The sequence below is a fragment of the Janthinobacterium silvisoli genome (genome assembly GCF_014200725.1).
Lineage (GTDB): Bacteria > Pseudomonadota > Gammaproteobacteria > Burkholderiales > Burkholderiaceae_D > Janthinobacterium.
This window is the reverse complement of sequence record NZ_JACHCL010000003.1, coordinates 1-56,884: the sequence shown is the minus strand read 5'-3', so window position 1 is coordinate 56,884 and position 56,884 is coordinate 1. Positions and strand designations below refer to the sequence as shown.

Genomic DNA, 56,884 nt, shown 5'->3' with positions numbered 1-56,884 from the left:
CCGCCTTGTTGGGCGTCACATGGCCGGCGCCCTGGCCCCATGGCAAGATGCCGCGCGCATCGCCAGCCTGGGCGTCGGGCAGGGTGCTGCTGCCGGTGGTCATCAGGGCCGATTTGATGGCGGCAGGGGACCAGCTTGGATGTTGCTGGCGCAACAGCGCCGCCAGGCCGGCCACGTGCGGGCTGGCCATCGAGGTGCCTTGCAGGAAGATATACGCTTGCTCCGGCACCAGGCTGCCATCTTGCACGGCATCGCGCTGGGCGCGGGTCAGCGCTGGTGTACCGCCAGCGAGGATGTCGACGCCAGGCGCGGTGACGTCAGGCTTGAGCACGTTGACGTCGAACAGGTTAGGACCGCGTGACGAGAAGTCGGCCACCACCGGTGCTGCCGGGCCATTGCCATTGGTGACGAAACGCGAGATGGCCGCCGTCGAGGCGCCCGTTTGCGCCTGTGCATTGATCAGTGCGCCATCGGCGGCGCTGACGTGGATGGCTGGCAATACGTGCGGATCGGAAACCAGGCCGATACCGGTGTCGACCAGCACCATGCCGGCGCCGCCCGCTTCCAGTACGGCCACGCCCTTGTCGGTGCGCGCCGTGGTGCCGCGCAGGCAGCTGACGACCTTGCCGGCAACCTTGGCCGGGTCCAGCAGGGCGATGCCGCCGTTATCGCCGGCGCGGTAGCACAGGGCCAGTTTTTGCGGATCGGCGCCCGGCAAGCCGGCGTCTTGTGCGCGGATCAGGGCAGTGGCAGGCAACGGTGTCCAGTTCAGCGACGCACCCGTGTACTTGGCGCCATTGGCCAGGGTCACGGTAGCCTGATTGGCGCGGTTGTGGGTCGACGCTGCCACGGTTGCCAGCCATGGGCTGATATGGGCCACGGTATTGGCGGGCCCCGAGTTGCCGGCGGATGCGGCCACGAACACGCCTGCATTCGAGGCATGCAAGAAGGCTTGTTCAACCGGGTCGTTGATGACGGTGCCGCCACTGATCGAGTAATTGATTACATGCACGCCATCCTTGACGGCTTTTTCAATCGCCGCCACGCTGTCGCCACCCCAGCAGCTGTTCTTGGCGCCCGTCGCCTGGGTTGCCAGATTGTAGGACCAGCAGACCTTATAGACGGACAAACGGGCGCGTGGCGCGATGCCGGAAATGGCACCCAGCGGCGAGCCGCCGACGCTGACAGGTACGCCGCTATTGCCGCCGGCGGTGGACGAGGTATGCGTGCCGTGGCCGCCTTCGCCATTCGGATTGCCGATCGAATCGCGTGGCGAGGTAAATTCGCTCCAGTGGGCGATCTTGTCCGTCTCGGTCAGGCGCACGGCATTGAAGTATTGCGCACCGATCAGTTTATTGTTGCAATGGGCTTCCGTGAAGCCTTCGCCGGTCTGGCAGGTGCCGCGCCAGTTGGCGGGCGCCGCGCCATAGGCCAGGCTGGCCGATTGGTCGAAGGTCGGCTTGCCGTCTGCATCGGCGCGGTCCGCATAGGACAGGTTTTCAGGCCAGACACCGCCATCGACGACACCGATGATGATGTCTTCGCCCGCATGCTGTTTGCCGCCCAGCTGGTTCCACAGGCCGCCCGGCTGGTCCAGGCCCAGGAAGATCGGCGTGTAGTTCGTTTGCAGCTGGCGTGGCTCGTCGGGCTCGATGCTGGCGACATCGCCGCTCGCTTGCAGCTGGCGCACTTCGGCGTCGGTCAGCAGGGCGGAAAAACCATTGAGTACGATCTTGTACTGGTATTGCACGGGGGCGGCAGTCACGATGGCTTGCACGCGCGCCTGTTTCTGGTCCAGGTAGTCGGTGTACAGCTGTACTTCCGTGCTGGCCAGGTCGAGGCGGCTGCCGGCTGCCGGCTGGGTAGCGCTCAAGCCTGGTACTGCGCCGGCATAGGAGGCGATCGGTTTATCGGTCAGCTGCACGATGTACGGACGGCGCAGGTCGTCGGCGTGGGCGTGGATGCTGAGGCTGGCAAACAGGCTCAGGACGGCAAGCGCAGCAGGGCGTAAAACGGGACGGAATGTCATGTCAGGGTTTCCTGGTATCGGTATGGACGGAAGAGGAAAATCAGGCTTGCTTGCGGCGGCGCGCCACGAAGCCGATGCCAGCCAGGCCCAGCAGCATCATGGCGTAGGTCGATGGTTCCGGTACCGAGGCGATGATGTTGTCGAGCGCAAACTGGCCTTTGTTGCTATTGAACGCGTTGCAACTGCCGCTGGTATTGCAAGTGAAGCCGAAGAAGGCCAGCGACTCAAAACGCTGGCTGGCAAAGCCGGCGCTGGTGTCGAAATGCTGGAACTGGAAGCTGCCGCCCACGGGGCCGCCCAGCTGGTAGGTTTCATACAGCGAGCTGCCGTCCGCGTAGAAGCCTTGCACGCGCAGCAGGCCGGCAATCGCCGGATAGCTGGCGCCCTGGGCATAGCCGATGAAGCTGGCGTCGAAGCCTTGCAGGCTGACCGAGCCGCCGGCTTTCAGGGGATCGAGGTAGACGATGCCATCGTTGAGAGCAGCGTAATAATTATTGGTCGTGCCGGTCGGGCAAGCCTGGCCGCAAGAGGCCGGGTCGCCGCCATTGAAGATCGCGCCGACCAGATCGCCAGGCGCCGCGCCAGGGACATTGGATATACCGGTCAGCAAGAAATTACCGATTTCAAGGCTGTCGCCGTGACCGACGAATTGATTGTCCAGGTTGTTGAAAGTGATCACATCTGCCTGGGCGGCGGGCGCTGCGGCCAGCGCGGCGCCGAGCAGGGCGCCACCCAGCAGTTTCGCGAATGGAAAACCAGATGGGGTGGCTTGGCGCTGCGAAGTACCGTACATTAAATGAGTCATGAGCTCTTCCCTTGTGTATTTTGATGGAATTTTTTTAATATGCTTATGTGGATATCGCCCTATGTCGCCGTTGAATCTGGCATGCATGAGGTTGGCTTTTAATATAGCAAAATAGGAAATTAAATTTGCAAATATTGTTGTATTTTTTATTTGCGAGTTACAAAAAACAACAGAATAAAATTTTCTTTTTACTATTAAATTTTAACCAATAGTTACCGCATCCTGAATTGAAAATAAATCATGCCTTTAATGAAATACCATTTTTGCATTCTGGCTTGGTCACTCCTGACGTATTTCAAATTGGTTTCCATGGAAATAAGTTGCCACAGGGAAAAAATAAAACATTGTCTCAACCATTCGTGGCATGGTAGGCTGACGAATTGGACCACTTTATTGCGTCATCATGGCGCAGGGTGGCAGCGATCAATTAAGGAGCGCCGCGGATGCACGCAGTACACAGCCACGCAGTACATAACCAGCCAGTGAAGCAAGCAGGCCATCGTTTTTCATGTGGCAAAGGCAATAAAAAAGCGGATCAAGCAGGTTTTACCTTGCTGGAATTGCTGGTCGTTATCGTGATTATTGGTTTGCTGGCCGCGTATGTCGGCCCCAAGTATTTTGCGCAACTGGGCAAGTCCGAAGTGACCGTGGCCAAGGCGCAAATCGAGGCGTTTGAAAAATCGCTCGATACCTATCGTCTGGACGTGGGTCGCTATCCCAGCACGGAAGAAGGACTGGCCGCCTTGCTGGCCGCGCCGCCAGCCGCCGGCACCAGGTGGAATGGCCCGTACCTGAAGAAAGCCGTGCCGCTCGATCCATGGGGCCACCCATACCAGTACCGTGCGCCAGGCACCAAGGGCGAGTACGAGATCATTTCCCTGGGCAAGGATGGCCAGCCCGGCGGTAGCGGTGAAGACGCCGACATTACTTCACAATAAGATTTCATCGCCATGCAGTTCGATGTTCGGGTCTTGTCTGCCGACATGACCGTATCCAGTCTGATCATCGATGGTCGCGACGAAGCCGACGCCCGCCAGCAGGCGGAGGCGCGCGGCCTGTTCGTCAGCGCCATCGCGCCGTTGCGCGGCACGCCATTCAATGCCGTCAAGCGGCGCCAGGGCAAGAGCCTGTCGCTGGTCTTGTTCAGCCAGGAATTGCTGGCTTTGCTGACTGCTGGACTCGGCATTGTCGAGGGCCTGGAAGCGCTGCTGGAAAAAGAAGCCAATCCGGGCACCCGTGGCGTACTCGGCCGCCTGCTGGAAGGCTTGCGTGAAGGCAAGCGCTTTTCGGCGGTGCTGGCCGACCAGGCCGATCTGTTTCCACCGTTGTATATCGGCATCGTGCGTGCTGCCGAAGGCACCAGCGACTTGCCACGCGCCTTGTCGCGCTATATCGATTACCAGCAGCGCATCGACCTGGTGCGCGCCAAGATCGTCAGCGCCGCGATTTATCCGGTAATCCTGCTGCTGGTCGGCGGCGGTGTCAGCACTTTCCTGATTACCTATGTGGTGCCGCGTTTCGCCGAGGTATACCAGGGTGCTGGCCGCAGCCTGCCATGGATGTCGCAATTGCTGCTCAGCTGGGGCCAGTTCGCCAGCAACCACACCACCATGCTGCTGGGCGGTATCGCTACGGTGATCGCGCTGGGCACCTTGCTGGTGCGCCGCATCACCGCCAACGGCGGCGCGATCCGCCTGGTGGCCAAGGTGCCGGGCATCGGCGAACGGGTGCGCATCTATGAGTTGTCGCGCTTGTACCTGACCCTGGGCATGCTGTCCGAAGGCGGCATCACCATCGTGCAGGCGATTACCACGGTGCAAGACATGGTTTCGCCCGGCATGCGCAGCTCGCTGCAGGCGGCGCGCCTGAGCATCGAAGCGGGCTTGCCACTGTCAACCTCGTTTGAAGTCAATGGCCTGACCACGCCCATTTCGCTGCGCATGCTGCGTGTCGGCGAACGCACTGGCGACATGGGACCGATGCTGAGCCAGTCGGCGGCCTTTTACGATGGCGAGATCAGCCGCTGGATCGAGCGCTTCACGCGCACCTTCGAGCCGCTGCTGATGGCCGCCATCGGCTTGGTGGTCGGCGCCATCGTGGTGTTGTTGTACATGCCGATTTTCGATTTGGCCGGAGATATTTCATGAGTGTTGTTCCCTTGGCCGGCGCGGCGCCGGCCATCGATGCTGCGCTGCTGGGCCGTGCGCGGGCCTTGCGCGCCAGCTCGAAACGTTCGCTGGTGGAAGAGCTCGAAGGGCTGACCGGCATCGAGCCGCGCCTGGTGGTGCAGGCGCTGGCGCAGCCGTTTGGCCTGGCCGTGCTGGAAACGGCCGATATGCTGGCATTGACGCCGGCCTTCGACTTGCTGCCGCTGTCGCAGGCCTTGCCGCGCCACGCGGTGCTGTTGCGCGGCGCGCAAGGGCAAATAATCGGCGTGATCGCCGACCCGTTCGACCTCGACCTGCAAACCTGGCTGGGCGCGCGTGCACGCACTTCGCCGCAGGCGCCACTGCAATTGCGGCTGGCGCTGCAAGCCGATATAGGCGCCTATCTGTCGAAGCAGGAAGAATCGGCGCGCGCCGTCGACAACCTGCTGCCGGGCGCCGCAGGAGACGCCAGGCGCGATGGCAAGACGGCCGCCGTGCTGTCGTTCGCTTCGGTGTCGGAAGCAGGCAGTCCGGCTGTCAAGCTGGTCAACTCGACCCTGTATGACGCCTTGAAAGCGGGCGCCTCGGACATCCACCTGGAAAGCACCGCTGGCGGCCTGGCCGTCAAATACCGGGTCGACGGCGTGCTCGACCACGCCACCTCGGTCAACGGCATCGAAGTGGCGGAACACATCATTTCGCGTATCAAGGTATTGGCCGAACTCGATATCGCCGAACGGCGCGTGCCGCAGGACGGCAGCTTCCGGGTCGAAGCGGGCGGCCGCGAAATCGATTTGCGGGTCTCGATCATGCCCAGCATTCACGGCGAAGACGCGGTGATCCGTATCCTCGACAAGCGCGCCATGATCGAAGCCTACGGTTCGCTGACCTTGGAAGCGCTGGGCTTCGACGCGCCGTCGCTGGCGACCTTGCGCACCCTGGCGCAGGAAGCGTACGGCATGCTGCTGGTGACGGGCCCCACCGGTTCCGGCAAGACCACCACCTTGTACGCGGCGCTGACGGAAATCCATAACGGGCGCGAAAAAATCATCACCATCGAAGATCCGGTCGAATACCAGCTGCCCGGTATTTTGCAAATCCCGGTCAACGAAAAAAAGGGCTTGACCTTCGCCAAGGGCTTGCGTTCGATCCTGCGCCACGACCCCGATAAAATCATGGTCGGCGAAATCCGCGACCGTGAAACCGCCGAAATTGCGGTGCAGTCGGCGCTGACGGGCCATCTGGTATTGACCACCGTGCACGCCAATAACGTGTTCGACGTATTCGGCCGCTTTACCCACATGGGCATCGATCCGTATGCGTTTGTGTCAGCCTTGAACGGCATCTGGGCGCAGCGTCTGATCCGCACCAATTGCCCCCATTGCGCCACCGAATACCGGCCCGACGACCAGGAACTGGCCAGCGTGGGCCTGTCCCGGGCCGACGTCATCGATTACCAGTTCATGCAGGGCAAGGGCTGCGGCGATTGCCGCGGCACCGGCTACAAGGGACGCCGTTCGATCGCCGAGATATTGACCTTGAACGATGAAATCCGCGAACTGATCGTCGATAAGCGGCCGATACGCCAGATCAAGGCGGCCGCCTACCAGAATGGCACGCGCAGCTTGCGCCTGGCCGCGCTGGAGCTGGTCAAGCGCGGCGCCACCACCATTACTGAAATCAAACGGGTGACTTTGCATGCGTAGAAAGTGGGGACAGGCATTGCGGATCGGCGTGTCGCGGTCGGCTGTCGCCGTGCTGCGCAGCAGCCGCTGGTCGGGCGACAAGCTGAGCCGCCTGGCCGAGCAGGCCGTGGTGGCTGATGCCGAAGATGTCCATGCAGCCATCGGCCAGGCGATCGATACGGTGCTGCGCAGCGCTGCCTGCGCCGGCCATGCCGGCTGGCCGGTCAGCTTCGTGCTCGACGACGACTTGCTGCGCCTGTGGCAAGTGGCGCTGCCGACGGGCGCGACCCGGCCGCAAGACCTGGCGGCGGCCGCCGCGATGCGCTTCCAGGTGCTGTACGGCGAAAGTACGGCAGCCTGGAGCATCAACACGGGATGGGCGGCCGGCGCGCCGTTTTTTGGCGCCATGCCGCGCACCTTGCTATTCCAGATCGAACGGGCCGCTGCCGCCCACAAATTGCATATCGTCGCCATCGTGCCGCATTTCGCCGCCGCCTGGAACCGCTGGCAAGCTGCGCTGGCCAAAGGCGCCTGGTATGGCTTGCTGCATGACGGCGTACTGACCGTCGCCGCCGTCGAGGCAGGCGTGCTGCGCGCGGTAAGGCCATTGCCGGTGCCCGCGGGCGCCGGGCATGACTGGCTGAACCAGAGCCTGCGCCGCGAAGCGCTGCTGCTGGACCTGGCGGCGCCGTCGAAACTGATGTTGTCCGGTCTGGCGCCGCTGTCGTGGAGCAAACAGTCAGCCACTGCCGGCGACTTGCCGCTGGTCTGGCTGGAACCGGCCATGGCCGGTGTCGACTGGCCGGCCAGTGCGCTGCTGGCGCGGGCAGGGAGTACTGCATGAGCCGTTTGCATATCGATTTTGCTCAGCGCAGCTGGCGCCGCACGGTATTTCATACGCACCCTGCCGTGTGGGCCGGCGCCGCGCTGGGCCTGCTGCTGTGCGGCGGCGCCGCGCTGGCCGGCTACCAGGTGTTTGAAGAGCGCCAACAGCGATTTGCAGCCATCGAGCGTGCAGCGCAGCGCCAGGCGATCGCGTCGCAACCGAGGCAGCCCGCAAAAAGCGCCGTGCAGATTACCGAGGCGCAGGCGGCGTTTGTCAATGCGGCGGTGTTGCAACTGAATTTGCCGTGGCGCGATTTGCAGGAGGCGGTGGCCGCCGCTACGCCACCGACGGTGGCCTTGCTGGCGCTGGAGCCCGATGCACGCAAGCGTGTGTTGAAAATTACCGCGGAAACGAAGAATAGCGATGACATGATTGCCTATATCGAGCAATTAAAGCAGCAGGAATTATTTAGCGGGGTGCAGCTGCTGCGCCATGAAATCAGCCAGCTCGACCCGAACCGGCCGATACGTTTCCAGCTTGAAGCCGGCTGGAGTGCGCCATGAAGCAGCTGCAGCAATTGGATGTCCAGCAATGGCTGCTGCCGTTGCGGCTGGCGCTGATGCGCGGCGGACAAGCCCCTTTGATCGCTGGCGTATTCATACTGTGTCTGCTCGGTGCGTCTGGCTGGGGCTGGGTATTCCAGCAGCGGACCGCGTTGCGCCAGATGGTGGTGAAACCGCTCAGTGCGCCGCCTGTGCTGGCCGTTGCGCCGCCGCCGGCCAGCGCCGAGCAGAACCTGGCCGTGTTTTACGATACGCTGGGCGAAAAGCGCTACGCCGAACAGCAGGTCAAGACCTTGTTCGACCTGGCTGCCAAGAGCGGCTTGAGCCTGTCGCAGGGCGAATACAAGTCGGCTTATGACAAGGCCAGCCGGGTCAGTACCTACCAGGTGGTCTTGCCGGTCAAGGGTTCGTACCAGGCGCTGTGGTCATTTGGTTTGCAGGCGCTGCGCGCAGTGCCGTTCGCTTCGCTCGACGAACTGGCTTTCCGGCGTGAACAGATCGCCGACACCAGCCTGGAAGCGCGTTTGCGGCTGACGTTTTATTTGAAGGATGGTCTGCCGCCAGCGGCTGGGGCGCAGCCATGAAGCGCCAGCATGTGATCATGGGTCTGGCCCTGGCGGGCGCCGCCGCGCTGGTCCTGTTCGGCGACCGCCAGGCCGCATCCGACGTGTCCGAGGCGGTCGAGCGCACGCCGGCCGCGCCGCGTGACGATGCCGCGCTTGCTGTCAAACCGGGCAAGCCTGGCGACAAGGAAGTGGCGATCGTGGCGCTGCGTCCGCGCGCCGAACTGGTTGGCGAAGCCGGCGAGGCGGTGTTCGATGGCGGCGAGGCCGTGTTCCTGAGCCAGAACTGGAATCCACCGCCACCGAAGGCCAGCCTGCAGCCGTCGGGGCCACCACCGCCGCCACCGGCGCCGGTGGCGCCAGCGATGCCATTTACCTATATCGGCAAGGCGGTCGGCGGCGGTGTATGGGAAGTCTTCCTGTCGCGTGGTGCCGACAAGACCTATGTGGTGCGCGAACACACGATTATCGATGGCGTCTACCGGGTGGAAAAAATCACCCCGCCATCGATGACGATGACGTATTTACCTTTGAACCAGGTTCAACTGATCAACATTGGAGCACTCGACTGATGCTTAGTCCATTACAGACCGCCGGCGACTGCCTGCCGTACAGGAAGCTGGCGCTGGCCGCGGCCGCCGCCATGTTTTTGTCCGGCTGCGCGGGACCGATCGCTTACCGCGACGGCAACGATCTGATAGAAAAAAACCAGATCGAGGCGGGACTGAAGAAGTTCCAGGATGCAATCGCGGCCGACCCGAGGAATGCCAAATACCGCAGCACCTATTTGAACGTGCGCGACAGCAACAGCCAGCGCTATCTGCAGCAGGCCGATGCCGAAGCGGCGGCAGGCAAGATCGAGCCGGCGCGCGAAACCTACCGCCAGGTGCTGGCGCTGGACCCGCAAAACGAACGCGCCCTGGCCGGTTTGCGTTCCATCGACATCGGGCTGCGGCAAACCAGGATGCTGGCGGAAGCGGCCACTGCCATCGCGGCCAGGCAATACGAGCCGGCGCGCCAGCGCCTGAATGCGATCCTGACTGAAAACCCGAACAATGACAAGGCGCGTGCCATGCTGCACGACTTGAACGACAAGACCGCGCCGCCGCTGATCGAATCGGGCCTGGCCCGCTCGTACAAGCAGCCGATCTCGATCGAGTTTCGCGATGCGCCGTTGAAGCAGGTGTTTGAAGTGATCGCGCGCCGCTCCGGCCTCAATTTTGTGTTCGACAAGGATGTCAAGGCCGATAACCGGACCTCGATCTTCCTGAAGAACAGCACGGTCGAGTCGGCGATTTATTATCTCTTGATGACCAACCAGCTGGAACAGCAGGTGATGGACGCCAACACGGTGCTGATTTATCCGAACGTGGCGGCCAAACTGAAGGAATACCAGGAAGTGATGGTGAAGACCTTCTTCCTGTCCAACGCCGACGCCAAGACGGTGGCCAATACCTTGCGCACCATCCTGAAGACGCGCGATATCGTGGTCGATGAAAAGCTCAACCTGGTGATCATGCGCGACACGCCGGAAGCCATCCGGCTGGCCGAGCGCATCGTCAACCTGCAAGACGTGCCGGAAGCCGAAGTGATGCTGGAAGTGGAAGTGCTGGAAGTGCAGCGCAACCGCACGCTCAACCTCGGCATCAACTGGCCGCAGTCGGTGGGCTTGACGCCGCTGAGCACGTTTAACGGCAATAGCCTGACCCTGGATGACCTGAACCGTATCAACAAGAGCACCATCGGCGTGACCGGCCTGGCGGCGACCACCATCAATGCCGGCAAGGTCGACGCGGACGTCAATTTGCTGGCCAATCCGCGCATACGCGTGCGCAACAAGGAAAAGGCCAAGGTCGTCATCGGCGACAAGGTGCCGGTGATTACCTCGACCATTTCGCCCGGTTTCAGCAGCCTGGCAACGGAATCGGTCAGCTATATCGACGTCGGCCTGACCCTGAACGTGGAGCCGACGATTTACCTGAACGGCGACGTGGCGATCCGCGTGGCGCTGGAAGTGAGTAATCTGGGGCCGCAGACTGTGACCAACTCGGGCTCCAAGGTGTACCAGATCGGTACGCGCCAGGCCTCGACCTTGCTGCAATTGAAGGATGGTGAAAACCAGGTGCTGGCCGGCTTGCTGAGCAGCGAAGAGCGCAGTGGCAGCAACAAGGTGCCCGGCATCGGTGAGTTTCCCGTGCTGGACCGGCTGTTTGGCACTGACAAGAGCGATGACAATAAAACCGAGATCGTGCTGTCGATCACGCCGCACCTGATCCGCAAGGTGCAGCGTCCCGAAGCGCAGGATTCCGAATTTTCGGCCGGCACCGAGGGCAGTTTCCGGCGCCGTCCCGACCTCAGCATCAAGGGCAACGTGGCGATGCCGAGTGCAAGCGCCGGCGGCAATGTGATCGTCAGCGGGCGTGGCGGCAGCGGTGGCGGCAGCTTGCCGCCGGCGCCGCCGCAATCGCCGATGGCCCCGCCGCCGGCAGCCTTTCCGCAAAGCATAGCTGCGCCGGACATCACGCCGAGCCCTTCGGCGGCACCGGCGCCCGCGCCGCAAGCCGGTACGCCGCCCGAGCAGCCGCAGGCGCCCGCAGCCTTGCCGACTAGCCAGCCGAGCCAGCAGAGTCAGTCAGCGCCGCTGGGCGTGCCCCTGTCGTCCGGCCAGCCGGTGCCCGTGCAATCGCTGCAGCCGCCGTCAAAATGAAGTTGCGCGCCGGCTTCACCCTGATCGAACTGCTGGTGACCCTGGCCATACTGGGCGTGCTGGGTACCTTGGTATTGCCAGTCACGCAGGTGACGGTGCAGCGGCGCCAGGAGCAAGAGCTGCGCCGTTCCTTGCGCGAGATCCGGCAAGCCATCGACGCCTATAAAAAGGCGTACGACGATGGCCGCATGGTCAAGACGGTCGACGGTAGCGGTTATCCTAAAAAGCTCGAAGTGCTGGTCGAAGGCGTGCTGGACTTGCGCAGTCCGAAACACAGCAAGATTTTTTTCCTGCGCCGCGTGCCGCGCGATCCATTCAATCCCGACGCGAGCCTGAGCGACGCGCAAACCTGGGGCAAGCGCAGCTATGCCAGCGAAGCCGAAGAGCCGCGCGAAGGCGACGATGTGTATGACGTCTATTCGACTTCCGCCAAAATCGGCTTGAATGACGTGCCTTATCGCAAATGGTGAACATGAAGCCGACTTTGATACACCGCCGTGGCGGTTTTACGCTGATCGAACTGCTGGTGGTGCTCGGCATTATCGCTTTGCTGCTGACCTTGGCCGTACCGCGTTATTTCCCCAGCTTTGACAAGGCGAAGGAAACCGTGTTGATGGACAACTTGCGCAATCTGCGCACCACCATCGACCAGTACCATAGCGATACGGGGCGCTATCCAGATTCGCTGGAGCAACTGGTGACCAAGAAATACCTGCGCGCCTTGCCCATCGACCCCATCACGGACAGCGATGCCAGCTGGACCATCGTGGCACCGCCTGACGATACGCCAGGCCAGGTGTATGACGTGAAGAGCGGTGCGCCGGGCAACGACCGCAGCGGCACGCCGTTCGCCGACTGGTAGCGCTCATGCGTTTCGCTCGCCGCCGCCAGCGCGGCTTCACTTATCTGGGCTTGATCATCCTGGTGGCGATCCTGGGTCTGGTGGGCGCGGCGGGCCTGAAGATGGGCTCGCTGTTGCAGCGCCAGGCGGCCGAACAGGAGTTGCTCGATATCGGCGCACAGTTTTCCGATGCGCTGAGCAGTTATGCCAAGGCCACGCCAGCAGGCCAGCTGCGACAGCCGACCAGCCTGGCCGCGCTGCTGCGCGATCCCCGTTACCCGCAAGTACGCCGCCATTTGCGCAAGCTGTTTGTCGATCCCATTACCGGCCGCGCCGAATGGGGCTTGCTATACCAGCCTGGCGGCAATGGCATCATCGGCGTGTACAGCCTGTCGCGTGCGGCGCCGTTAAAGGTTGGTAACTTCGAGTCGCGTTTTGTGGGCTTTGAAGGCAAAATGCATTTATCAGAATGGCAATTTATGGGGAGGGATGAATTGCTTGCACCGTCAGGCACAGTCCAGCTTCCTGCGCCACTCCCCATCCCGGCGCCGACAGGCGTACCTCCCAGCGCGCCGCCAGCGCTGCCTCCGGTCTTGCCTGCACCGCAGGAAGCCGTACATCCCGCTGAAGATGCGGATGTGCCGGAACCTGCACCTTCTTAATCTAAAAGAAACAACCACGTCCTGCGAACTATTTTCAGATAGAAATTCCGTGATGCATGCAACTATTTCGCCTTAAAAATAATTGTCATAAAATAAATTAAGATAAAATATTTATAAGTAATTTAGTGATTTTATGCTACCATCCTCATCAGTACTTTTAGTAACAGTACTATCGGTGGCATGCACGGGGCAGCCATACATTTAAAGGGATAAACTATGCAATTGAAATTTATCGCTGCAGGCGTGCTGGCTGTGGCTTCGTTCAGTGCTTATGCTGGCGATCAGACGATCAATGTGATTGCTGATGGCAACACCTATAGTTTCGACGCAGTGGTAGGTGACGGCATCCTGTCTGGCGGCCATGACCTGATCACCCTGGGTAACCTGGGTGCCGGCAAATACAATATCGGCTTGACCGTCAGCGGCCAGAACCTGGTCTTCAACGATCTCTTGTCGAACCTGAATGGAGTGCAGGGACAATCGTTTGCGTTCGGCAAGCTGCAATTTTTCGGCGTGGAGTTTTCGGGCACAGGTCCATTCATACTCGACCTGGCCGGCACCGCGTTCAATGGTGCAGGTTATTCCGGCACCTACTCGGTGAGCGCAGTGCCGGAGCCGGCAACCTATGGCATGCTGCTCGGTGGTCTGGGCTTGCTGGGCTTCGTGGCGCGCCGCCGTAGCGCAGCTAAGGCAGTCTGAAAAAGCGGCTGTTCAAACGTTGAAAAACCCGCCTTGCGCGGGTTTTTCTTATTGTGGTGCGGTTATCAGGCGTTGCGTTTGAAGTCGCGGAAACGGAAGCCGGCGACTAACAGGGTGCCGAAATACACCACGCCGCACAGGGCGACCAGCAGCGCCAAAGCGCCGATACGCAGCAGCGGGTGGTGCTGCATGGCGATCCAGTCGATGCGCGAGGCGCCGTAGCTTGCCACGCCGCCCATGATGCACAGGGCTGGCAGCAAACGCAGGAAGAAGATGCCCCATCCCGCTTCGGGCTGGTAGATGCCGCGCCTGCGCAAGCCCCAGTACAGGAAGCAGGCATTCAGGCAGGCGCCCAGGCCGATTGACAGGGCCAGTCCGGCGACCGCCAGGTGGGGCACGAACAGCATGTTCATCAGCTGTGTGGCGATCAGCACGCCGATGGCGATTTTTACGGGCGTGCGGATATCCTGGCGCGCATAAAAAGCGGGCGCCAGGGTTTTCACCAGGATGATGCCGATCAAGCCCAGGCTATAGGCGATCAACGGCTCGGTCGACATGGTCACGGACTCGGCCGTGAATTTACCGTAATGGAAGAGGGTGGCGATCAGGGGCGTGGCCAGGGTGGCCATGCCGACGGCTGCAGGCAAGGCCAGCAGGAAGGTCAGGCGCAGGCCCCAGTCCAGCAGGGCGGAGTATTCGGTCTTGTCGCCATCGGCATTGGCCTTCGACAGGCTGGGCAGCAAGATGGTGCCCAGGGCCACACCCAGCATGGCACTGGGAAATTCCATCAGGCGGTCGGCATACGACAGCCACGAGATGCTGCCTTCGGCCAGGCGCGAAGCGATACTGGTGTTGATCATCAGGCTGATCTGTGCGGCCGAGACGGCGAATACGGCCGGTCCCATTTTCTTCAGCACGCGGCGCACGCCGCCGTCGGACAGGCCGATGGCGGGGTTGAGCGACAGGCGCGGCAGCATGCCGATGCGCACCAGCGCGGGAATCTGGATGGCCACCTGCAGCAAGCCGCCGACGAACACGGCAATCGCCATGGCGTAGACGGGCTGTTTCAAAAAAGGTGCCAGGAACAGCGAGGCGGCAATGAAGGCGACATTGAGCAGCACGGGGGTGAAGGCGGGAATCTTGAATTCGCGCCAGGTATTGAGGATGCCGCCAGCCAGCGCCACGAAAGACATGCAGGCGATATACGGGAACATCAGGCGCGTCATCCAGACGGCTGCATCGAAGGCGCCGGGGTCTTTGTTGAGGCCGGTTGCAATTGCATACACAAACCAGGGCGCAGCCAGGATGCCGATCAGGGAAACCACCATGGTGGCCCAGACCAGGGTGGTGGCCACGTGGTCGGCCAGTTGTTTACTGGCGTCCTGGCCATATTGGCTCTTGTATTCAGACAAGATGGGCACGAAAGCTTGCGAAAATGCCCCTTCGGCAAACAAACGCCGCAGCAGGTTGGGAATCCGGAAGGCAACAATGAAGGCGTCCGTGTAGGCGCCGGCGCCGAAGGCGCGCGCGAACAAGCTCTCGCGCAATAAACCGGTTACACGGGACAGCATGGTCATGCTGGAAATGGCAGCGAGGGTTTTAAGCAAGTTCATGGGGGCAGATTATAGCTGGGCGCAGCCTGTGCTAACGGTTAAAATACTGTAACAATCACTGATGATTCGCCCTTGCCAGCCCCGTTTTTGGCTGTTTTGGCGACGATAGTCGGTTTTTTGAATTGCCTCTGCTGCAAATTATCGCTATAATCGAAGGCTGTACAGAATTCTGTTACGCAGACACTAATGTTTGACAGGCACTGGTTTGGCACACATGGTTCGGCAGACGCACAGAACGCACCGGTTGGCAAACACTAATGTTTGCAAACGCACTTTGACCCTGTTTTAGGAAATTCCATGGCAAATACCGCACAAGCGCGCAAACGCGCTCGTCAAGCAGTTAAGCAAAACGCACACAATTCGTCCCAACGTTCGACCTTGCGCACGGCTATCAAAGCTGCTCGCAAAGCGATCCAAGGCGGTGACAAGGCAGCTGCTGCTGCAATCTTCCAGGCATCCGTGTCGACCATCGACCGTATCGCTGACAAGAAGATCATCCACAAAAACAAGGCAGCTCGCCATAAGAGCCGTCTGGCAGCTGCTTTGAAAGCACTGTCCGCTTAATATTCGCCGGCAGGCAAGCCGCCGAGGCGGCCTTGCCTGTGCCAGTACGCTGGCACTGGTAAAAAAGCAAAAACCCGCAGATTCGTTCTGGCGGGTTTTTTCGCGCTGGTGTGCCGGTTTTTGCTATGAAAACTACCCGCTTGCGGCGGGTATCGCAAGTGGATTTAGCGCAGCGGGGGCAGATTGCCTATCGTGATGCCTGGCTTGATATTCTTTTGCCTGAACCAGCCCAGGTTCATTTCCAGCGCGTAGCGCACCGGCACGCCCTTGGTCGAACAATGGCTGTCGAGCGTGTGCGGCTGCATGTCTTCGATGTTGACGATCTTGCCGGCGGCGTCGATGAAGGCAACCGACAGCGGCAGCGGCGTATTCTTCATCCACATGCACTGCGTGGCCGGTGCGCCGAAGACGAACAGCATGCCCGCGTTGGCAGGCATTTTTTCACGGTACATCAGCCCCACTTCACGCTGGTCGTCGGTGACGGCCACTTCAGCCTGGATCAGGTGCATGCCGGCTGACAGTTGCGTGGTTTTCAATTGCTGCGCCATGGCGCCGGTGGCGCAGGCTGCCAGTACGATCGCCAGACTGTAACGGATGAAGGAATTTTTCATGGGGAGTGGATGCGCCTTTGCGTAGTAGCAAGAGAAGCGCCGATTAAGCCATGCTGGCGCGCGGCGCGTCAAGCGCATGCTGTTGCGAGTGCTGCCTGGCAAGCTGTGAAACGTGGACTTGCTGCAACAGGCGCCAGGTGTCGGCGCCAGCGCGGTGGGTAGCCTGGACTTACTTTGCCTTGTCGGCGGCGTCAGGACGCTGCTTGTCCTTGCGTGGCTGCGGGATCAGGGGTTTGGACGCATCGGTGCCCGCCGAGGAGTCAGTGGCTGCGGCAGCAGGGCGTTTTGGGTGGGCAGCATCGGTTCCCGCCGAAGATTTGGCCGATGCGGATGCGGGCGGAGTAGGACGCACCGCATCGGTGCCGGCGGAGGAGGCCACGCGTGCTTCCGATTGCGCGAAGGCGCTGCTGGCAAGCAGGGAAAATACCAGGCTGAGTGTAACTTTCGACATCATCATTCCTTTTTTGTCATGAGAATGACGATGATTTTATCGTATTATTTGGAAATAAATAATTCTCATCGGTAAATATTTTTTTGCTATCTATTCTTGTTGTTTCCTGTTGCCCCAGCCGCCTGCCGCTGCCTCTCCGAAGCTATGCGCCAATACCCTGGGCCGGTACTTCGCACCACTCACCCGGCATCAAAGGATGGCTGGCCAGCGAAAACGGTCCGATGGCGCTGCGCACCAGGCGCAGGGTGGGCAGGCCGACGGCTGCGGTCATGCGCCGTACCTGGCGGTTCTTGCCTTCCTTGAGCGTGATCGCCAGCCAGGATGTGGGCTGTTCTGCGCGCGTGCGGATGGGAGGGTTGCGCGGCCACAGCCATTCCGGCTCGGCGATGCTCACGGCGTGGCAAGGCTTGGTGATGAAGTCGCCCAGGTCCAGCGGCGCCTGCAGGCGTGCCAGGCTGGCCGCATCGGGCACGCCATCGACTTGCACCAGATAGGTTTTTGCTTCCTTGCGGTCCGGGTGGCTGATTTCGTGCTGCAGGCGGCCGTCGTCGGTCAGCAGCAGCAAGCCTTCACTGTCGGCATCGAGCCGGCCAGCCGGATAAATGCCGGGAATCGACAGGTGGTCGGCCAGGGTGGCACGGCCTTCTTGTGGGGAAAACTGGCACAGGACCTGAAACGGTTTGTTAAATAAGATGAGTGGCATGGTGAAAGTAGATGGTTCGGTGCTGATGAAATTCTGTGCTGAATTGCGCCGGAATTGCGCTGCGCATGACTTGGGTGTGCTATCCCTGCTAAAGTGCGTTGTTGCTGTTATGTGCCCTAATGGTTTTACAACTCTGCCATTGCAGAGAGCGTCCCACTCCGGAGATTACGATGTACCAACATATCACTGTACCTGCTGACGGACAAAAAATCACCGTCAATGCCGATTTTTCGCTCAATGTTCCCGATAACCCCATTATTCCCTATATTCAGGGCGATGGTACGGGCATCGATGTCACCCCCGTCATGATCAAGGTGATCGATGCAGCCGTTGCCAAGGCGTATGACGGCCAGCGCAAGATCCAATGGATGGAAATTTTCGCGGGTGAAAAATCGACCCGGCTGTACGGTTCCGATGTGTGGCTGCCGGAAGAAACCCTGGCTGCGCTGAAAGAATATGTGGTGTCCATCAAGGGCCCTTTGACGACGCCGGTGGGTGGCGGCATCCGTTCGCTGAACGTGACGCTGCGCCAGAAACTGGACCTGTATGTGTGCCTGCGCCCTGTGCGTTATTTCAAGGGCGTGCCATCGCCTTTGAAAGAGCCGGAAAAAACGGACATGGTCATTTTCCGTGAAAATTCGGAAGACATCTATGCTGGCATCGAATACCAGCAAGGCTCGGCAGGCGCCAAAAAGCTGATCGATTTCCTGATCAAGGAAATGGGCGTCACCAGTATCCGTTTCCCGGAAACCTCGGGCATCGGCATCAAGCCGGTGTCGATCGAAGGCACCGAACGCCTCGTGCGCAAGGCGATCCAGTACGCGATCGACAATGACAAGCCTTCCGTGACGATCGTCCACAAGGGCAACATCATGAAGTACACGGAAGGCGGCTTCCGCGATTGGGCCTATGCTCTGGCGCAAAAGGAATTCGGCGCGCAATTGATCGACGGCGGACCATGGTGCAAGTTCAAGAATCCGAAGACGGGCCGCGATATCCTGATCAAGGATTCGATCGCCGACGCCTTTTTGCAGCAGATCCTGTTGCGTCCGGCCGAATACAGCGTGATCGCTACCCTGAACCTGAATGGCGACTACATGTCAGACGCGCTGGCCGCGCAAGTTGGGGGCATCGGCATTGCGCCTGGCGCCAATCTGTCGGACTCGGTGGCCATGTTTGAAGCCACCCACGGCACCTCGCCCAAGTATGCGGGCAAGGATTATGTGAATCCCGGTTCCTTGATCCTGTCGGCGGAAATGATGCTGCGCCACCTGGGCTGGTTGGAGGCGGCCGAACTGGTGATTTCCGCGATGCAGAAATCGATCGCCATCAAGCGCGTCACCTACGATTTTGCGCGCCAGATGGAAGGCGCGACGCAAGTGTCGTGCTCAGGCTTTGGCGAGACGATGATCGCTCAGATGTAAATGGCATGAGGAGGGCAGGGCGCACGCCCTGCGGGCGAAAAAAAACCCCACTTGTTAAAGAGGGGTTTTTTATACATCTGAGGGCTGGAATTGCTTAGCCTGCCTGGATGTTGGAAGCTTGCTTGCCTTTAGGGCCTTGCGTGACTTCGAATTGAACTTTTTGACCTTCTTTGAGGGTCTTGAAACCGTTCATGTTGATTGCGGAGAAGTGGGCAAACAAATCTTCGCCGCCGTCATCTGGGGTGATGAAGCCAAAACCTTTGGAATCATTGAACCACTTAACTGTACCTGTTGCCATAAAAAGAACTTTCAAAATTAAAACAAATCACACGAGCCATAAAAGCAAGAAGCTTCCTGCCCCCTCCTCGACGTCTCACTTCTTATCAAGCTGTACATTACTGCAACAGTCGATACAGCATTGTTGGCGGAATAAATAATGAAGTCAAGCGCTTTTCCATTGATATTGCCAAAAACTTCACAAGCGGTAAAAAAGCAACTCTTGATTTTGACAGCAGTATCGCCATCTGCGCAGTATCGAGAAAACGCGTAAGATTGAAAACAATTGAAAGGCGCAGATATTGCGCATGACAACCACTGTGAAAGCATTAGAATAAGCGTATGGCAACCAAGCACGACACAGAAACCCTGCTGGAGCGGCAAGTCCTCAAGCCGCCGCCGCTCTACCAGGTGGCCTTGCTCAATGACGATTACACCCCGATGGAATTCGTGGTGGCCATCATTCAGGAGTATTTCAACAAGGACCGTGAAACGGCGACGCAAATCATGCTCAGTGTTCATCGCTACGGCAAAGGAGTGTGCGGCGTGTTCTCTAAAGATATAGCGTGTACCAAAGTGGAGTTCGTTTTAACGCATGCGCGCAAGGCGGGGCATCCCCTGCAGTGCGTGATGGAGGAAGTATGATTGCGCAGGAATTAGAAGTAAGTTTGCACATGGCGTTTGTCGAAGCTCGGCAGGCACGGCACGAATTCATTACGGTTGAGCATTTACTGCTGGCACTGCTGGATAATCCCTCCGCTGCTGAGGTATTGCGTGCCTGCGCGGTCAATATTGATGACCTGCGCAAGACCCTCACCAATTTCATCGGCGATAACACGCCGACCGTGCCTGGCACGGGCGAAGTCGACACCCAGCCGACGCTTGGTTTCCAGCGCGTGATCCAGCGCGCCATCATGCATGTCCAGTCCGCTTCGAACGGCAAGAAGGAAGTTACCGGCGCCAATGTGCTGGTGGCGATCTTCGGCGAAAAAGATTCGCACGCTGTTTACTACCTGCACCAGCAGGGCGTGACGCGACTGGACGTGGTCAATTTCATTTCGCACGGCGTGCGCAAGGACCAGTCGACCGAAAGCGCGAAAGCCTCGGATGGCGTGGAAGAAGCGCCTGTCGATGGCCAGCCGAAAGAAAGCCCGCTCGACCAGTTCACGCAAAACCTGAACAAGGCCGCCGCCGAAGGCAAGATCGATCCGCTGATCGGCCGTGAAGACGAAGTCGACCGCGTGATCCAGATCCTGTGCCGCCGCCGCAAGAACAATCCGCTGCTGGTTGGCGAGGCAGGGGTGGGCAAGACGGCGATCGCCGAAGGCCTGGCCTATCGCATCACGCAAAGCGACGTGCCGGAAATCCTGCAGAATGCCGTCGTGTATTCGCTGGACATGGGCGCCTTGCTCGCTGGTACCAAATACCGCGGCGATTTCGAGCAGCGCCTGAAAGCCGTGCTGAAACAGTTGAAAGACAATCCGAACGGCATCCTGTTCATCGACGAAATCCACACCATCATCGGTGCGGGTTCGGCTTCGGGCGGCACCTTGGATGCATCGAACCTGCTGAAACCGGCACTGGCCAATGGCCAGCTCAAATGCATCGGTGCGACCACCTACACGGAATTCCGTGGCGTGTTCGAAAAAGACCATGCCCTGTCGCGCCGCTTCCAGAAGGTCGACGTCAATGAACCGACCGTCGAGCAAACCGTGCAAATCCTGCGCGGCCTGAAATCGCGCTTCGAAGAGCACCATGGCGTGAAATACTCGGCCTCGGCCCTGTCGACGGCAGCCGAGCTGGCGGCGCGCTTCATCAACGACCGCCACTTGCCCGACAAGGCAATCGACGTGATCGATGAAGCGGGCGCAGCCCAGCGCATCTTGCCGAAATCGAAGCAAAAGAAAACCATCGGCAAGACGGAGATCGAGGACATCATCGCCAAGATCGCCCGTATTCCGCCGCAAACGGTCAACCAGGACGACCGCAGCAAGCTGCAAACCATCGACCGCGATTTGCGCAACGTGGTGTTTGGCCAGGATCCGGCCATCGAAGCGCTGGCGTCGGCCATCAAGATGGCGCGTGCCGGCCTGGGCAAGACGGACAAGCCGATCGGCTCTTTCCTGTTCTCCGGTCCTACCGGCGTCGGCAAGACCGAGGTGGCCAAGCAACTGGCCTTCATCCTCGGCATTGAGCTGATCCGTTTCGATATGTCGGAATACATGGAACGCCACGCCGTCAGCCGTTTGATCGGCGCGCCACCGGGCTATGTCGGTTTCGACCAGGGCGGCCTGCTGACGGAAGCGATCACCAAGAAACCGCATGCAGTGTTGCTGCTCGATGAAATTGAAAAAGCCCATCCGGACATTTTCAATATCCTGCTGCAAGTGATGGATCATGGCACCTTGACGGATAACAATGGCCGCAAAGCCGATTTCCGCAACGTCATCATCATCATGACCACCAATGCGGGTGCGGAAAGCTTGCAAAAGGCCTCCATCGGTTTCACCACCTCGAAACAGGCGGGCGACGAGATGGCCGACATCAAGCGCATGTTCACGCCGGAGTTCCGCAACCGTATCGACGCGACCATCAGCTTCCGCGCGCTGGACCAGGAAATCATCCTGCGCGTGGTCGACAAGTTCCTGATGCAGCTGGAAGAGCAGTTGCACGAGAAAAAGGTCGAAGCCATTTTCACGGAAAAGCTGCGCGCCTTCCTCGGCAAGAAAGGTTTCGATCCGCTCATGGGTGCGCGTCCGATGGCGCGCCTGATCCAGGACATGATACGCAAGGCGCTGGCCGACGAACTGCTGTTCGGCCGCCTGGTCTCGGGCGGCAAGGTTACCGTCGATCTGAACGACAAGGACCAGGTCTTGCTGGAATTCCCGGAACCGCCTGATGCGGCGCCGACGGCTGCACCGGAAACGGTGGAAGTAGAATAAAACAGACAGTTGCGCAGTTAGTATCAGAAAAACCCGCCCACGCAAGTGGCGCGGGTTTTTTTACGTGTATCGTCAATTTTGCAACTGTGTTGCATTTACGCACCTCGCCGAAAATTAGTATTGCAATTGCGCAAGCTGTGCAAGAATCATGCTCCGATGTCGGCGCTGTCCCACGTCGTTTCCATGACCGCTACTTCATAAAAAGATTGACGATCGCTCCTATGAAAATTTCCCGTACGCTCGCCTTACTGTTATTGTCTGCCGGCTTGCTGGGCACGGCCGCCACGCAAGCCCTGGCCGCCGCTCCTGCTTCTGTCTCCGCTACTGCTTCCGCCACCGCCTCCAACGCCTATTTCCGTTTTCCCGCCATCCGTGGCGACACCGTGGTCTTCACGGCCGAGGGCGACCTGTGGAAAACCAGCGTGCGCGGCGGCCAGGCAGAGCGCCTGACCACGCATCCCGGCTATGAAACCAATGCCGCCATTTCACGCGACGGCTTGTGGATGGCGTTTTCCGCTTCCTATGAAGGCGCGCAGGAAGCGTATGTGATGCCGCTGGCCGGTGGTTTGCCGCGCCGTATTTCCTTTGATAATGGTGGCGTGGTGGTGCTGGGCTGGACGGCGCAGGGCGAAGTGCTGATCAGCACGCAAAACACGGATGGCCCCGCCTCGCGGCGCGTGGTGGCCGCCATCGATCCCGTGAAACAGACGCGGCGCGTGTTCCCCGTGGCCGACGCGAATGACGCCGTGCTCGACGACGCCGGCAAGACCTTGTATTTCACGCGTTTCGGCCTGGCAGCAACCAACGACAATGTGCGCAACTACCGTGGCGGCGCGCATGCGCAGCTGTGGCGTTATGATCTCGATGGCAAGGGCGAAGCCGTGCCGCTGATCGCCGATGCGGCCGTACGCGCAGGCAATAACAAGCGCCCCATGTGGTGGCAGGGCCGCGTGTACTACATCAGCGATGCGGGCGGCAGCGACAATCTGTGGAGCATGCTGCCCGATGGCACGGACCGCCGCATGCTGACCAGCTACAAGGAATGGGACGTGCGCAACGCTTCCCTGGGCGACGGCAAGATCGTCTACCAGCTGGGCGCCGACCTGCATGTGCTGGACCTCGCCGCGCCTGCTGCTACATCATCGCCACTGGCCATCAGCCTGGTATCCGATTTTGACCAGCAGCGCGCGCGCCAGATCCGTTCGCCGCTCGATACCCTCTCCAGCGTGCAACTGTCTGGCAAGGATGAACGCATCATCGTAACGGCGCGTGGCCGTGTCAGCATCGCCGGCACGGGCAGCCAGCGCCGGGTCGATATCGCCATTCCGGAAGGTGCACGGGCGCGCGACGCAGTTTTTTCCAGCGATGAAAAATCCGTGTTCGCCATCGTCGACACGACCGGTGAAAACGAAATCTGGAAGTACGCGGCCGACGGTTCTGGTCCAGGTGAACGTTTGACCACGCAAGGCGACAATAACCACCGCTGGAAACTGTATCCCTCGCCAGACGGCCGCTGGCTGGCGCACACCGACAAAAAGGGGCGCTTCTGGCTGCTGGACCTGGCCAGCAAGGCCAATCTGCTGATCGATGACGCTGGCAAGGCGGGCGTGGACAAGCACGATGAAGTGTTATGGTCGCCCGACAGCCGCAACCTGGCCCTGGTGCGCGTGGCCAGCGATCAGCAGCGCGAACAGATCGGCCTGTACAACCTGGCGTCCAAGCAGTTGCATTTTGTGACCAGCGACCGTTATATGTCCGGTTCGCCCGTGTTTTCGACGGATGGCCGCTGGCTGTATTTCTTGTCGGACCGTAATTTTAAATTGTCCAATGGTTCGCCTTGGGGCGACCGCAATATGGGGCCCGTGTTTGACAAGCGCACGGGTCTGTATGCGCTGGCGTTGCAGCCGGGTAACCGTTTCCCGTTCCAGCCCGACGATGAGCTGAGCCGCCCTGGCGTGAAACCGCCCGAGAGCGACGATGAAAAGGCCGCCGAACAGGCCGCCGAAAAGGCGCTGGAAAAAGCCGGCGGCAAAGCCAAAAAAGACCCCAAGGCCTTGCCCGACATCGTCTATGCGGGCCTGGCCGACCGCCTGTATGAGGTGCCGCTGGCCGCAGGTAATTACAGCGGCCTCGATGTTGACGACAAGCGGCTGTATTTCCTCGAGCGCGAGATGGGCGAGGACAAGGCCAGCCTGAAGACCCTGGCCATCGGCAATGCAGGCTCCAAGCCGGAACTGCTGGTGGCCGGTGTGCGCGATTTTGATCTGGCGCGCGACAAGAAGCATTTATATTACCGCACGGCTGCCGACAAGGGACCGGGCGACATGCTGGTGATCGAGGCGGGCGCCAAGCTGCCGTCCGACCTGTCGAAAGCCAAGGTCAAGATCGATGACTGGACCTTTATTTCCAATCCGCGTCTGGAATGGAAGCAGATGTTCAACGACGCCTGGCGCTTGCACCGCGACTTCCTGTTCGACGCCAGGATGCGCGGCGTGGACTGGAATGCAGCGCGTGCCCGTTACGCACCGCTGGTGGACCGCGTGACCGACCGTGCCGAACTCAATGACGTGCTGGGCATGATGGTGGCTGAAGTAGGCGCCCTGCATTCGCAAATCCGTCCCGGTGAATTGCGCCGCACGGAACCTGAAGGCTCGCCGGCGGGACTGGGAGCGGTACTGGTAAAAACGGCGGCTGGCTACAAGGTAGAACACATCTACCGCAGCGAGCCGGAGCTGCCATCCGGGCGCGCGCCGCTGGCCCGTCCCGAGGTGGACGTGAAAGAAGGCGACGTGATCACGGCCGTCAATGGCAAGGACGTGCTGGGTGCGCGCGATATCAGCGATTTGCTGCTGAACCAGGCCGACAAGCAGGTGCTGCTGCAGGTAAAACGAGGCAATGCCGCGCCGCGCTCCCTGATCGTCACGCCGGTGAATATGGCCAAACAGACGGCGCTGCGTTATGGCGACTGGGAGCTGAGCCGTGCCGAACAGGTGGCCAAGGCCTCGCAAGGGCGTATCGGCTATCTGCATCTGCGGGCCATGGTCGATAGCGACATCGCTTCGTTTGCGCGCGACTTTTACGCCAATATCAACCGCGATGGCCTGATCATCGATGTGCGCCGCAATAACGGCGGCAATATCGATAGCTGGGTGATAGAAAAGCTGCTGCGCAAGGCTTGGGCATACTGGGCGCCGCCTGGCGTGCAGCCGTCGCCGAATATGCAGAACAGCTTCCGCGGCCACCTGGTGGTGCTGGTCGATGAACTGACGTATTCCGATGGCGAGACTTTTGCTGCCGGCATCAAGGCCCTGGGCCTGGCGCCGCTGGTGGGCCAGCGCACGGCCGGTGCCGGTGTGTGGCTCAGCGACGATACGCGTTTGAGCGATAACGGCATGGCACGCGTTGCTGAAAACGGCCAGTTCGGCATCGATGGCCAGTGGCTGATCGAAGGCGTGGGCGTGGTGCCTGACGTGGTGGTGGAAAACCCGCCGCACGACACTTTCAATGGCGGCGACCGCCAGCTCGACGTGGCGCTGGACCTGCTGACGAAAAAGCTCAAGGACCAGCCGCTGCCACGCTTCCAGCCGCAAGTGATCCCGGCCTTGAAATAAAGCGGGTGCATGTTGGCCCAAACGCCCGCGATATTTTCCGGGCGTTTTTTTATCGCTACAGGCTGGTGATGGCCTTGAATTGCTGCACGCGCCGGCGCGATACTTCGACCAGTGTAGTGTTTGCGTCCGCCAGATGCAGGTCCAGGCCTTCCGAGGCGTTCGGCGCCACCCTGCTGATATGCGCCAGGTTGACGATCTGTCGCCGGTTGGCGCGGAAAAAAAGTTGAGGATCGAGTCGCTCTTCCAGCTGGCTCAGGGAGCGCAGCATCAAGGGCTGCTGCGCCGCAAAAAACACGCGCGTGTAATTGCCTTCCGATTCCAGCAAGCGGATGTCATCAAGCGCGACGAACCAGCAGCGCTCCCCATCCTTGATAAAGACCTTGCGCGGCGCCGGCTTAGGCGCCGCCTGCACGCGCGCGCCTGCCCGCGCCAGTGCCGCCGCCAGGCGCGCCGCTTGCACCGGCTTTTGCAAATAATCGAGGGCGCTCACTTCAAACGCCTGCAGCGCATACTGGTCGAAAGCCGTGCAAAAAATGACGTCTGGCGCATGGTCCAGCGCGGCCAGCAAGTCGAAGCCGGAAGCACCGGGCATTTGTACGTCGAGCAGTAGCAAATCTGGCTGCAGCTTGCCGATCTGTGTCATGGCATCTGCCGCGCTGGCCGCTTCGCCGACGATCTCCACCTGTGGATGCACCGCCAGCAAGCGCCGCAGTTCGGCGCGTGCCAGGCGTTCGTCGTCCACCAGCAGCACGGTGATTTTTCGTTCGTTCATCGTGGCTCCGGAAGTTCCATCGTGGCGTGCACCCAGCCTGCCTGTTCCACTAATGCCAGGCTGGCATTGTCGCCGCAGACCAGCCGCAAGCGCTGGCGCGCATTGCGCAGGCCCACGCAGGTCGAGCCAGGTGCACTGCGCAAGCTACCCGTATTGGCCACGCCGATTTTTAGCGTAGCCGTGCCGTCATCGCGTAGGGTCCGCTGCGCCGTGATGCGAATGTCGCTGCCTTCGCTACTCGCCTCCACGCCATATTTGACGGCGTTTTCTACCAGCGTTTGCAACGCCATCGGCGGCACGCGCACTTGGTCCAGGCCATCGGCGATATCGAAGGCCACCCGCAGGCGCGACTCAAAACGAATCTGTTCGATAGCGAGATAGGCGCGCACGGCTTCCAGTTCGGCCGCCAGTGGCACCGTCGCATGCTGGCCTGACTGCAGCGCATGGCGCATCAGGCCCGCCAGCTGGTCGATCATGTGGGCAGCCGCATCGCGGTCCTCGTAGATCAGCGCGCGCACGCTATTGAGGCTATTGAAGAAAAAATGCGGATTGACTTGCGCCTGCAGCGCGCGCAGCTCTGCCTCCCGCGCATGCAGCTGCAAAGCCAGCGTTTCTGCTTCGAGCCTGCTGCTGCGGCGCAGGGACAGCACTGTGAAATAAAACACCGTCCAGACAAAGAACACGGCAAACCAGAATAGCAGTGCGCCGGGCAGCCAGGCCACGCCATGGAGCAGGCTGGCGGGATACATGGTGTAAAAAGCTGCCGTGACGCTTGCCGTCTGGATGGCGGCCAGCAGCGCCAGCGAGGGCAGGATGCGCGTCCAGCGCAGGCCATGCTTCGCCCATCCACGCCGGCGCAAAATGCCGTGCCACAGGTGCGACAGCAGCAATCCGCCCAGCGAACCCCAGCAGGCGATGGATATGACGATGCGTAGCTGTGAAGAGCCGCCGTACACGCTGTTGAACAGCGTTAGCGCAGTCCAGCCGGCCAGCTGGAACGTCCAGTACCAGTTGATGCGTGCCAGCAGGGGCGGTTGGTCGGCGGCAGCTGCCATGGCCTAGTTCAGGAACTGTTCGATGCGCTCGAACATCCAGTCGGGCTGGTCGTACATGATGAAGTGGCGCGCCGTGTCCGCCATCTCGATTTTGACGCCTGGCAGTTGCGCATACTGGCTGCGGAAGGTTTGTTCGATGGCAGAACGGGGGGCAAAATCCTTGTAGGCGATCCAGGTGCCCAGTACCAGCGTGGGCGAGGAAATGCGCGCCACGCCCTGGCGCAGGTCGGTAGCGATCAAGGTACCCATGGCGTTGATCACGGTGTCTTTATCCGAACGCTGGCCCCAGGCCATGATCCGCTCCACGTCGGCCGGTGCGGTGACCATGGTGTTGACGGTATGGCGCTGGCCGGCGGCAAAGCTGGCGCCATCCTGACTGCGCATGAAGTCTTGCATCTGCTTTGCCGATTGCTGCAGCTGCTCTTTGCTGATGTTGCTCGATTGAGTAGCGCCTAGCGCTGGCAGCGAATCGACGATGATCAGTTTCCCCGTTTGTTGCGGATGGTCGATGGCCAGTTTCAAGGCCAGGAAACCGCCCAGGCTATGGCCGATGATGGCCGGCTGGCCCAGCTTTTGCGCCACGATGTAGTCGCTCAGCTGCTGCTCCGTTTGCGCCAGTAAATCACCGGCGATGGGAGTCACGCCGGCAAAGCCGGCCAGGGTCAGCACATGGCACTGGCGTGTGGTTTGCGGGCCGCACAGACGGGCCACCGTGGATTGCCATACTTCGCCAGACGAGGCCAGGCCGGGAATCAGAATAATCGGCTGGCCCTGGCCGGTGACGTTCACCGTGAACGCCGAAGGTGCGGCCGCCTGGCTGGCGCCTGCCAGCAGTACGCTGGCGAGCAAGGTCAGTGCTGGTATCGTTTTTTTCATTGGGTGCTACCTCCTTGATCACGATACTAGTACTGCAGCTTGCGCAGCGCCAGCGTGAAGGGATGAGCGGCGGCCGGCGAGGATGAACGGTGGCCGTTTCAGATCCATATGGCCTGGTCTTCGCCATCTTCCGGAAGATAGGTCAGATACTGCACCATGCGGGGAAACGGGCCGTGGTTGGCGCTGGCGCAATGGGGCAGCGCCTGGTGCCAGATGATGAAGTCGCCGGCCTGGCCTTCGACCGGTACAGGACGCAGATGCTCGATGGCCCACTCGCGCGGTCCCTGGCCGGGCGGCACGCTGGCCAGCCAGTCTCCGGCCTGATGCTGGAAACCGGGCACGCAGTGAAAGGCGCCATGCCCGGCCGGGCAGTCCGATAAATACAGCATGCCTTGCAGCTTGAAAGGGATCGGCTGCTGCAGGCTGGTGTCCCAGTGCAGCGGGCTGCCGATGAAATTGTAGGTATCGGTTTCCGGTGGATTGAAGCTGGCCTTGTCGACCGATGCGTAGATAGCCTGCTTGCCATACAGCTGCTGATACGCGCGGCGGATGCGTGCGTTGTGCCGGTTGGCCGCCAGGGCCGGGTGGTCGGAAAACTGCAGCATCAGTCCCCGCTTGCCCGGGTGCGTTTTGTACCACGATGCGGGGTCGTCCGGACTGGCGTCCAGAAATTCCCAGATGGCTGCCTGGGCTGCCAGGCACTGTGTATATGGTACGGCGTTGCGCAGCACCAGGTAGCCATGCTCTTTCCAGAACTGCAGATCGGCGTCGGTCAGCACGTCTTCATGCGGCAGCAGCGCTTCGGCCGGCAAAGGGCGCGTGCGAGCCGCTATCCAGCTGAGAAAATCGCCTTCGGCTGGCTGCGCGTGAAACAGGAATTGCAGGGTCTCTTCCAGTGTTATCCCACGCGCATACAGCACCCGGGCTTCCTGCCGGCTGTTGGCCGCCGTGCCGCCTTGCATGCAGCGTTGCCACAAGCCGTGCAGGATCACGTTGTCGTCCATGGATCTCAACCTGCGCGCAGCCGGCGCCAGAAGGTGGTACGGCTCACGCCCATATATTGTGCGGCAGCGTCGTGGCGGCCACCGAAGCGGGCCAGTACTTCGGCGGCGCTTTCCTGTGGCGCAGGCGGCACAGGAACGGTGGGGACCGGTGCCTGGGGCGCTGGGCCGGCCAGCTCGGGCGCCACCGCCAGCACGAAGCCCGGGGTCAGTGCCTGCAGCGGTTCGGCCGCCAAAAATAAGGCCAGGCGTTCGGCCAGGTTGCGCAATTCGCGCACATTGCCGGGCCAGCTGTAGCAGCGCAGCAGCGGGGCGCAGGCGGTAATTTCCGCGTGCAGGTTGGGATGCGGCCGGGCGCCCAGCGCGGCCAGTGCGTTTTTCAGCGACCACTCAAGCAGGCCGATGATATCGCTGGCCCGTTCGCGCAAGGCAGGCAGGTGCAAGCGCAGCACGGCCAGGCGGTAGAACAGGTCGGCGCGGAAGCGGCCTTCGCGGATGCGCTGTTCCAGGTCGCAATGGGTGGCGCTGATGATGCGCACATTGATGGCGATCGGGCGCGTGCCGCCTACGCGCACCACTTCGCGCTCTTCGAGCACGCGCAGCAGGCGCGTTTGCAGGGCCAGCGGCATTTCGCCGATTTCATCGAGGAACAGGGTGCCGTGGTTGGCCGCTTCGAACAGGCCCGCATGGCCGCCGCGCCGTGCGCCCGTGAATGCGCCATCTTCATGGCCGAACAGTTCCGATTCCAGCAAGGACTCGGCGATGGCGCCGCAATTAATCGCCAGGAAAGGCCGATTGGCGCCCAGGCTGCGCGGGCTTTCGCGGTGGATCGCCTGCGCCACCAGTTCCTTGCCGGTGCCTGTCTCGCCCTGGATCAGCACTGTCGCCGGCGAGCGTCCGAACAGCACCACCGACTGGCGCAGCGCCTCCATCGCTTCCGATTCGCCGCGCAGGTCGTGCAAGCCATGCTTGGCGCGCAAGGTGTCGGCCACGGCCACGCGGCGTCCGCGGTTCGATTCGAGCTGGGTCAATCTGGCCATTTCCAGCGCATCGTCAAAAGCGCGCCGTATCGATGCGGCCGAATACACGAAGACGGCGTCCAGGCCCGCCTCTTCGGCCAGGTCCGTCACCAGGCCTGCGCCGACGACAGCTTTTACGCCAGCCGCCTTCAGTTCATTGATCTGTGCGCGCGCATCTTCTTCGGTGGCGTAGGTGCGCTGGGCCAGCTCGAAACCGAAGGTGGCGGCAAATTCGCCCAGTTCAGGCATCGTGTCCTGGTAGGTCACCACCCCGATGTGCGGCGTGATGCGGCGTGCGCGCGCCAGCGCCTGCATCACGTCGTAGCCGCTGGCCTTGGCGATGATGACGGGTACCGACAGCCGCCCTTTCAGGTAGGCGCCGTTCGAACCTGCGGCGATCACGGCGTCGCAGCGCTCGGTGGCCATGCGCTCGCGGATGTGGCGCACCGCATCGTCGAAGCCCAGGTTGATCGGCTCGATCTCGGCCAGGTCGTCGTATTCCAGCGTGATGTCGCGGAACAGATCAAACAGGCGTGAAACAGAAACAGTCCAGATGACGGGCTTGTCGCGGTGGTCGAGCGGTGGAAGAGGGGAGCGGCGCATGCTTTATTCTAAACGATTTGCTTGTGGACATAGAGCATCTCCTCTAGCGATGGAAGTTGGAGGAATGCGCAGAAACTGGGCTATGATCTGTCAGCACCGTGTGCCCGGGTGCCTCAACTGTATGGCTGACCATGAACTGTGTGCCGACTTCTTCCAATACCCTAGACGATGCCTTGCAGCTGATTGCCTTGCCCGCCTGTGCCTGCGATGCGGGTGGCCTGGTGCTGGCGGTCAATAGCGCATTGCATACTCTGTTGGGTATGGATGTGACGGGGAAGTTGCTGGCAGACTGCTTCAGCGACACTTACCGGGCGTCGAGCAGCAGCATGCTGCGCGGCGCACTGGGTCCGGCAGGGCGCGAGCGTCAATGGGAAAGCAATCTGCAAGGCGGCGTGGCCGTGCAAATCTGGAGCAAGCCTTTGCTGCTCCCCGATGCCAGCATGGGCGCGACCCTGGTGTTTGCCGATATCAGCGTGCGGCAGATGGACCAGCAGGCGCTGCGCAAGACGTTTCTGGAACAGCAGGCCATCCTGGAAAGCGCGGCCGTTGGCATCTTGTTTACCAAGGCGGGCGTCATCGAGGAGTGCAATATCCGCGCAGCCGAAATGCTCGGTTATGCGCGCCATCAGTTGACGCGGCTGCCCGGCGTGGTGCTATACCGCTCGCCGCAGCACTACCAGGAACTGGGCATGGCGGCTACGCCGCTGCTAGCGAAAGGCAAATCCTTTTGCACCGAGCTGGAATTGCGGCGCCAGGATGGCAGCTTGTTCTGGAGCCGCCTGCATGGCCGCGCCGTCGATCCCCTGCATCCTGACGATGGCACGGTGTGGATACTCGAAGATATCAGCGATCACCGCCGCGACGAGGATCAGCTGCGCCACGCCATGCTGGAGCAGCAGGCGATCCTGGACAATGCCTCGGTCGGCATCCTGTTTTCGCGCTCGCGCCTGATCCTGCGCTGCAATCCCCGCTTCGCCGAGATGTTTGGCTACACGCAGCAGGAACTGACGGGCCGCGCGGCGGCCGAACTGTTTCCTTCGTCTGAAGCCTATGCGCAGTTCGGCCTGCAGGCGGCGCCGCGGCTGGGCCAGGGACTGCCGTATGAACAGGAAGAGGCGCAGTTCCGCCGCCGCGACGGCAGCCTGTTCTGGTGCCGTATCCGCGCCAATGCCGTCGACCAGGAGCAAAGCGAAGAGGGCGCCATCTGGATACTCGAGGATGTCAGCGTGAGCCGCCAGACGCAGATGGAAGTGGCGGCCATCATGACCAACGCCTCGGTCAGCATCCTGTTTACCAAGCAGCGCCTGATCACGCGCTACAACACGGGTTTTGCCGAGATGTTCCGCTACCGTGGCGACGAGGCGCTGGGCTTGCCCGGCCGCGCGCTGTATGTATCGCAGGATTCCTACGACATGCTGGGGGCGGCCGCCTTTCCCTTCCTGTCGGTGGGCAAACCGTTCCAGACTGAAGTGGACATGCAGCGCAGCGACGGCACGACCTTGTGGGCGCAGCTGATCGCCTACGTGGTCAACCCGGACGATCCTGGTGCCGGCACCATCTGGATCATCGAAGACCGCACGGAAGCCAAGCGGGCCGAAGAATCGCTACGCAATGCGCTGCTGGAAAACCAGGCTATCCTCGACAGCGCCGTGCTGGGTATCGCGGTGGTCGAAGGCGGCTACAACCTGCGCTGTAACAGCAAGATGGAAGAGCTGTTCGGCTATGCGCCGGGCGAGGTCAATCGCCTTTCCGTGCAGGCGCTGTATCCGGACCTGGCTTCGTGGAAGGTCGCGCGCGGCGAGACTGCGCGCGATTTCGAGGCTGGCCGCGTGCACATGGCCGAATACCAGCTGGTGCGCAAGGATGGCAGCCGCTTCTGGGCGCGGCTATCAGGCCGGCCGTTCGACCTGGCGCAGGTGCATGGGCGTTCGGTATGGATGGTCGACGACGTGACGGCGCGCCGCGAGGCTGCCGACGCGGTGCGCCGCGCGCGCGATGAGCTGGAGTTGCGCGTGTTCGAGCGTACGGCCGAACTGGCCGGCGCCAATACCCAGTTGCAGGATGAAATCATCGAGCGGCGCCAGGCCGAGGCGCGCGTGCACCACATGGCCTATCACGACAGCCTGACGGGTCTGCCGAACCGCGCCTTGCTGACGGACCGCCTGGAACGGGCCATTTTGGCGTCGCAGCGCTCGGCGCGCAAGCTGGCCGTGATGTTCATCGACCTGGACCGCTTCAAGACCATCAACGATTCGCTGGGCCATATGACGGGCGACAGCCTGCTCAAGGAAGTGGCCAGCCGGCTGTGCCGCGCGGTGCGCGCCAGCGATACGGTTGCGCGCCTGGGCGGTGATGAATTCGTGGTGCTGGTGCCCGGCATACGTGGCGCGGATGAAGCGGCGCGTGTGGCCGAGAAAATCATCGAATCTTTGACACCGGCGTTTCCGCTCGATGGCCATGTGCTGCACATCACGCCATCGATCGGCATTTGCCTGTATCCCGATGACGGTGGCGATGTCGATGCGCTGATGCGCCATGCCGACGCGGCCATGTATCACGCCAAGGGCAATGGCCGCAACAATTACCAGTTCTTCACGCATGCCATGAACCAGGCGGCGGCCCTGCATTTTGACCTGGAAAGCAGCTTGCGCACGGCGCTGGCGCAAGACCAGTTCGAGTTGGTGTATCAGCCCGTGATCGATATCGCCACACGCAGCCTGCACGGCATGGAAGTGCTGCTGCGCTGGCGCCGTCCGGGCCACGGCCTGGTGCTGCCGGACCGCTTCATACCCATCATGGAAGAAAACGGCTTGATCGTGCCGGTCGGCGAATGGGTGATGCGGCGCGCCTGCGAACAAAGCATGGCCTGGCAGGCGCAGGGCTTGCTGCCGGTGCCGCTGGCGGTCAATCTGTCGCCGCGCCAGTTCATGCACAAGGGCCTGGTGGCGTCCATCGCGAGCATATTGAAGGAGAGCGGCATCGATCCGGCCCTGCTGGAATTTGAAATTACGGAAACGGCGCTGATGCAGCATGGCGAACACACGCTCGACATCCTGCGGCAGATTAATGCGATGGGGCTGCGCTTGTCGATCGACGACTTTGGCACCGGCTATTCCAGCCTGGCGTATTTGAAGCGTTTCCCCGTCAAGAAGGTCAAGATCGACCGCGCCTTCATCAAGGACCTGGGGCAGAGCGCGGAAGACCGCGCCATCGTCTCGGCCATCATCGCGCTGGCCGACAGTCTGCAGTTGTCGGCCGTGGCCGAAGGCGTGGAAACAGAGGAGCAATTCGCCCTGCTGCAGGTCAGCGGTTGCCGCTATGCGCAGGGTTATCTGTTCTCCGCGCCAGTGCCTGCAGTCAATGCGCAGGCTTTACTGGAACGCAGGCGCTTATTTAATTAATTATTTAATTAATCGATGGTGGCAACGACCGGTGCATGGTCGGAAGGCTGTTCCCACTTGCGCGGCACCCTGTCGATGATGCAGGCGCTGCAGCGCGCTACCAGGGCTGGCGAGAGCAAAATATGGTCGATGCGCAGGCCCTTGTTCAGGCGAAAGCCCAACTGACGGTAATCCCACCAGCTGAACGATTTGTCCGCCTGCTCGAACAGGCGGAAGGCGTCGGCCAGGCCGATGTCGAACAGGCGCTGCAGGGCGGCGCGTTCCTTGTCCGACACCAGTACCTGGCCGGCCCAGGCGACGGGGTCATGCACGTCGCGGTCATCGGGTGCGATGTTGTAGTCGCCTACCACGGCCAGTTGCGGATGCTGGCGCGCTTCTTCGGCCAGCCAGTCGTGCAGGGAGGCCAGCCAGCCCAGCTTGTATTCATATTTGTCGGAGTCGATACTCTGCCCATTGGGCACGTAGGCGCACACCACGCGCACACCGGCTATGGTGGCGGCCAGGATGCGCTGCTGCGCATCTTCATAAAGGGGATTATTCTTGACGACGTCGGTGATCGGCAGCTTCGACAGGATGGCCACGCCGTTATAGGTTTTCTGGCCGCTGAAGACGACCTGGTAGCCGGCCGCCTCGATCTCGGCGGCGGGGAATTTGTCATCGGTCAGTTTGGTTTCTTGCAGGCACAGTATGTCGACCGGGTTGTCGGCCAGCCACTGCAGCACTTGCGGCAGGCGCACTTTCAGCGAGTTGACGTTCCAGGTGGCGATTTTCATGGGGTAAATCCTTGTTTGATGGGCTGACGATAGGCGCGAATCTTACCGCATGCGTGTTACTGGCGTCCTGCCAGCCTGCTCGCCGTTTTTCGCCGGGGCTGTCACAGGCTGAAAATATGTGCAATTTTATTTGCCCTAGGGTAAAATTAATATAGAAAAAGTATTTATTTTTAGCCAATCGTGACGCATAAATATTATGTTTTTGTGTATCATTGATCAAGCCCTATGTTTGATTTGGCATAAGTGCTGTGATTGGTGCGCCACCTGTCGCTTTTTCATGCGATAAAGCTTAAAGTTTCTCGCTAAATCGCGATAAAAACTACTAAAATGGCAGAATGTAACAACTGTGTCACACAGATTTTGTTGCAGCTTATAACTAAACAAGTAGGAATCAGTTGTAATTGCTGTTCCGAATTACATGACCACTGTGCCGTGGGCGAATCGCAGAATTCGTCCGTAGGCGCCGCCAGACTTGTTATGCAAATTGCAGTACTACATGTTGGATACTATTTTGTTTCGTCAATAAATGGTACCATCTGGAAACATTGCAGTTTTAATAGTGAGACTTGCGCGTAGCATTTGCAAAGGAAGAAAATGCGAACTGCATTTGAAGCGTGGGCGCAGCGTGACGGCCACATTGTGCGGCGAAGAGAAGACAAGCCGGAAGAGTACCTGATTTTTGAAACCCAGCGCCGCTGGGTGATCTGGCAGGCTGCTTTGACGCATGGCAAGACGGCTACCAAGCCGCGCGTCAGTGCGGCTGAAAAGGCGGCCAAAGCCCAGGCGCAGCGCGCACTGGAAATCTCGTCCGACGAAGCCGCCGTGCGCAACAAAGTGCTCAATGAAGTACTTGAGGCCTTCAGCGGCGCCGATGGCGCAGCCGGCATGGAAAGCATTTTGAAAGTGATCCAGGGCCTGAAAATGAAGCAAAAGGCGCTGACTGACGAGAAGAGTGAAGATTCCACGGCTTGAGGGGACGGCGATGCGTTACCGGCATTACAAGGGCGGCATTTACGAACTGGTGTGCGAAGCCACGCTGGAATCTGATTTGACGCCCATGATCGTCTACCGCGCCGCTGATGGCTCGATCTGGACCCGGCCGAAAGACGTGTTCTTTCAGCTGATCGAGGTCGACGGTGTCATGGTGCAGCGTTTTGCTCCCATCAACTGATGCCTCACTGGGCGGACTCCATGAAAACATCCTTGCTGGCTAGTGCCTTGCTGCTCGGTTTGGCCTGTGCTGCGGCGCAGGCTGAAACGATCGGTTCCGTCGATACGGTGTTCAAGTTGATCGGCCCTGACCACAAGATCGTGGTGGAAGCGTATGACGACCCCAAGGTGGGCGGCGTCAGCTGCTATCTGTCGCGCGCCAAGACGGGCGGCATCAAGGGCGCCGTCGGCCTGGCGGAAGACAAGGCGGATGCAGCCGTCGCCTGCCGCCAGGTAGGGCCGTTGCAATTCAAGGGCAAGCTGCCGCAGCAGGAAGAAGTCTTCAGCGAGCGCGCTTCCATCTTTTTCAAGCATGTGCGCGTAGTGCGCATGGTGGACGCCAAGCGCAATGCGCTGGTCTACCTCGTGTATTCAGACCGCCTGGTCGATGGCAGCCCGAAAAACAGCGTCACTGCCGTCGCCGTGCCAGCTGACCAGCCTATCCCCGTACGCTGATCCTCCATGCGCCATCGCACCGCTATTGCCACTGTTGGATTGCTGTCCGCGCTGGGCGGCTGCGCCACGCTGACCGGCAACACCGACCAGATGGTGCTGGTGCAAACCATCCAGGATAACCGCGAACTATATGGCGCCGGGTGCATTCTCAGCAATGATGTGGGCAAGTGGTTTGTCACCACACCCGGCCGCATCACCATCCGCAAGAGCCAGGCTCCCTTGAAAGTCGATTGCAGGAAGACCGGTTCGCCGGCCGTCGTGACCGATAACACGATCGATCCCAAGCTCAATGGCAGCGTGTGGGGCAATGTGATCCTGACCCTGGGCGTCGGCTATTTTGTCGACCGCAATACGGGCGCCGGCTTCGATTACCCGTCCACCCTGACCATCATCATGCAAGACCCGGCGCGCATGGCGCCGCCGCCAGCACCAGTGGCTGCCAAGCCTGCAGCCGCGCCAGTTGAAGCGGTGCCGCAACCGGTAGTTCAGCCCAGGGTGACGCCGTCGCCGGTGCCGGATCCGGTCGTTTATTGAAATCCACCAGACATAAAAAAGCCGCCATGATTATTTATCATGGCGGCTTTTTTTCTGGATCAAAGGCTTATACGCGGTTGATCAGGAAGGTCGTCAGCAGAGGGACTGGACGTCCGGTCGCGCCTTTGGCAGCGCCCGATTTCCATGCCGTGCCGGCGATATCCAGATGGGCCCAGGTGTACTTCTTGGTGAAGTTTTCCAAAAAGGCCGCTGCCGTCACCGAACCGCCGCCTGGCGTGCCGATGTTGGCCAGGTCGGCGAAGTTCGATTTCAGCTGCTCGTTGTAAGCCTCTTCGATCGGCATGCGCCATGCGGTGTCGCTCGCTTGCTTGCCCGCTGCCAGCAACTCATTGGCCAATTGATCATGCGCTGCATCGCTGCGCGTAAACAGGCCGCTGTTGTGGTGGCCCAGCGCGATCACGCAGGCACCCGTCAGGGTGGCGATATCGACCACGGCTGCCGGCTTGAAGCGTTCGGCGTAGGTCAGCGCATCGCACAGTACCAGACGGCCTTCGGCATCCGTGTTCAGGATTTCAATCGTCAGGCCATTCATCGAGGTGACGATGTCGCCCGGTTTGGTGGCGCGGCCCGATGGCATGTTTTCGCAGGCGGCGATGACGCCGATCACGTTCAGCTTCAGGTTCATTTCGCCGATGGCGCGGAAGGTGCCCAGTACTGACGCAGCGCCGCACATATCGTATTTCATCTCGTCCATGCCAGGTCCGGCCTTGAGCGAGATGCCGCCCGTGTCGAAGGTGATGCCTTTGCCAACCAGGACCACTGGCGCATCCTTGGCCTTGCCACCCATGTGTTTCAGGACGATGAACTTCGGCGGCTGTTCGCTGCCGTTGGTGACCGACAGGAAGCTGCCCATTTTCAGCGCTTCGAGCTGTTTGCGGTCCAGTACTTCGACTTCAAACTTGTAATCCTTGGCCAGCTGCTTGGCCGTATTGGCCAGGTAGGTCGGGTTGGCGATGTTCGCTGGCAGGTCGCCCAGGGTGCGGGTCAGGTCCGAGCCGTTGGCGATGGCGGTCGCTTGTGCCAGTGCGCCGCGCGTAGCAGCCGTGGCAGGGGCTGACAGGACGATCTTGCGCACGCCCGCTGGTGCCGGGTCTTTCTTGCTCTTTTGCGTATCGTTGCGATACTCGCTATCGTGTGCGGCTTGCACCACGCAGCGGATCGCCCAATTGACGTCGCGCTCTTTCACTTCCTGCAGCGGTAATGCGATAATGGCGTCCGCAGCGCCCAGCGAGCCGAATGCCTTCAAGGCAGCTTGCACGCCGGTGGCGAAGCTTTTTTCGCTGACGGATTCATCGCTGCCCATGCCGACCAGCAGGACGCGGTCGGCGGTGACACCTTCCACGCCGCGCAGCAGCAACGTGCTGCCAGGTTTGCCGCTAATGTCGCCGGACTTCAGCGCAGCCGTAATGGCACCCTTGCTGTCCAGCGATTTTGCCGCTGGCGACAGTTTTTTGTTTTCGAATACCGCAACCGCGATGCATCCGCTTTTGGCAGTGGCCAGGGTGCTCTTGGTATCGAATGCTTTTATGCTAAAGTCCATTTTGTTCTCCGTTTTCATTTACTAGTAACGTGTTACTCAACTAACTGACCCGAATTATAAACTCCGAATGATCTTTCAACGCGCCCTTCGACGTGAATTGGCTAGTGCCGCCGGGGCCACCTTCACTGTTTTATTCAGCATTCTGCTAACCTGGATGCTGATCGGCATACTCGGCAAGGCCGCAGGCGGCAAGATCGCCTCGTCCGACGTCCTGTCCCTGATCGTCTTTTCCGCGCTGATGCAGCTGCCCACGATCCTCATCCTCACCGGTTTCATCGCGGTGCTGATGGTGGTCACGCGCAGTTACCGCGAATCGGAAATGGTGGTGTGGTTCGCCTCGGGCCTGAGCCTGCGGCGCTGGATCTGGCCGGTGCTCAGTTTTGGATTGCCGCTGGTGCTGCTGACGGCCGTCCTGAGCCTGTACGCCACGCCATGGGCGCAGAAAAAAAGCGATGAATATGTGACGCGCTTTGAAAAACGTGAAGATTTGCAAAAAGTCACGCCGGGCCAGTTCCGCGAGTCGGCCGGCAGCAACCGTATCTTCTTCGTCGAAGGCGCCAGCGGCGAGAAAAACCTGGTGCATAACGTATTCGTCAATACTGTCGATGAGAAGGGCAGTGCCGTGGTCGTCGTCGCCAGGGAAGGCGTGATCAATACCGATCCCAAGGGCCAGCGCTTCCTGGTGCTCAAAAATGGCCGCCGCTACCAGGGGACGCCGACCCAGCCCGATTTCCAGACCATGGAGTTCGAGCAGTACATCATGCGCATCGAGAGCAAGCAGCAAGACCTGGGCGCCGACCTGGGCGTGCGCGCCATGAGCACCATGGCGCTGGTGCGCGATCCGAATCCCTACACCATGGCCGAATTGTTATGGCGGCTCAGCGCGCCGCTGATCGCCCTGATGCTGATCCTGCTGGCCATTCCGCTGGGCTTCGTCAATCCGCGCGCCGGCAGTTCGGCCAACCTGATCGTGGCCCTGCTGATCTTCTTCACCTACAGTAACCTGATCAAGGTGGCCGAGGCCAGCGTGAAGCAGGGACGGGTGGGCTTTGGCGTGGCCTGGTGGCCCTTGCACCTGCTGGCGGCGCTGGCTGTGGTGGCCCTGTTTGCGTGGCGCCTGAATGTGAATCACCGCTATCATCCGCTGGTGCTGCTGGCGTCCTTCAAGCGTGCTCGCCGCAGCGGCAACACATGTAAAAAAGCGGATCCGAAATGAAGATTTTACAGCGCTATTTCGCCGTCTCGATATTCCAGGCGGTCTTCTTCGTCCTGCTGGCATTCCTGGCGTTGCAGGCTTTTATTGACCTGACGGCCGAACTGCCCAAGGTGGGCAAGAACGGCTATACCATCCAGTACGCCTTTTTGTATGTGCTGGTGCTGTTGCCGGGCCACGTGTATGAAGTGATGCCGATTGCTGCCCTGATCGGCACCATTTATACGATGGCGCAGTTTGCGGCCAGTTCCGAATTTACCATCATGCGCGCGTCCAGCATGTCGACTGCCATGGCGGCCGGTTTCCTGTTCCGCATCGGTATCGTCTTCGTCGTCATCACCTTTTTGTTTGGCGAGGTGATCACGCCGCGCACCGAGCCGCTGGCCGAACGGATCAAGCTGGCGTCCAGCGGTGCGGCCGTATCGAGTGAATTCCGTTCCGGCCTGTGGACCAAGGACATGGTCAAGAGCGACGGCCTGACGGGCACCGTCACCGGTTCGCGCTTTTTCAACGTGGGCGAGGCGCGTCCGGACGGCCAGCTGAAAAACGTCAAGCTGTATGAATTCGATGCCAATATGCGCTTGCGCACGCTGACCATCGCCACCAGCGCGACTTACCAAGGACAGAATGTCTGGCGCTTGATGGACGTGACCGAAACCTCGTTCTCGAACAGTGCGACCGTCAAGCCCGGTTATGAACCCAAGCTGGAAAATTACTATGGCCAGGAAACCAGCCTGGTGAAAACCGTGAAAAGCGCCAGCAAGGACATGGTGTCGGAAGTGACGCCGAAGATCCTGACCGTGTCGGCCTCCGATCCTGACCGCATGTCGGCCAGCGAACTGGCGGTCTACACGCGCCACCTGGCCGAAAACAAGCAGGAAACCGAACGTTTCCGCATCGCTTTCTGGAAAAAACTGATCGACCCGCTGGCCATTTTCGTGCTGATGGCGCTGGCGCTGCCGTTCGCCTACATGCATACGCGCAGCGGCGGCATCAGTCTGAAGATCTTCATCGGCATCATGATCGGCGTGAGCTTCATGCTGGTCAATACCCTGTTTTCGCATTTGGGCTTGCTCAGCACCTGGCCGGCCTTTTTGACGGCGGTGGCGCCGAGTACCCTGTATCTGCTGCTGGCGCTGGGGGCGCTATGGTGGGTGGAGCGGCATTGATGGACGAACTTCACTCCGAAAAGCAGGCGCTGGTCCTGTTCGCGCATGGCGCGCGCGCCGCTTCCTGGGCTGCGCCATTCGAACGCCTGCGCGACCTGACGCAAGCGCGCCTGCCCGAGACCAGCGTGCACTTGGCCTTCCTTGAATTGATGACACCACGTCTGCCTGAACTGGTGCAGTCGCTACTCGATGCGCTACCCGGCGAGGCCACCCTGGACGTCACCGTGGTGCCCGTCTTCCTGGGGCAGGGTGGCCACGTGCTGCGCGACTTGCCGCTGCTGGCAGAACAACTGCGCCACGATCATCCACGCCTGCGCCTGAAGGTGGTCGAGGCCGTGGGCGAAAATGCCCAGGTGCTGGCCGCCATCGCCGACTATTGCGTGGCCGCTCCCGGTTCACCAGGCGACGCTTGAGCGCGATCGATATCGTCTATCTGTGGGTCGATGGCGCCGACCCTGCGTGGCGCGCGCGCCGGCAGCAAGCGTATGCGGTATGGGCCGAGAATCATGCCGGCAAGCTGGCGCTGCATGGCAATGTGGCGGGCCGCTACCGCGACAACGGCGAGCTGCGCTACAACCTGCGGGCGCTGGAAAAATTCTTCCCCGATCACGGCCATATCTATCTGGTGACGGACCGCCAGGTGCCGGCCTGGCTACGTGCATCGGCGCGCTTGAGCGTGATCGACCACGCCAGCCTGATGCCGGCCGGTGCGCTGCCCGTCTTCGATTCCGGCCATATCGAATCGTATCTGCACCATATCCCCGGCCTGTCCGAGCGGTTTCTGTATTTTAATGACGACGTATTCCTGGGGGCGCCGTTCGAGCCTGCGCTGTGGTTTGGCGAGGCAGATGATGGCTTGAGCGTATTTACGGAAAGTGCGCCAGCGCCGGCGTTTGACAGCTTGCGGCCCGATGTGGCGGCGCCTGTCAATTGCGCCACCTTGTCGCGGCACTGGCTGTCGGCGAAGTATGCCGGTTATGAGCACGCGCCGTGCCTGTATGCGCATGCACCGCGGCCCATGCTGAAGAGCCGCTTGCATGAACTCGAGGCGCTGGCGCCAGGGATGTTCGCCAGCGTGCGCCAGACCGTGTTCCGCACCTGGCAGCGGCCTGCCTTGCTGCCCGACCTGGTGCCGCGCTGGATGGTGTATATGGGCTATGCGCATCAGCAGATTCTCGATCCGCTGCATGTCGCCAGCGGCGCGGACGATGCATCCGAGGCTTTGCGTCAATTGGTGGGGCGCTTTGGTGAACTGCCTTTTTTCTGCATCAACGATACCTGCGACGAGGCGGAAGACAACGATCCGCGCCTGCTGCGTGTAGCCGCTAGCTTGCAGCAGTTGCTGCCACAGCCATCCTCGTTCGAGCTGGAATCAGCCTAGGCCCGCAATGCCAGCTTAGGCAGGTCCACGCTCTGCGTCACCCGCGTAGCCATCGCTTCGCCCAGCATCACCAGCACCGGACCTTGCGTCGTGCCCAGTCCTTGTGCCAGATCGCTCAACACCATACGCACGATGCGCTGCTCGGGGCGGCTGCAGTTTTCGATGACGACCACCGGCGTGCCGGCAGGCCGGCCCTGGACCAGCAAGCGTTGCGCGGTGGCGATGGCTTCGCGTCCACCCATGTATTGGACCAGCGTGTCGCAGTCGGGGATGGCTGCCTGCTCCGGCTGGTCCGGCGCTGTACTCGACGTAAAAAAAGCCACGCTGCGCGAAACGCCACGCTTGGTCAGCGGCTGCAATGTGGCGGCGGCGGCGGCCAGCGCGGTGGTAATGCCGGGCACCACTTCCACTTCGATGCCGGCTTCTTCCAGGGCGCGCAATTCTTCATCGGCGCGGCCGAACAGCATCGGGTCGCCGCCTTTCAGGCGCACCACGATGGCGTGCTTGCGGGCGTTGTCGACCAGCTGCTTGTTGATGAAAGCCTGCGCCGTCGACAACTGGCCGCAGCGCTTGCCGACCAGGATTTTCTGCGCCTGTGGACACAGCTCCAGCATCTCTTGCGTCACCAGTGCATCGTGCAGCACTACGTCGGCCTGCGCCAGCAGGCGCGCGCCGCGCAGTGTCATCAAGTCTTGCGCGCCGGGGCCGGCGCCCACCAGATAGACCTTGCCTGGCAGAGATGTGGAGTTGTTCATGGTTTTTGCCTTCCCTATACCTTCTTTAGCCGACTCGAATCATGCCGGCCGCGACGGTTTGGTGCGTGACTTCATCGATCAGGATAAACGCACCGGTGGCGCGGATATCGGCGTACGCGTCGGCCGCCAGCGCTTGCTGCACGTTCAAGCTGATGCGGGCGATGTCGTTCAGCTTCAAACCATCGGCCGGGTGGCGCTGCTGCGTGTTGATGTCGAGGATAGAGTCGATGGCCGTTACCTTGGCGGCAGTCTGTTTCGTGCCATGCTTGATCCAGTATTTGCGGCGCAAGTCCAGGCCATCTTCGGACAGCCAGCACACATCGGCCACTACCTGTTTGAGCAGGGTGGCAGGGCGGTCGCTGCCAGCCAGCAGGTCGCCGCGCGAAATGTCCAGGTACTCGTTCAGCAGCAGGGTCACGGACTGGCCTACCACCGCGCTTTGCAGCGAGCCGTCGAGCGTGACGATATCCTTGACGGTGGCCGTCTGGCCCGAGGGTTGCACCACCAGCGTATCGCCGATGCTGACCTTGCCCGCTTCGATGCGGCCCATATAGCCGCGGAAATCGTTCGCTTCGTGGCCGTTGTGGCGCGCCACCAGCTGCACCGGGAAGCGGAATGGCGCATCGTGCGATTCATCGTAGACGGACAAGGACTCCAGCAGTTCGATCAGGGTCGGTCCCTGGTACCAGCCCAGTTTGTCGCCACGCTCGACCACGTTGTCGCCAGTGAGGGCGGACAGCGGGATCGGCGTGATGTCTTTCAAACCCAGCGACTGGGCGAATGTACGGTAGGCAGCCACGATGCGGTCATATACCGTTTGATCGTAGTCGACCAGGTCCATCTTGTTGACGGCGACCACCACGTGCTCGATCTGCAGCAAATGGGCAATCGTCGAATGGCGCTTGGTCTGTATCAGCAGCTCCACGCTGCCGTCGTCACCGAGTTTGACTTTCGACACATCGATCAGGATGATCACCGCGTCGGCCGTCGAAGCACCGGTGACCATATTGCGCGTGTACTGTTCATGGCCAGGCGTGTCGGCGATGATGAATTTGCGTTTCGGCGTGGCGAAGTAGCGGTAGGCCACGTCGATGGTGATGCCTTGTTCGCGTTCCGCTTCCAGGCCGTCCGTCAGCAGCGACAAGTCGACCGTGTCTCCCACTGTGCGCTTGTGCTTGGAGCGCGACATGGCGTCGAGCTGGTCGGCGAAGATGCCCTTGCTGTCGAACAGCAAGCGGCCGATCAGGGTGCTCTTGCCATCATCGACGGAACCGGCCGTGATAAAGCGCAGCATGCCGCGTTCAACGCTATCGGTGAGTGTGGTGTTCAGGACTGCTGCGTTCATTAGAAATACCCTGCTTTCTTGCGTTTTTCCATCGAGGCTTCGGAGGTCTGGTCATCCATGCGGGTGGCGCCCCGTTCCGTAATTTGCGTGATTGCCGTTTCGGCGATGATGGCGTCAACTGTCGCCGCGTCCGACGATACGGGGCAGGTGCACGAAATATCGCCGACAGTGCGGAAGCGCACGATCTGCGTTTCCACCGTTTCGCCGTCGCGTACGGGCGTCAGGTCGGTCAGCGGCACCAATAAACCGTTGCGCGGAATCACCTGGCGCTCATGGGCGAAATAGATCGGCGGCAGTTCCAGCTTTTCGCGGGCGATGTATTGCCACACGTCCAGCTCGGTCCAGTTCGAGATCGGAAAGACGCGCATGTTTTCACCGGGATGGACGCGGGTGTTATACAGGTCCCACAGCTCCGGGCGCTGGGCTTTCGGGTCCCAGGCACCAAATTCGTCGCGGAACGAGAAAATGCGTTCCTTGGCGCGGGCTTTTTCTTCATCGCGGCGGGCGCCACCGATGCAGGCGTCAAAACCGTGTTCGGCGATGGTTTCGAGCAAGGTCACCGCTTGTGCCGCATTGCGTGAATCGGTGGCCGGATTGCGCAGGCGCACCGTACCCCGTTTGATCGAATCTTCGACTGAGCCGACGATCAGGCGCTCGCCCAGCTCTGCCACTTTTTTGTCGCGGAAGGTAATGACTTCCGGGAAGTTGTGGCCCGTGTCGATATGCACGAGAGGAAATGGGAACTTGCCTGGACGGAAGGCTTTTTCAGCCAGGCGCAGCAGGACGACGGAATCCTTGCCGCCCGAAAACAGCAGGGCGGGGTTGGCCGATTCGGCCGCCACTTCGCGCAAGATGTGGATGGCTTCCGATTCAAGGCTGTCGAGGTGACGCTGGTTCAAAATATTGCTCATATTGGATGCTTTCTTGTTCTGCAGAATCTATTGCGGAATACTGAGTTGCTTCAGGCTGCCACGGATTTGATGCGTATGAGTTTGCCGTCCACCATGTGCAAGCCGCATTCCTTGGAGTCGGGGTTTTCCCACCACCAGCGCCCGGCCCGCACATCTTCGCCCGGTTCGATGGCGCGCGTGCATGGTTCGCAGCCTATCGATGGATAACCCTGGTCGTGCAGCGCGTTATACGGCACGTCGTTGGCGCGGATATAGGCCCATACATCTTCTTCCGACCAGTCCGCCAGCGGATTGAATTTCGTCATGGCGTGTGCCGCGTCATCTTCCTGCACGTGCAGTTCGGCGCGCGTAGTCGACTGGGCGCGGCGCTGGCCCGTGACCCAGGCCTTGTTGCCGGCCAGCGCACGGCCCAGCGGCTCGACCTTGCGGATGCGGCAGCACTCGCGGCGCATCTCGACGCTGTTGTAAAACGCGTTTAGTCCATGCTGTTCCACGTAGGCGGCCACGGCGTCCGGCTGCGGACGGTACAGGGTGATGTCATGCTCGTAACGGGTCTTGACCTTGTCCAGCACGGCCAGGGTTTCCTGGTGCAGGCGGCCCGTCTCCAGCGAAAAGATGCCGATTGGCAGCTTCGCTTTCAGGATCATGTCGGTCAGCACCATGTCTTCGGCTGCCAGGCTAGAGGCAAACACGGCTGGCGAAAACTCGGCAGCGATACGTGTCAGCGTTTGCTGGGTAGCGTCGATTAAAGTAGAAAGATCGCTCATGGCAATTCCTCAGATACCGGCCGCGTTGTCGAGGTCAGGATTCTGGCCTTCGCGGTGGTGGCGGCGGAACAGCGGCGACTTCTGGTCCCACGAAGCCTGGTAGGTTTCTGAAAAGACCGACAACCCTTTCAATGCGTCATGGATGCTGCGGTCTGGGCGCGTGGCATAGGCGTCGAAACCGACCCTGTGCATGGAAAACAGCTGGTCGCGCAGCACGTCGCCGATGGCGCGTAATTCACCCGTGTACGCCAGGCGGGCGCGCAAATTAAACGCGATGGAATAACCGCGGCCATCGGTGAACTTGGGAAAGTCGATGCCGATCACAGTCAGTTGCTGTATATCAGCAGCCAACTCTTCGGGCCGCTCATCGCTGGCCAGCCACACGCCGATCTCGGGCAGGCGCGTCGCCAGGGCGGCGTGCTGCGCTTTCCATACGCTCAAGGGCACGATGGCCTTGCCGGCCGGCACGACTACCGTTTCCGGCGTGTCGCCCTCGTCCAGGCGCAGCAAGCCCCAGTCATTGGCCACCACGGCCGCGTTCTTGATGATTTCTTCGCGTACTTCAAACATATTCGTCTTCTCCCACCAGGTTGCCGACGGTGATCGGCGTTGCATATACGTGTTCCTTGAACGGCGCCAGGCCCAGGCGCTGGGCGGTGTCGACGAAACGTTCGTCTTCGTAGCGGTCGCGCACGTAGACGTGCAGCAGGCGCGCGATGACTTCCGGCATTTGCAAGGCGGAGAACGATGGTCCGATGATCTTGCCGATGGCGGCGTGGTTGCCCTGCGCGCCGCCGATCGACACTTGATACCATTCGCTGCCATCCTTGTCCACGCCAAGGATGCCGATGCTGCCCACGTGATGGTGGCCGCAGGCATTGATGCAGCCCGAAATGTTCAGCTCGATTTCGCCGATGTCATGCTGGAAATCGATGTTGTCGAAACGTTCGGCAATCGCGGCGGCGATCGGCAGCGACTTGGCGTTGGCCAGCGAACAGAAATCGCCACCCGGGCAGCAGATCATGTCGGTCAGCAAACCGATATTTGGCGTGGCCAGGCCGTGCGTCTTGGCTTCCTGCCACAGTTTGAACAGTTTCGACTGTTCCACGTCGGCCAGCACCAGGTTTTGCTCATGCGTGACGCGCAATTCGCCAAAGCTGTAGCGGTCGGATAAATCAGCCACGAAGTCGATCTGCTCGGCCGTCGCGTCGCCTGGCGGCACGCCGGTTTTCTTCAGCGACAGCACCACGGCCACGTAACCGGGGCGCTGGTGCGGCTTGACGTTGCGGGCCAGCCAATTGGTATAAGCCTTGTTGTCGGCGTGTTCGCCAGCGTAATCGAGATCCGGCAGGGCGGCATAGGCGGGCGGCTGGAAGAAGTCGGCCACCCGCTGCATTTCCTCGACCGTCAAGGTTTCCGGACCATCTTTCAAGTCGGCCCATTCCTCTTCCACCTGGCGCGTGAATTCTTCCACGCCGATTGCCTTGAGCAAGATCTTGATGCGTGCCTTGTATTTGTTGTCGCGGCGGCCGTGCAGGTTGTACACGCGCATGATCGCCTGCACATAGGTCAGCATATGCTGCCATGGCAGGAAGTCGCGTACCACGCTGCCCAGGATAGGCGTGCGGCCCATGCCGCCACCCGCCATCACCTTGAAGCCCACTTCGCCGGCGTCATTGCGCACGGCCGTCAAGCCGATATCATGCACGGCGATGGCGGCGCGGTCTTCTTCGGCGCCATTGATGGCAACCTTGAACTTGCGCGGCAAGGCGATGAATTCCGGGTGGAAGGTGCTCCATTGGCGCAGCACTTCCGCATACGGGCGCGGATCGATGATTTCATCGGCCGCGACGCCTGCAAACGGGTCGGATGTTGTATTACGGATACAATTTCCGGAGGTCTGGATCGCGTGCATTTCCACCGACGCCAGGTCGGTCAGGATATCGGGCGTCTGTTCCAGCTCGATCCAGTTGAACTGGATATTCTGGCGCGTGGTGAAGTGGCCATAACCGCGGTCGTATTTGCGCGCGATATGGGCAAACATGCGCATCTGTTTCGACGACAGCAAGCCGTACGGCACCGCGATGCGCAGCATATAGGCATGGCGCTGCATGTACAGGCCATTTTGCAGGCGCAGCGGAATGAATTCCTCTTCCGTCAGTTCATTGGCGAGTCGGCGTGCAACCTGGTCGCGGTATTGCGCGATGCGTTCTTTGACGATGAGGTGGTCATACTGATCGTAGTGGTACATATCGAGTCCTAAAAAAGCCGGGGTGCTGGAAAGTTGCCTGGGTTATATTTTTTACTGAAAAATGTTCTTTTAATACACTCTTTAATAGATTAGCTTCACGGCGACCGCGGTCAAGGTCATCGCCAGCAAGGCTCTTAAAAACTTTTCCGGTACCGCGCGGGCGACCCAGGAACCGAGGGTGATGCCGGGCAGGGAGCCGATCAGCAGGGAAAACAATAATTCCCAGTGGATGGAACCCAGCCACCAGTGACCGAGCGCGGCAATCGCCGTCAGCGGCACGGCATAGGCGATATCGGTGCCTGCCACTTCGGCTGAACTCATGCGCGGATACAGCATCACCAGCAAGGTCGCGCCGATCGCCCCGGCGCCGATGGACGACACCGTCACCAGAATGCCCAGCACGGCTCCGGAAATGATGGTGGCCGTTGCAAGCTTGTTGCCTTGCAATTGTTTTTCAGGCCGGGCATTGATCCAGGCCAGCATACGGCCCTTGAACAGCAGCGCTACCACAGTCAGCAACACCGAGGCGGCAATCGAATAACGGATGATCTGGCCGATTTCCGGCGACAGGGTGCCAAACGACTTCAAGGCCAGGGTAGCGACGACGGCGGCGGGCAGGGCGCCGATGCACAGCAGTTTCACGATATCCCAGCGCACGGTGCCGCGCACCCGGTGCGTCAGAGTGCCGGCGCTCTTGGTAATCGAGGCAAAGGCCAGGTCGGTACCGACGGCAACCGAGGGCGCGACGCCAAACAGCAGTGTTAACAGGGGTGTCATCAGCGAACCTCCGCCCACGCCAGTCATTCCGACCAGTAATCCAACGGCAAATCCTGAGACTATATAAGACAAAGTCATGCTTGTACCCCCAAAGTACCCGCAATAGTAATAAACTTAGTGTTTAATCCAAACTACTAAGTACGCATTTGCTTATATGCGATATGGGTATATGCATGAACGTAAAATCATGGGTAGGGCGGAAACTCCGGCAAACCACCGCAATCTAGGGCAAAACCAGCAATGAACCTCCATCAACTGCGCTTCGTGCGCGAAGCGGTCCGGCAGAATTACAACCTGACCGACGCCGCCAAGGCCTTGTTCACGTCGCAGCCTGGCGTGTCGAAGGCCATTATCGAGCTGGAAGAAGAGCTGGGCGTGGATATTTTCACACGCCACGGCAAACGCATCCGTGGTTTGACGGAGCCAGGCCGGCTGGTGCTGGAATCGGTTGAACTGGTGATGCAGGAAATCGACAGCATGAAGCGTATCGGCAAGGAATATGCGGCCCAGGATAGCGGCAGCTTTACAATTGCCACCACGCATACGCAGGCGCGCTACACCTTGCCCAAGGTGGTGCAGGCTTTCATGATCAAGTTTCCCAAGGTGCGGTTATCCTTGTTGCAAGGCAACCCGCGCCAGATCGCCGAGATGGTGCAGCGCGACCAGGCCGACCTGGCGATTGCCACCGAATCGATTGCCGCCATCGATGGCCTGATCACCTTGCCGTGTTACCAGTGGGAACACGTGGTGGTGGTGCCGGCCGAGCATCCACTGCTGAAATCGAAGTCCGTGACCCTGGAAGAAATTGCCGCCTACCCACTGATTACCTATGACAGCGCGTTCGCCGGGCGCAACAAGATCGACCATGCTTTCGTGCTGCGCGGCTTGAAACCGGATGTCTTGCTCGAAGCCATCGATGCCGACGTAATCAAGACTTATGTCGAGTTGGGCATGGGGATTGGTATCATAGCGGGTATGGCGTTTGATGCCGAGCGCGACAAAGGCTTGCGCGCTATCCCTGTGGGCCACTTGTTCGGCATGAATGTGTCGCGTGTGGCCGTCAAGCAGGGCGCGTATTTGCGCAGCTATATCTATACCTTTATCGAGCTGCTGACCCCGACCCTGAACCGCAAATTGATAGAGCAGGCGATGAGCGGCGATAAAGAACATTACGAACTATAACAATGCCTGACAAGGCCGGGTGTGTTGCCCGGCCAGGACTATATTTAAGAGAAGAAACATGATTACCGATCAGCTTGCCCAGTATTACGCCACCATCGCGCAGCAGTACGAGCGCGTCTATGACAAGCCCGAGCGCCAGGAAGACCTGGAAGTATTGCGTGAGAAAGTTGCCGATGCCTTGGAAGGCCATACCGTGCTGGAACTGGCTTGCGGCACCGGTTACTGGACGGAAGTGATTGCCGAGACCGCCGATGCCGTGCTGGCCACCGACATCACGGATGAAATGCTGGCGCTGGCCCAGAAGCGCGGCTTGCCGGAGAGTGTGACGTTTGCCAAGGTCGACGCCTTCAATTTGCCCAACGGCCTGGAAGGCAAGTTCACCGCCGTGTTCGCCGGGTTCTGGTGGTCGCATGTCAAGCGCGAAGACCAGGACAAGTATTTGAAGCAACTGCGCAGCAAGCTGGGCAAGGATATCTTGCTGGTGCTGATCGACAACTCCTATGTCGATGGCAGCAGCACGGTGATCGCGCGCACTGACCTGGAAGGCAATACCCACCAGTTCCGCACGACGGATGCCGGCGAGCGTTATGAAGTGCTGAAAAATTTCCCTTCGGATAGCCACTTGCGCAAGAAGTTTGCCTACTCGGCCCGTGAAATTCGCATGAAACGTCTTGAGTATTACTGGTTGCTGAGCTGCCGCTTGAAGTAAGGCTGGCTAGAACTGCAGTATCAGACCGCCCACGGGCGGTTTTTTTTCGCCTGTTCTCTAAGAATTATGGCCGAACTCATTGTCAAATTTAATTGCAAAAATGATTGTGTAAAAAAACAACAGTTGTCGTTGTCATATTGTTGAAGCATTTACTAGGCATGATTCGGTTCGGTATCCAAGCAGCAACAAATCTTGTTCAACTTAATATAGAGAATCTCAAGTGAAAAAAATTACTCTGGCAGCACTGATCATCGGCGCCTTCGCCACTTCCGTACAGGCGCAATCGAATGTGACCGTCTACGGCGTAGTCGACCTGGGTATCGCCAAGACCACGGGCGGTGCATTGCTGGAACGTGAAAACCAAGCTTCGCGTATTGGCTTCAAAGGCACGGAAGATCTGGGTAATGGCTTGAAAGCCATCTTCAACCTGGAAAATGAATTCAAGGCTGACACCGGCGCACAAGCGACCACCAACACCCTGTTTGACCGTCAGGCATGGGTAGGCCTGACCGGTGACTTTGGTACCGTCTACCTGGGCCGCACCAAGGACTTGATCGATGGCACCCTGGCGCGCGTCGATCCATTCAACACCTATGGCGTGATCGGCAAGATCAATGAGCCAGTGATGCGTGGCGGCCAATCGCCGAACGGCGCCCAAGCCATTCCAAGCGCCTCGGTGGTTGGCGTATCGCGCGTCAGCAATTCCGTGACCTACAACAGCCCATCGTTCAGCGGCTTCGTCGTCAGCGGTCAATATGTTGCCAGCGAAATTAAAGATGCGGATTCGGGTTTCACCGTACTGGCCACGTTTGACGACGGCCCAGCCAGCGCACACGCCGGCTACCAGAAAAAAGTGCAGAGCGCAGCCAATGCGATTCCTGAACCTAAATTGTGGATCGTCGGCGGCGGCTACAAATTCGGCCCAGCCAAAATCACCTTCGATTACTCGAAAGCCGATACCGATGCAGCCGCGACCGGCACCTTCAAGAACTTCTTGCTGGGCCTGGCTTACGATATCGGCGGCGGTGCGATCAAGGCTAGCTATGTGAAACAAAAGCAAGATAGCAGCACGGTGAGCGGCAAGGAAACGGCCAAGGCCTACGGCCTGGGCTACGACTACCCACTGTCGAAACGTACTGCCGTGTACGGTTACGCTGGCCGCGACCAGTTCAGTGAAAAATCGGTGTACCAACTGGGTATGACCCACAAGTTCTAAGCAACACCGGCACTTGATAGAAAAGAAAGGCGCCCTTCGGGGCGCCTTTTACTTAGTGCTGGGCTATTCGATTATTCTGCTTCCACCTCTTCTGTATAAATGGGCAGCAAGATATCGATGCGTGTGCCGGCCAGGTCACTGTCGGCGCCGATCTGGATATTGCCGTTCAAGCCCCAGACTCTTTCGCGCATGCCCAGTAAACCCAGCGAAGCTGCTTTTTCCAGGTCCCGGTCGGCAATGCCTTTGCCGTCATCCTGTATCGTAATGGCCAGGCTGGAATCGATGCGGTGCAGGGCAATCGTGATATGGCTCGCTTCTGCATGGCGCGCGATGTTGGTCAGCGCCTCTTGCACGATGCGGTAGACGGCCGTGCTGCGGATATCGTCGAGCACCAGTTCGGCTTCGTCGGCCAGTAAGTCGAAGTGGACCACCTGGCGCAGCAGGAAATCCTGACGCAGTTTTTGCAGGGCAAAATAGAGCCCCCCTTCATCAAGCGCGCGCGGCCGCAGGTTGCCGGCGATGCGGCGCAGCGAGCTGATCGCGGTCACCAGCAAGCCGTCCATGCGTAGCAGCAGCTTTTGCAAGGCGGGCGTCATGTCGGCATGCTGCTGTGCCAATGTCAGGTCGACGCGCAAGGTGGCCAGCAATTGTCCGAGGTCGTCATGCAGCTCGCGCGCGATATGCCGGCGCTCTTCTTCGCGTATGGTTTGCAGGGCGTTCGATAATTCACGCAGTTGCGAAAATGAACGTGCCAGCTGCTCATGCACCTGCTTGCGCGCGCTGATGTCGCGCACCAGGATGGTATACACCCCCAGCTCGCCTTCCTGTATGCCCGACAGCGATCCCTCCAGTGGAAACAAGGCGCCATCGCTGCGCCTGCCAGTGAGGGTGTAATCGGTGGCGCGCCGGCCAGCCAGGCGCAATTCCTGGCGGATATCGCTAAATGGCCCGTCGCCTTCGCCGCTGTCCAGGTTGCGTAAATCGCGCAGGATGAAATGCCCGAGCGGCATGCCACGCATGGCTTGCACCGTGCCGCCGAACAGGCTGGCTGCGGTGCGGTTGGCGTGCAGGATGATTTGCCTGCTGTCGACACTGATGATGGCTACGCTGGCGTTGTCGATGATGGACTGATCCCGTTTTTTTTGCTGCCGGGCAGATGGCGGCTGGTAGTGCAGATACAGCATGGCGGCGAGGGAGGCCGCCAGGCCGAGTGGCAAAAAGCGCGACAGTCTGGAGTGGCCTTGGGTCGGCATATGCGGCTCCTGGCGACGAATCAATGACTCAATGAGTTGACTCTAGGCCAGTTCGCGGGAAGGGGCTTGATGTGGCGCAGGGAACGCCGCACCGGTTGGGGCCGGGCGGCGGAAGGGGCGTGTTTACATTTGCTTGAACAGGTGCAGGAAGCTGCGGCTCACTTCCAGCTTGTCGGTCTTGCCTTTGATTAGCACCAGATGGCGGCCGCGGATATCGCGCGTGACACCTTCAATCGCATTCACGTTGACCAGCGTGGCGCGGTGGATTTGCCAGAACAGCGATGGGTCGAGTTCTTCGGCCAGGTCGCGCACTGGTTTGCGGATCAGTGCTTCATATTTGGCAGTTTGCACGCAGGTATATTTTTCGTCCGAGCGGAAGAAGAGGATCTCTTCCACCGGGATCATGCGCAAATCCTGGCCTATGCTGGCCTGTATCCATTGCAAATAAGCAGGTTTGGCCTTGGCCGTAATCTTTTCCGCCAATTGCGACAACATGGCCGTCACGCTGCTGTTGACGTCCAGTGCGGGCTTGTTTAAATGGGTCTTCAGGCGTTCTACCGTCACCAGCAGGCGTTCGTGCTCAGGCGGTTTGAGCACATAGTCGACAGCGCCCCGTTCGAAGGCTTCGACCGCGTGGCTATCGTAGGCCGTGACGAACACGATATGGCTCTTGCTGCCGATCACTTGCGCCGCTTCCATGCCAGTCTTGCCCGGCATGCGGATATCGAGGAAGGTAAAGTCCGGATTCAGTTGCTCGACCAGTTCAATCGCTTCGTCGCCATTCTTGGCTTCGCCGATGATTTCCAGTTCGGGCCAGGCCTGACCCAGGCGCAAACGCAGCTGGTCGCGCATCAGTCTTTCGTCGTCGGCAATAATAGCGGTAGGCATAGTCGTTTATGTGTCTCGTGAAAATTGATTATTCAATGAATTAGCGTTTTTATCAACTGCTCCGTGATTTTCTGTGATCTTATTTGGACAGTTGCTTATTTAGACAGTTGATAGGGCACCTCGATCACGGCGCATACGCCGCTCGGTTGATTTGGGGTGATAGTCAGGCTGCCCTGGTCGCCGTGCAACAGTTTCAGGCGTTCACGAATGGTCGGCAAGCCCAGGCCCGTGCCATCGCTGGGGACGGCGCCAAAGCCGAGCCCATCGTCGGTGACGGTGACACGCAGCTTGCTGTGGGCGACATCGGCAACGATGCGCAGGGTGCCGCCTTCCGGTTTGACTTCCAGGCCATGCTTGATGGCGTTTTCCACCATAGATTGCAGCATCATCGGCGGGAAGGCGGCGCTGCGCAAACCGTCGGGTATCTGGAAATCGACCGTCAGGCGTTCTTCCATGCGCATTTTGAGCAGGTTCAAATAGGCTTGCACCATGTCTGCCTCCCGGCCCAGATTGGTGATCAGGGCGTTGTCGCGCATTTGCGGCAAGACTGCCCGCAAGTACTGGATCAGGCTACGCTGCATCTTGGCGGCGCGCGGCGGATCGGTCTGGATCAGGTGCTCGACTGAAGCGAGCGTGTTGAACAGGAAGTGCGGTTCGACTTGCGCCTGCATCATTTGCATCTTCGCTTCACTGAGCTGGCGCTGCATGGAGGCGCGTTCGGCCGCTTCATTGGCAGTCACAGTTTCCGCTTCCGCCCGCTTCTTGCCGCCAACCAGTGCTTTCATGGCAAACAGGGCCAGCACCAGCAAGGATACAAAGCTCTTGAACCAGGTGGATGCTTGCTTGTGATAACGCGATACTTTTTGTTCGGCCGCATCGTCCACGGCTTCTTCGATGGCGTTTGACAACTCTTCGCCGATTTGCGGCGGCAACTCAATATGCACCTCTTCACCGGAAGCATTGGTGGTCACCGGGTAATTCGGTTTGGCGGGGGCGGCGGGTGGCTTGGGTGGTGCAGGCGGCTCTGTCCTTTGTTCGCCTTCAGTCGTGTTGTCATCCTTGTCGGGAGTGTCAGGAGTGTCGGGTGTCTCGCTGGCGCTGTTGCGGCGGTTTTTGCTGCTGCGCGGATTGAAATGGATACCCGTATCGTCGATCAGGATATTGGTATCGCCGCTGCCCTTGCTGGCGCGCTTGTGCGAGTTGATCACCACTTCTTCGTCGGCCCCAGAGGAAAACAACTCATCTTGCAGGATGGAGCCGGCAATCAGTGCCAGGGCGGCGAACAGAAAAAACTTCCACCAGGATAACTGGGTGACCCAGGTCGTGGTCGCGTCGAATCCCCGTTGCAGCCAGGCGAGAATGGCTTTCAATAATTGTGGCGGGCTGGAAATCGGAAACATGGAGACGCTTTCAGGTGCAAGAGTTAATCGACGCAGCGGGCAAGTTTAACTGAATGCCCATTGTAATTTGCGCTATCGTTGTTCTGCGTCAGAATCGGATGTTGCCACTCTGCCGCAAGTTGCGGTGGGGCGCCATGGAGATGCGACAGGCTGCATAAAACGCACGCTGAAGTGAAGTGGGGCTGGCTGGGCGGTATCTGTAAATAACCCTTGCGGCGACTGCGGGCCTTGGCTATAATTCGCCCCCTCGCTGAACGACGCATGCAAATGCAGAGTGAAGTAGAGAAAAAGAAGGAGTTGACGGACGTAGCGAATTGCTTCATACTCTTCCTTCTTCGCAGCTGACAAACACAACGCTTTGTCGATAGCGCGAAAGCAGTAACCGAATTGAGTTCTTTAACAATTAACAGTCGATAAGTGTGGGCATTTGATGGAAGTGCAGCGCTGCGTAAGCAGCGTAAAACTTAAAATATCAAATGTTCACAAGAAATAATGAAATAGGATACTTCTTCGGAAGTAGCCTGTCAGTTTTTTGAGTGAGCAAACACCTCGCAATGCGAGGGGTTTGAACTAGTTAAATAGTTCGGCCATGCCGGTAAAACGGCAAAGTAACAGAGATTAAACTGAAGAGTTTGATCCTGGCTCAGATTGAACGCTGGCGGCATGCCTTACACATGCAAGTCGA

General features: G+C 60.0%; 53 protein-coding genes and 1 rRNA gene (1 of these 54 cut by a window edge). 30 read left to right on the top strand and 24 right to left on the bottom strand.

Features of this window, described 5'->3' with window-relative positions; all coding sequences use genetic code 11:
- Together HDE75_RS16660 and HDE75_RS16655 are read right to left on the bottom strand one after the other, a co-directional pair.
- Positions 1–2,029 carry the 5' portion of a S8 family peptidase gene (locus HDE75_RS16660; protein WP_183678262.1) on the bottom strand. The gene continues 1,124 nt to the left of window position 1, outside the view, so only the first 2,029 of its 3,153 coding nucleotides appear in the window; it begins with the start codon at positions 2,027–2,029; its stop codon lies off the left edge, out of view.
- A 40-nt stretch (positions 2,030–2,069) separates the two neighbouring features.
- Positions 2,070–2,834, bottom strand: a complete 765-nt coding sequence (locus HDE75_RS16655) for an NF038120 family PEP-CTERM protein (RefSeq protein WP_260174182.1) — start codon at positions 2,832–2,834, stop codon at positions 2,070–2,072.
- Between the two features lie 443 nt (positions 2,835–3,277).
- On the opposite strand from HDE75_RS16655, the gene gspG reads away from it, so the two are divergent.
- From gspG to HDE75_RS16595, 12 genes are all read left to right on the top strand, one after another.
- A complete protein-coding gene (gene gspG / locus HDE75_RS16650; RefSeq protein WP_260174183.1) occupies positions 3,278–3,772 on the top strand; it encodes a type II secretion system major pseudopilin GspG in 495 nt (164 codons plus the stop codon).
- 12 nt (positions 3,773–3,784) lie between these two features.
- Positions 3,785–4,981: a type II secretion system F family protein gene (locus HDE75_RS16645; RefSeq protein ID WP_183678260.1), complete on the top strand. Its 1,197-nt coding sequence runs from the start codon at positions 3,785–3,787 to the stop codon at positions 4,979–4,981.
- A complete protein-coding gene (locus tag HDE75_RS16640; RefSeq protein ID WP_183678258.1) occupies positions 4,978–6,687 on the top strand; it encodes a GspE/PulE family protein in 1,710 nt (569 codons plus the stop codon). The genes HDE75_RS16645 and HDE75_RS16640 overlap by 4 nt, the downstream gene beginning before the upstream one ends.
- A complete protein-coding gene (locus HDE75_RS16635) occupies positions 6,680–7,510 on the top strand; it encodes a hypothetical protein (RefSeq protein ID WP_183678256.1) in 831 nt (276 codons plus the stop codon). The genes HDE75_RS16640 and HDE75_RS16635 overlap by 8 nt, the downstream gene beginning before the upstream one ends.
- Positions 7,507–8,055: a PilN domain-containing protein gene (locus HDE75_RS16630; RefSeq protein WP_183678254.1), complete on the top strand. Its 549-nt coding sequence runs from the start codon at positions 7,507–7,509 to the stop codon at positions 8,053–8,055. The genes HDE75_RS16635 and HDE75_RS16630 overlap by 4 nt, the downstream gene beginning before the upstream one ends.
- Positions 8,052–8,639: a hypothetical protein gene (locus HDE75_RS16625; protein ID WP_183678252.1), complete on the top strand. Its 588-nt coding sequence runs from the start codon at positions 8,052–8,054 to the stop codon at positions 8,637–8,639. Before HDE75_RS16630 ends, HDE75_RS16625 begins: the two co-directional genes overlap by 4 nt.
- Complete coding sequence (locus tag HDE75_RS16620) at positions 8,636–9,190, top strand: hypothetical protein (protein ID WP_183678250.1); 555 nt, start codon at positions 8,636–8,638, stop codon at positions 9,188–9,190. The genes HDE75_RS16625 and HDE75_RS16620 overlap by 4 nt, the downstream gene beginning before the upstream one ends.
- Entirely contained in the window at positions 9,190–11,325 is a 2,136-nt protein-coding gene (locus HDE75_RS16615) for a secretin N-terminal domain-containing protein (protein WP_183678248.1), read from the top strand. Before HDE75_RS16620 ends, HDE75_RS16615 begins: the two co-directional genes overlap by 1 nt.
- On the top strand, positions 11,322–11,795 hold the full coding sequence (locus HDE75_RS16610) for a type II secretion system protein (protein ID WP_183678246.1): 474 nt from the start codon (positions 11,322–11,324) through the stop codon (positions 11,793–11,795). The genes HDE75_RS16615 and HDE75_RS16610 overlap by 4 nt, the downstream gene beginning before the upstream one ends.
- A 2-nt stretch (positions 11,796–11,797) precedes the next feature.
- Positions 11,798–12,187, top strand: a complete 390-nt coding sequence (locus HDE75_RS16605; protein ID WP_409254920.1) for a type II secretion system protein — start codon at positions 11,798–11,800, stop codon at positions 12,185–12,187.
- Between the two features lie 5 nt (positions 12,188–12,192).
- On the top strand, positions 12,193–12,828 hold the full coding sequence (locus HDE75_RS16600; protein ID WP_260174184.1) for a type II secretion system protein: 636 nt from the start codon (positions 12,193–12,195) through the stop codon (positions 12,826–12,828).
- Positions 12,829–13,044: 216 nt separating this feature from the next.
- A complete protein-coding gene (locus tag HDE75_RS16595) occupies positions 13,045–13,527 on the top strand; it encodes an FxDxF family PEP-CTERM protein (protein WP_183678242.1) in 483 nt (160 codons plus the stop codon).
- A gap of 65 nt (positions 13,528–13,592) precedes the next feature.
- On the opposite strand, the gene murJ is transcribed toward HDE75_RS16595, so the two are convergent.
- Positions 13,593–15,140, bottom strand: coding sequence for a murein biosynthesis integral membrane protein MurJ (gene murJ / locus HDE75_RS16590; RefSeq protein WP_183678240.1), 1,548 nt, complete (start codon positions 15,138–15,140; stop codon positions 13,593–13,595).
- 297 nt (positions 15,141–15,437) lie between these two features.
- Between murJ and rpsT the strand changes: the two genes are divergently transcribed.
- The gene (gene rpsT / locus HDE75_RS16585; protein WP_010395935.1) at positions 15,438–15,704 is read left to right on the top strand and encodes a 30S ribosomal protein S20; all 267 of its coding nucleotides are present in this window, start codon (positions 15,438–15,440) and stop codon (positions 15,702–15,704) included.
- A gap of 164 nt (positions 15,705–15,868) precedes the next feature.
- On the opposite strand, the gene HDE75_RS16580 is transcribed toward rpsT, so the two are convergent.
- The 3 genes from HDE75_RS16580 to HDE75_RS16570 form a co-directional block, all read right to left on the bottom strand.
- Positions 15,869–16,315, bottom strand: coding sequence for a DUF192 domain-containing protein (locus tag HDE75_RS16580; RefSeq protein WP_183678238.1), 447 nt, complete (start codon positions 16,313–16,315; stop codon positions 15,869–15,871).
- 169 nt (positions 16,316–16,484) lie between these two features.
- The gene (locus tag HDE75_RS16575; protein ID WP_183678236.1) at positions 16,485–16,766 is read right to left on the bottom strand and encodes a hypothetical protein; all 282 of its coding nucleotides are present in this window, start codon (positions 16,764–16,766) and stop codon (positions 16,485–16,487) included.
- A gap of 142 nt (positions 16,767–16,908) precedes the next feature.
- Entirely contained in the window at positions 16,909–17,469 is a 561-nt protein-coding gene (locus HDE75_RS16570; protein WP_183678234.1) for a pseudouridine synthase, read from the bottom strand.
- A 170-nt stretch (positions 17,470–17,639) separates the two neighbouring features.
- On the opposite strand from HDE75_RS16570, the gene icd reads away from it, so the two are divergent.
- On the top strand, positions 17,640–18,893 hold the full coding sequence (gene icd / locus HDE75_RS16565) for an NADP-dependent isocitrate dehydrogenase (protein WP_183678232.1): 1,254 nt from the start codon (positions 17,640–17,642) through the stop codon (positions 18,891–18,893).
- Positions 18,894–18,987: 94 nt separating this feature from the next.
- On the opposite strand, the gene cspE is transcribed toward icd, so the two are convergent.
- Positions 18,988–19,191, bottom strand: a complete 204-nt coding sequence (cspE, locus tag HDE75_RS16560) for a transcription antiterminator/RNA stability regulator CspE (protein WP_038495037.1) — start codon at positions 19,189–19,191, stop codon at positions 18,988–18,990.
- Between the two features lie 320 nt (positions 19,192–19,511).
- Here cspE and clpS point away from each other — a divergent pair, with 320 nt between their 5' ends.
- The 3 genes from clpS to HDE75_RS16545 all read left to right on the top strand — a co-directional run bounded on the left by clpS (position 19,512) and on the right by HDE75_RS16545 (position 25,722).
- A complete protein-coding gene (gene clpS, locus HDE75_RS16555; RefSeq protein WP_034751577.1) occupies positions 19,512–19,814 on the top strand; it encodes an ATP-dependent Clp protease adapter ClpS in 303 nt (100 codons plus the stop codon).
- Positions 19,811–22,111, top strand: coding sequence for an ATP-dependent Clp protease ATP-binding subunit ClpA (clpA, locus tag HDE75_RS16550; RefSeq protein WP_183678230.1), 2,301 nt, complete (start codon positions 19,811–19,813; stop codon positions 22,109–22,111). The genes clpS and clpA overlap by 4 nt, the downstream gene beginning before the upstream one ends.
- A gap of 221 nt (positions 22,112–22,332) precedes the next feature.
- Positions 22,333–25,722, top strand: coding sequence for a S41 family peptidase (locus HDE75_RS16545; protein ID WP_183678228.1), 3,390 nt, complete (start codon positions 22,333–22,335; stop codon positions 25,720–25,722).
- A gap of 55 nt (positions 25,723–25,777) precedes the next feature.
- Here the strand turns inward: HDE75_RS16545 and HDE75_RS16540 are convergent, their stop codons facing one another.
- The 5 genes from HDE75_RS16540 to prpR form a co-directional block, all read right to left on the bottom strand.
- Positions 25,778–26,494 carry a LytR/AlgR family response regulator transcription factor gene (locus tag HDE75_RS16540; RefSeq protein ID WP_221291911.1) on the bottom strand — a complete coding sequence of 239 codons (717 nt, stop codon included), beginning with the start codon at positions 26,492–26,494 and terminating at the stop codon, positions 25,778–25,780.
- Complete coding sequence (locus HDE75_RS16535; protein WP_183678226.1) at positions 26,491–27,549, bottom strand: sensor histidine kinase; 1,059 nt, start codon at positions 27,547–27,549, stop codon at positions 26,491–26,493. The genes HDE75_RS16540 and HDE75_RS16535 overlap by 4 nt, the downstream gene beginning before the upstream one ends.
- A gap of 3 nt (positions 27,550–27,552) precedes the next feature.
- Positions 27,553–28,425 (bottom strand): alpha/beta fold hydrolase, encoded by an 873-nt coding sequence (locus HDE75_RS16530; protein WP_183678224.1) that lies wholly within the window; start codon positions 28,423–28,425, stop codon positions 27,553–27,555.
- A 98-nt stretch (positions 28,426–28,523) separates the two neighbouring features.
- On the bottom strand, positions 28,524–29,429 hold the full coding sequence (locus tag HDE75_RS16525; protein ID WP_183678222.1) for a phytanoyl-CoA dioxygenase family protein: 906 nt from the start codon (positions 29,427–29,429) through the stop codon (positions 28,524–28,526).
- A 5-nt stretch (positions 29,430–29,434) separates the two neighbouring features.
- The gene (prpR, locus tag HDE75_RS16520; protein WP_183678220.1) at positions 29,435–31,048 is read right to left on the bottom strand and encodes a propionate catabolism operon regulatory protein PrpR; all 1,614 of its coding nucleotides are present in this window, start codon (positions 31,046–31,048) and stop codon (positions 29,435–29,437) included.
- Positions 31,049–31,179: 131 nt separating this feature from the next.
- Between prpR and HDE75_RS16515 the strand changes: the two genes are divergently transcribed.
- Positions 31,180–34,449, top strand: a complete 3,270-nt coding sequence (locus tag HDE75_RS16515) for a bifunctional diguanylate cyclase/phosphodiesterase (RefSeq protein WP_183678219.1) — start codon at positions 31,180–31,182, stop codon at positions 34,447–34,449.
- A gap of 8 nt (positions 34,450–34,457) precedes the next feature.
- Here the strand turns inward: HDE75_RS16515 and xth are convergent, their stop codons facing one another.
- A complete protein-coding gene (gene xth, locus HDE75_RS16510; protein WP_183678217.1) occupies positions 34,458–35,222 on the bottom strand; it encodes an exodeoxyribonuclease III in 765 nt (254 codons plus the stop codon).
- Between the two features lie 594 nt (positions 35,223–35,816).
- On the opposite strand from xth, the gene HDE75_RS16505 reads away from it, so the two are divergent.
- From HDE75_RS16505 to HDE75_RS16490, 4 genes are read left to right on the top strand one after another with little or no spacing between them, the layout of a single operon-like run.
- Complete coding sequence (locus HDE75_RS16505) at positions 35,817–36,194, top strand: hypothetical protein (protein WP_183678215.1); 378 nt, start codon at positions 35,817–35,819, stop codon at positions 36,192–36,194.
- Between the two features lie 10 nt (positions 36,195–36,204).
- Positions 36,205–36,393 (top strand): DUF1653 domain-containing protein, encoded by a 189-nt coding sequence (locus HDE75_RS16500; protein ID WP_094445380.1) that lies wholly within the window; start codon positions 36,205–36,207, stop codon positions 36,391–36,393.
- 20 nt (positions 36,394–36,413) lie between these two features.
- Entirely contained in the window at positions 36,414–36,887 is a 474-nt protein-coding gene (locus tag HDE75_RS16495; protein WP_183678213.1) for a CreA family protein, read from the top strand.
- Between the two features lie 6 nt (positions 36,888–36,893).
- Positions 36,894–37,421 (top strand): hypothetical protein, encoded by a 528-nt coding sequence (locus HDE75_RS16490; RefSeq protein ID WP_183678211.1) that lies wholly within the window; start codon positions 36,894–36,896, stop codon positions 37,419–37,421.
- 67 nt (positions 37,422–37,488) lie between these two features.
- Here the strand turns inward: HDE75_RS16490 and HDE75_RS16485 are convergent, their stop codons facing one another.
- Positions 37,489–38,982 carry a leucyl aminopeptidase gene (locus HDE75_RS16485; protein WP_183678209.1) on the bottom strand — a complete coding sequence of 498 codons (1,494 nt, stop codon included), beginning with the start codon at positions 38,980–38,982 and terminating at the stop codon, positions 37,489–37,491.
- 67 nt (positions 38,983–39,049) lie between these two features.
- Between HDE75_RS16485 and lptF the strand changes: the two genes are divergently transcribed.
- From lptF to HDE75_RS16465, 4 genes are read left to right on the top strand one after another with little or no spacing between them, the layout of a single operon-like run.
- Positions 39,050–40,198: an LPS export ABC transporter permease LptF gene (gene lptF, locus HDE75_RS16480; protein WP_183678207.1), complete on the top strand. Its 1,149-nt coding sequence runs from the start codon at positions 39,050–39,052 to the stop codon at positions 40,196–40,198.
- Positions 40,195–41,364: an LPS export ABC transporter permease LptG gene (gene lptG / locus HDE75_RS16475; protein ID WP_183678205.1), complete on the top strand. Its 1,170-nt coding sequence runs from the start codon at positions 40,195–40,197 to the stop codon at positions 41,362–41,364. The genes lptF and lptG overlap by 4 nt, the downstream gene beginning before the upstream one ends.
- Positions 41,364–41,777 (top strand): sirohydrochlorin chelatase, encoded by a 414-nt coding sequence (locus tag HDE75_RS16470; RefSeq protein ID WP_183678203.1) that lies wholly within the window; start codon positions 41,364–41,366, stop codon positions 41,775–41,777. The genes lptG and HDE75_RS16470 overlap by 1 nt, the downstream gene beginning before the upstream one ends.
- The gene (locus HDE75_RS16465; RefSeq protein ID WP_260174185.1) at positions 41,774–42,745 is read left to right on the top strand and encodes a Stealth CR1 domain-containing protein; all 972 of its coding nucleotides are present in this window, start codon (positions 41,774–41,776) and stop codon (positions 42,743–42,745) included. The genes HDE75_RS16470 and HDE75_RS16465 overlap by 4 nt, the downstream gene beginning before the upstream one ends.
- On the opposite strand, the gene cobA is transcribed toward HDE75_RS16465, so the two are convergent.
- From cobA to HDE75_RS16430, 7 genes are all read right to left on the bottom strand, one after another.
- Positions 42,742–43,500: a uroporphyrinogen-III C-methyltransferase gene (gene cobA / locus HDE75_RS16460; protein ID WP_183678199.1), complete on the bottom strand. Its 759-nt coding sequence runs from the start codon at positions 43,498–43,500 to the stop codon at positions 42,742–42,744. The two genes, HDE75_RS16465 and cobA, sit on opposite strands and share 4 nt — an antisense overlap.
- A gap of 25 nt (positions 43,501–43,525) precedes the next feature.
- Complete coding sequence (locus tag HDE75_RS16455) at positions 43,526–44,845, bottom strand: sulfate adenylyltransferase subunit 1 (RefSeq protein ID WP_183678197.1); 1,320 nt, start codon at positions 44,843–44,845, stop codon at positions 43,526–43,528.
- Positions 44,845–45,756 carry a sulfate adenylyltransferase subunit CysD gene (gene cysD, locus HDE75_RS16450; RefSeq protein WP_183678195.1) on the bottom strand — a complete coding sequence of 304 codons (912 nt, stop codon included), beginning with the start codon at positions 45,754–45,756 and terminating at the stop codon, positions 44,845–44,847. The genes HDE75_RS16455 and cysD overlap by 1 nt, the downstream gene beginning before the upstream one ends.
- 50 nt (positions 45,757–45,806) lie before the next feature.
- Entirely contained in the window at positions 45,807–46,523 is a 717-nt protein-coding gene (locus HDE75_RS16445; protein WP_183678194.1) for a phosphoadenylyl-sulfate reductase, read from the bottom strand.
- A gap of 9 nt (positions 46,524–46,532) precedes the next feature.
- Positions 46,533–47,093 carry a DUF934 domain-containing protein gene (locus HDE75_RS16440; RefSeq protein WP_183678192.1) on the bottom strand — a complete coding sequence of 187 codons (561 nt, stop codon included), beginning with the start codon at positions 47,091–47,093 and terminating at the stop codon, positions 46,533–46,535.
- Complete coding sequence (locus HDE75_RS16435) at positions 47,086–48,774, bottom strand: nitrite/sulfite reductase (RefSeq protein WP_183678190.1); 1,689 nt, start codon at positions 48,772–48,774, stop codon at positions 47,086–47,088. Before HDE75_RS16435 ends, HDE75_RS16440 begins: the two co-directional genes overlap by 8 nt.
- Positions 48,775–48,855: 81 nt before the next feature.
- Entirely contained in the window at positions 48,856–49,629 is a 774-nt protein-coding gene (locus HDE75_RS16430) for a sulfite exporter TauE/SafE family protein (protein ID WP_183678188.1), read from the bottom strand.
- A gap of 162 nt (positions 49,630–49,791) precedes the next feature.
- Between HDE75_RS16430 and HDE75_RS16425 the strand changes: the two genes are divergently transcribed.
- From HDE75_RS16425 to HDE75_RS16415, 3 genes are all read left to right on the top strand, one after another.
- Entirely contained in the window at positions 49,792–50,733 is a 942-nt protein-coding gene (locus tag HDE75_RS16425; protein WP_183678186.1) for a CysB family HTH-type transcriptional regulator, read from the top strand.
- 58 nt (positions 50,734–50,791) lie between these two features.
- Positions 50,792–51,442, top strand: coding sequence for a class I SAM-dependent methyltransferase (locus HDE75_RS16420; protein ID WP_183678185.1), 651 nt, complete (start codon positions 50,792–50,794; stop codon positions 51,440–51,442).
- Between the two features lie 220 nt (positions 51,443–51,662).
- Positions 51,663–52,658 carry a porin gene (locus HDE75_RS16415; protein ID WP_183678183.1) on the top strand — a complete coding sequence of 332 codons (996 nt, stop codon included), beginning with the start codon at positions 51,663–51,665 and terminating at the stop codon, positions 52,656–52,658.
- 71 nt (positions 52,659–52,729) lie between these two features.
- Here the strand turns inward: HDE75_RS16415 and HDE75_RS16410 are convergent, their stop codons facing one another.
- The 3 genes from HDE75_RS16410 to HDE75_RS16400 all read right to left on the bottom strand — a co-directional run bounded on the left by HDE75_RS16410 (position 52,730) and on the right by HDE75_RS16400 (position 56,199).
- Positions 52,730–53,911, bottom strand: a complete 1,182-nt coding sequence (locus HDE75_RS16410; protein WP_183678181.1) for a PAS domain-containing sensor histidine kinase — start codon at positions 53,909–53,911, stop codon at positions 52,730–52,732.
- A 123-nt stretch (positions 53,912–54,034) separates the two neighbouring features.
- On the bottom strand, positions 54,035–54,799 hold the full coding sequence (locus HDE75_RS16405) for a LytR/AlgR family response regulator transcription factor (protein ID WP_183678180.1): 765 nt from the start codon (positions 54,797–54,799) through the stop codon (positions 54,035–54,037).
- 95 nt (positions 54,800–54,894) lie between these two features.
- Positions 54,895–56,199, bottom strand: a complete 1,305-nt coding sequence (locus HDE75_RS16400) for a sensor histidine kinase (RefSeq protein ID WP_183678178.1) — start codon at positions 56,197–56,199, stop codon at positions 54,895–54,897.
- A 620-nt stretch (positions 56,200–56,819) separates the two neighbouring features.
- Between HDE75_RS16400 and HDE75_RS16395 the strand changes: the two genes are divergently transcribed.
- Positions 56,820–56,884: ribosomal RNA gene (locus HDE75_RS16395) — 16S ribosomal RNA — on the top strand; the annotation flags it as partial.

Coding starts and splice junctions, on each gene's coding strand:
- HDE75_RS16455 (WP_183678197.1), bottom strand. CDS start 44,845: ATGAACGCAGCAGTCCTGAACACCACACTCACCGATAGCGTTGAACGC.
- HDE75_RS16420 (WP_183678185.1), top strand. CDS start 50,792: ATGATTACCGATCAGCTTGCCCAGTATTACGCCACCATCGCGCAGCAG.
- HDE75_RS16435 (WP_183678190.1), bottom strand. CDS start 48,774: ATGTACCACTACGATCAGTATGACCACCTCATCGTCAAAGAACGCATC.
- icd (WP_183678232.1), top strand. CDS start 17,640: ATGTACCAACATATCACTGTACCTGCTGACGGACAAAAAATCACCGTC.
- HDE75_RS16500 (WP_094445380.1), top strand. CDS start 36,205: ATGCGTTACCGGCATTACAAGGGCGGCATTTACGAACTGGTGTGCGAA.
- HDE75_RS16505 (WP_183678215.1), top strand. CDS start 35,817: ATGCGAACTGCATTTGAAGCGTGGGCGCAGCGTGACGGCCACATTGTG.
- HDE75_RS16440 (WP_183678192.1), bottom strand. CDS start 47,093: ATGTTTGAAGTACGCGAAGAAATCATCAAGAACGCGGCCGTGGTGGCC.
- clpA (WP_183678230.1), top strand. CDS start 19,811: ATGATTGCGCAGGAATTAGAAGTAAGTTTGCACATGGCGTTTGTCGAA.
- HDE75_RS16495 (WP_183678213.1), top strand. CDS start 36,414: ATGAAAACATCCTTGCTGGCTAGTGCCTTGCTGCTCGGTTTGGCCTGT.
- HDE75_RS16635 (WP_183678256.1), top strand. CDS start 6,680: ATGCGTAGAAAGTGGGGACAGGCATTGCGGATCGGCGTGTCGCGGTCG.
- HDE75_RS16655 (WP_260174182.1), bottom strand. CDS start 2,834: ATGACTCATTTAATGTACGGTACTTCGCAGCGCCAAGCCACCCCATCT.
- HDE75_RS16615 (WP_183678248.1), top strand. CDS start 9,190: ATGCTTAGTCCATTACAGACCGCCGGCGACTGCCTGCCGTACAGGAAG.
- HDE75_RS16490 (WP_183678211.1), top strand. CDS start 36,894: ATGCGCCATCGCACCGCTATTGCCACTGTTGGATTGCTGTCCGCGCTG.
- lptF (WP_183678207.1), top strand. CDS start 39,050: ATGATCTTTCAACGCGCCCTTCGACGTGAATTGGCTAGTGCCGCCGGG.
- HDE75_RS16545 (WP_183678228.1), top strand. CDS start 22,333: ATGAAAATTTCCCGTACGCTCGCCTTACTGTTATTGTCTGCCGGCTTG.
- HDE75_RS16410 (WP_183678181.1), bottom strand. CDS start 53,911: ATGCCGACCCAAGGCCACTCCAGACTGTCGCGCTTTTTGCCACTCGGC.
- HDE75_RS16605 (WP_409254920.1), top strand. CDS start 11,798: ATGAAGCCGACTTTGATACACCGCCGTGGCGGTTTTACGCTGATCGAA.
- HDE75_RS16425 (WP_183678186.1), top strand. CDS start 49,792: ATGAACCTCCATCAACTGCGCTTCGTGCGCGAAGCGGTCCGGCAGAAT.
- HDE75_RS16645 (WP_183678260.1), top strand. CDS start 3,785: ATGCAGTTCGATGTTCGGGTCTTGTCTGCCGACATGACCGTATCCAGT.
- HDE75_RS16580 (WP_183678238.1), bottom strand. CDS start 16,315: ATGAAAAATTCCTTCATCCGTTACAGTCTGGCGATCGTACTGGCAGCC.
- HDE75_RS16600 (WP_260174184.1), top strand. CDS start 12,193: ATGCGTTTCGCTCGCCGCCGCCAGCGCGGCTTCACTTATCTGGGCTTG.
- HDE75_RS16530 (WP_183678224.1), bottom strand. CDS start 28,425: ATGAAAAAAACGATACCAGCACTGACCTTGCTCGCCAGCGTACTGCTG.
- HDE75_RS16400 (WP_183678178.1), bottom strand. CDS start 56,199: ATGTTTCCGATTTCCAGCCCGCCACAATTATTGAAAGCCATTCTCGCC.
- cobA (WP_183678199.1), bottom strand. CDS start 43,500: ATGAACAACTCCACATCTCTGCCAGGCAAGGTCTATCTGGTGGGCGCC.
- murJ (WP_183678240.1), bottom strand. CDS start 15,140: ATGAACTTGCTTAAAACCCTCGCTGCCATTTCCAGCATGACCATGCTG.
- HDE75_RS16485 (WP_183678209.1), bottom strand. CDS start 38,982: ATGGACTTTAGCATAAAAGCATTCGATACCAAGAGCACCCTGGCCACT.
- prpR (WP_183678220.1), bottom strand. CDS start 31,048: ATGCGCCGCTCCCCTCTTCCACCGCTCGACCACCGCGACAAGCCCGTC.
- HDE75_RS16470 (WP_183678203.1), top strand. CDS start 41,364: ATGGACGAACTTCACTCCGAAAAGCAGGCGCTGGTCCTGTTCGCGCAT.
- cysD (WP_183678195.1), bottom strand. CDS start 45,756: ATGAGCAATATTTTGAACCAGCGTCACCTCGACAGCCTTGAATCGGAA.
- HDE75_RS16535 (WP_183678226.1), bottom strand. CDS start 27,549: ATGGCAGCTGCCGCCGACCAACCGCCCCTGCTGGCACGCATCAACTGG.
- cspE (WP_038495037.1), bottom strand. CDS start 19,191: ATGGCAACAGGTACAGTTAAGTGGTTCAATGATTCCAAAGGTTTTGGC.
- HDE75_RS16525 (WP_183678222.1), bottom strand. CDS start 29,429: ATGGACGACAACGTGATCCTGCACGGCTTGTGGCAACGCTGCATGCAA.
- xth (WP_183678217.1), bottom strand. CDS start 35,222: ATGAAAATCGCCACCTGGAACGTCAACTCGCTGAAAGTGCGCCTGCCG.
- gspG (WP_260174183.1), top strand. CDS start 3,278: ATGCACGCAGTACACAGCCACGCAGTACATAACCAGCCAGTGAAGCAA.
- HDE75_RS16625 (WP_183678252.1), top strand. CDS start 8,052: ATGAAGCAGCTGCAGCAATTGGATGTCCAGCAATGGCTGCTGCCGTTG.
- lptG (WP_183678205.1), top strand. CDS start 40,195: ATGAAGATTTTACAGCGCTATTTCGCCGTCTCGATATTCCAGGCGGTC.
- HDE75_RS16445 (WP_183678194.1), bottom strand. CDS start 46,523: ATGAGCGATCTTTCTACTTTAATCGACGCTACCCAGCAAACGCTGACA.
- HDE75_RS16540 (WP_221291911.1), bottom strand. CDS start 26,494: ATGAACGAACGAAAAATCACCGTGCTGCTGGTGGACGACGAACGCCTG.
- HDE75_RS16405 (WP_183678180.1), bottom strand. CDS start 54,799: ATGCCTACCGCTATTATTGCCGACGACGAAAGACTGATGCGCGACCAG.
- HDE75_RS16595 (WP_183678242.1), top strand. CDS start 13,045: ATGCAATTGAAATTTATCGCTGCAGGCGTGCTGGCTGTGGCTTCGTTC.
- HDE75_RS16515 (WP_183678219.1), top strand. CDS start 31,180: ATGAACTGTGTGCCGACTTCTTCCAATACCCTAGACGATGCCTTGCAG.
- HDE75_RS16610 (WP_183678246.1), top strand. CDS start 11,322: ATGAAGTTGCGCGCCGGCTTCACCCTGATCGAACTGCTGGTGACCCTG.
- clpS (WP_034751577.1), top strand. CDS start 19,512: ATGGCAACCAAGCACGACACAGAAACCCTGCTGGAGCGGCAAGTCCTC.
- HDE75_RS16630 (WP_183678254.1), top strand. CDS start 7,507: ATGAGCCGTTTGCATATCGATTTTGCTCAGCGCAGCTGGCGCCGCACG.
- HDE75_RS16575 (WP_183678236.1), bottom strand. CDS start 16,766: ATGTCGAAAGTTACACTCAGCCTGGTATTTTCCCTGCTTGCCAGCAGC.
- rpsT (WP_010395935.1), top strand. CDS start 15,438: ATGGCAAATACCGCACAAGCGCGCAAACGCGCTCGTCAAGCAGTTAAG.
- HDE75_RS16640 (WP_183678258.1), top strand. CDS start 4,978: ATGAGTGTTGTTCCCTTGGCCGGCGCGGCGCCGGCCATCGATGCTGCG.
- HDE75_RS16620 (WP_183678250.1), top strand. CDS start 8,636: ATGAAGCGCCAGCATGTGATCATGGGTCTGGCCCTGGCGGGCGCCGCC.
- HDE75_RS16570 (WP_183678234.1), bottom strand. CDS start 17,469: ATGCCACTCATCTTATTTAACAAACCGTTTCAGGTCCTGTGCCAGTTT.
- HDE75_RS16430 (WP_183678188.1), bottom strand. CDS start 49,629: ATGACTTTGTCTTATATAGTCTCAGGATTTGCCGTTGGATTACTGGTC.